Source organism: Psychrobacter proteolyticus, from assembly GCF_003350005.1.
Classification (GTDB): domain Bacteria; phylum Pseudomonadota; class Gammaproteobacteria; order Pseudomonadales; family Moraxellaceae; genus Psychrobacter; species Psychrobacter proteolyticus.
Genome location: NZ_QLKS01000001.1, coordinates 922,002 through 979,672, shown reverse-complemented (window position 1 = coordinate 979,672; position 57,671 = coordinate 922,002). Strand labels below are relative to the sequence as shown.

General features: G+C 43.2%; 51 protein-coding genes (2 of these 51 cut by a window edge). 30 read left to right on the top strand and 21 right to left on the bottom strand.

Annotation, left to right across the window (positions count from 1 at the left end):
• From ssb to DXK30_RS03985, 9 genes are all read left to right on the top strand, one after another.
• Window positions 1-23, top strand: partial view of a single-stranded DNA-binding protein gene (ssb, locus tag DXK30_RS04020; protein ID WP_101204383.1) — the 3' end only. The gene continues 601 nt to the left of window position 1, outside the view; the window shows 23 of its 624 coding nt (coding positions 602-624); the start codon falls outside the window, past its left edge; its stop codon occupies window positions 21-23.
• Between the two features lie 1,026 nt (window positions 24-1,049).
• Complete coding sequence (locus DXK30_RS04015; protein WP_114700556.1) at window positions 1,050-1,373, top strand: H-NS histone family protein; 324 nt, start codon at window positions 1,050-1,052, stop codon at window positions 1,371-1,373.
• Window positions 1,374-1,601: 228 nt separating this feature from the next.
• Complete coding sequence (gene gspN, locus DXK30_RS04010; RefSeq protein WP_114700555.1) at window positions 1,602-2,429, top strand: type II secretion system protein N; 828 nt, start codon at window positions 1,602-1,604, stop codon at window positions 2,427-2,429.
• Complete coding sequence (locus DXK30_RS04005; protein ID WP_114700554.1) at window positions 2,430-3,335, top strand: type II secretion system protein N; 906 nt, start codon at window positions 2,430-2,432, stop codon at window positions 3,333-3,335.
• Between the two features lie 77 nt (window positions 3,336-3,412).
• Window positions 3,413-5,659: a type II secretion system secretin GspD gene (gene gspD / locus DXK30_RS04000; protein WP_114700553.1), complete on the top strand. Its 2,247-nt coding sequence runs from the start codon at window positions 3,413-3,415 to the stop codon at window positions 5,657-5,659.
• A gap of 220 nt (window positions 5,660-5,879) precedes the next feature.
• Window positions 5,880-6,047 (top strand): hypothetical protein, encoded by a 168-nt coding sequence (locus DXK30_RS12705; RefSeq protein ID WP_162799509.1) that lies wholly within the window; start codon window positions 5,880-5,882, stop codon window positions 6,045-6,047.
• 104 nt (window positions 6,048-6,151) lie between these two features.
• Window positions 6,152-7,147 carry a TatD family hydrolase gene (locus DXK30_RS03995; RefSeq protein WP_114700552.1) on the top strand — a complete coding sequence of 332 codons (996 nt, stop codon included), beginning with the start codon at window positions 6,152-6,154 and terminating at the stop codon, window positions 7,145-7,147.
• Window positions 7,148-7,234: 87 nt separating this feature from the next.
• On the top strand, window positions 7,235-8,095 hold the full coding sequence (locus tag DXK30_RS03990; protein WP_114700551.1) for a tRNA threonylcarbamoyladenosine dehydratase: 861 nt from the start codon (window positions 7,235-7,237) through the stop codon (window positions 8,093-8,095).
• Between the two features lie 30 nt (window positions 8,096-8,125).
• Window positions 8,126-9,898 (top strand): GAF domain-containing hybrid sensor histidine kinase/response regulator, encoded by a 1,773-nt coding sequence (locus tag DXK30_RS03985; RefSeq protein WP_227670797.1) that lies wholly within the window; start codon window positions 8,126-8,128, stop codon window positions 9,896-9,898.
• A 160-nt stretch (window positions 9,899-10,058) separates the two neighbouring features.
• Here DXK30_RS03985 and efp read toward each other — a convergent pair whose 3' ends face one another.
• On the bottom strand, window positions 10,059-10,631 hold the full coding sequence (gene efp, locus DXK30_RS03980; RefSeq protein ID WP_114700549.1) for an elongation factor P: 573 nt from the start codon (window positions 10,629-10,631) through the stop codon (window positions 10,059-10,061).
• 168 nt (window positions 10,632-10,799) lie between these two features.
• On the opposite strand from efp, the gene epmB reads away from it, so the two are divergent.
• The 8 genes from epmB to DXK30_RS03940 all read left to right on the top strand — a co-directional run bounded on the left by epmB (window position 10,800) and on the right by DXK30_RS03940 (window position 21,794).
• A complete protein-coding gene (epmB, locus tag DXK30_RS03975) occupies window positions 10,800-11,807 on the top strand; it encodes an EF-P beta-lysylation protein EpmB (protein ID WP_114700548.1) in 1,008 nt (335 codons plus the stop codon).
• Window positions 11,808-12,156: 349 nt separating this feature from the next.
• On the top strand, window positions 12,157-13,881 hold the full coding sequence (locus DXK30_RS03970) for a hypothetical protein (RefSeq protein WP_114700547.1): 1,725 nt from the start codon (window positions 12,157-12,159) through the stop codon (window positions 13,879-13,881).
• Between the two features lie 320 nt (window positions 13,882-14,201).
• Window positions 14,202-16,289, top strand: coding sequence for an EAL domain-containing protein (locus DXK30_RS03965; protein WP_114700546.1), 2,088 nt, complete (start codon window positions 14,202-14,204; stop codon window positions 16,287-16,289).
• Between the two features lie 100 nt (window positions 16,290-16,389).
• Window positions 16,390-16,812 (top strand): c-type cytochrome, encoded by a 423-nt coding sequence (locus tag DXK30_RS03960; protein ID WP_227670796.1) that lies wholly within the window; start codon window positions 16,390-16,392, stop codon window positions 16,810-16,812.
• Between the two features lie 42 nt (window positions 16,813-16,854).
• On the top strand, window positions 16,855-17,880 hold the full coding sequence (locus DXK30_RS03955) for an AAA family ATPase (RefSeq protein ID WP_114700544.1): 1,026 nt from the start codon (window positions 16,855-16,857) through the stop codon (window positions 17,878-17,880).
• A 253-nt stretch (window positions 17,881-18,133) separates the two neighbouring features.
• On the top strand, window positions 18,134-19,150 hold the full coding sequence (locus DXK30_RS03950; RefSeq protein WP_114700543.1) for a DUF58 domain-containing protein: 1,017 nt from the start codon (window positions 18,134-18,136) through the stop codon (window positions 19,148-19,150).
• Window positions 19,147-21,411 carry a transglutaminase family protein gene (locus DXK30_RS03945; RefSeq protein ID WP_114700542.1) on the top strand — a complete coding sequence of 755 codons (2,265 nt, stop codon included), beginning with the start codon at window positions 19,147-19,149 and terminating at the stop codon, window positions 21,409-21,411. Before DXK30_RS03950 ends, DXK30_RS03945 begins: the two co-directional genes overlap by 4 nt.
• Before the next feature lie 95 nt (window positions 21,412-21,506).
• Window positions 21,507-21,794, top strand: a complete 288-nt coding sequence (locus DXK30_RS03940) for a DUF4031 domain-containing protein (RefSeq protein ID WP_114700541.1) — start codon at window positions 21,507-21,509, stop codon at window positions 21,792-21,794.
• A gap of 90 nt (window positions 21,795-21,884) precedes the next feature.
• On the opposite strand, the gene DXK30_RS03935 is transcribed toward DXK30_RS03940, so the two are convergent.
• On the bottom strand, window positions 21,885-22,403 hold the full coding sequence (locus DXK30_RS03935; RefSeq protein WP_114700540.1) for a DUF302 domain-containing protein: 519 nt from the start codon (window positions 22,401-22,403) through the stop codon (window positions 21,885-21,887).
• A gap of 111 nt (window positions 22,404-22,514) precedes the next feature.
• Window positions 22,515-23,435, bottom strand: coding sequence for a LysR family transcriptional regulator (locus DXK30_RS03930; protein ID WP_114700539.1), 921 nt, complete (start codon window positions 23,433-23,435; stop codon window positions 22,515-22,517).
• A gap of 292 nt (window positions 23,436-23,727) precedes the next feature.
• On the opposite strand from DXK30_RS03930, the gene DXK30_RS03925 reads away from it, so the two are divergent.
• On the top strand, window positions 23,728-24,858 hold the full coding sequence (locus DXK30_RS03925) for an S-(hydroxymethyl)glutathione dehydrogenase/class III alcohol dehydrogenase (protein ID WP_057761290.1): 1,131 nt from the start codon (window positions 23,728-23,730) through the stop codon (window positions 24,856-24,858).
• A 123-nt stretch (window positions 24,859-24,981) separates the two neighbouring features.
• Here DXK30_RS03925 and DXK30_RS03920 read toward each other — a convergent pair whose 3' ends face one another.
• Entirely contained in the window at window positions 24,982-25,677 is a 696-nt protein-coding gene (locus tag DXK30_RS03920; RefSeq protein WP_114700538.1) for a haloacid dehalogenase type II, read from the bottom strand.
• Window positions 25,678-25,721: 44 nt separating this feature from the next.
• A complete protein-coding gene (locus DXK30_RS03915; RefSeq protein WP_114700537.1) occupies window positions 25,722-26,375 on the bottom strand; it encodes a DsbA family oxidoreductase in 654 nt (217 codons plus the stop codon).
• A 902-nt stretch (window positions 26,376-27,277) separates the two neighbouring features.
• Here DXK30_RS03915 and DXK30_RS03910 point away from each other — a divergent pair.
• The 6 genes from DXK30_RS03910 to DXK30_RS03885 all read left to right on the top strand — a co-directional run bounded on the left by DXK30_RS03910 (window position 27,278) and on the right by DXK30_RS03885 (window position 34,118).
• Window positions 27,278-27,934, top strand: coding sequence for a 2Fe-2S iron-sulfur cluster-binding protein (locus DXK30_RS03910; protein ID WP_114700536.1), 657 nt, complete (start codon window positions 27,278-27,280; stop codon window positions 27,932-27,934).
• Complete coding sequence (locus tag DXK30_RS03905) at window positions 27,931-28,935, top strand: FAD binding domain-containing protein (RefSeq protein WP_114700535.1); 1,005 nt, start codon at window positions 27,931-27,933, stop codon at window positions 28,933-28,935. The genes DXK30_RS03910 and DXK30_RS03905 overlap by 4 nt, the downstream gene beginning before the upstream one ends.
• Window positions 28,926-31,370 carry a xanthine dehydrogenase family protein molybdopterin-binding subunit gene (locus DXK30_RS03900; RefSeq protein ID WP_114700534.1) on the top strand — a complete coding sequence of 815 codons (2,445 nt, stop codon included), beginning with the start codon at window positions 28,926-28,928 and terminating at the stop codon, window positions 31,368-31,370. Before DXK30_RS03905 ends, DXK30_RS03900 begins: the two co-directional genes overlap by 10 nt.
• A gap of 112 nt (window positions 31,371-31,482) precedes the next feature.
• Window positions 31,483-32,796 carry an XdhC family protein gene (locus tag DXK30_RS03895; protein WP_114700533.1) on the top strand — a complete coding sequence of 438 codons (1,314 nt, stop codon included), beginning with the start codon at window positions 31,483-31,485 and terminating at the stop codon, window positions 32,794-32,796.
• The gene (locus tag DXK30_RS03890) at window positions 32,793-33,515 is read left to right on the top strand and encodes a nucleotidyltransferase family protein (RefSeq protein ID WP_114700532.1); all 723 of its coding nucleotides are present in this window, start codon (window positions 32,793-32,795) and stop codon (window positions 33,513-33,515) included. The genes DXK30_RS03895 and DXK30_RS03890 overlap by 4 nt, the downstream gene beginning before the upstream one ends.
• A gap of 27 nt (window positions 33,516-33,542) precedes the next feature.
• Window positions 33,543-34,118 carry a GNAT family N-acetyltransferase gene (locus DXK30_RS03885; RefSeq protein WP_114700531.1) on the top strand — a complete coding sequence of 192 codons (576 nt, stop codon included), beginning with the start codon at window positions 33,543-33,545 and terminating at the stop codon, window positions 34,116-34,118.
• 19 nt (window positions 34,119-34,137) lie between these two features.
• On the opposite strand, the gene DXK30_RS03880 is transcribed toward DXK30_RS03885, so the two are convergent.
• The 11 genes from DXK30_RS03880 to hutU form a co-directional block, all read right to left on the bottom strand.
• Complete coding sequence (locus tag DXK30_RS03880; protein WP_114700530.1) at window positions 34,138-34,818, bottom strand: class I SAM-dependent methyltransferase; 681 nt, start codon at window positions 34,816-34,818, stop codon at window positions 34,138-34,140.
• Window positions 34,819-35,236: 418 nt separating this feature from the next.
• The gene (locus DXK30_RS03875; RefSeq protein ID WP_114700529.1) at window positions 35,237-35,851 is read right to left on the bottom strand and encodes a hypothetical protein; all 615 of its coding nucleotides are present in this window, start codon (window positions 35,849-35,851) and stop codon (window positions 35,237-35,239) included.
• Window positions 35,852-35,991: 140 nt separating this feature from the next.
• Window positions 35,992-36,615: a hypothetical protein gene (locus DXK30_RS03870; RefSeq protein WP_114700528.1), complete on the bottom strand. Its 624-nt coding sequence runs from the start codon at window positions 36,613-36,615 to the stop codon at window positions 35,992-35,994.
• Between the two features lie 124 nt (window positions 36,616-36,739).
• Complete coding sequence (locus DXK30_RS03865) at window positions 36,740-37,489, bottom strand: PhnD/SsuA/transferrin family substrate-binding protein (protein WP_114700527.1); 750 nt, start codon at window positions 37,487-37,489, stop codon at window positions 36,740-36,742.
• 3 nt (window positions 37,490-37,492) lie between these two features.
• The gene (locus DXK30_RS03860) at window positions 37,493-37,987 is read right to left on the bottom strand and encodes a PAS domain-containing protein (protein WP_114700526.1); all 495 of its coding nucleotides are present in this window, start codon (window positions 37,985-37,987) and stop codon (window positions 37,493-37,495) included.
• 111 nt (window positions 37,988-38,098) lie between these two features.
• Window positions 38,099-38,461, bottom strand: a complete 363-nt coding sequence (locus DXK30_RS03855) for a roadblock/LC7 domain-containing protein (RefSeq protein ID WP_010201036.1) — start codon at window positions 38,459-38,461, stop codon at window positions 38,099-38,101.
• A gap of 244 nt (window positions 38,462-38,705) precedes the next feature.
• A complete protein-coding gene (hutI, locus tag DXK30_RS03850; RefSeq protein WP_201508009.1) occupies window positions 38,706-39,989 on the bottom strand; it encodes an imidazolonepropionase in 1,284 nt (427 codons plus the stop codon).
• 79 nt (window positions 39,990-40,068) lie between these two features.
• Window positions 40,069-41,124 carry a formimidoylglutamase gene (gene hutG / locus DXK30_RS03845; RefSeq protein WP_114700524.1) on the bottom strand — a complete coding sequence of 352 codons (1,056 nt, stop codon included), beginning with the start codon at window positions 41,122-41,124 and terminating at the stop codon, window positions 40,069-40,071.
• Window positions 41,125-41,147: 23 nt separating this feature from the next.
• Window positions 41,148-42,710, bottom strand: a complete 1,563-nt coding sequence (gene hutH / locus DXK30_RS03840) for a histidine ammonia-lyase (RefSeq protein ID WP_114700523.1) — start codon at window positions 42,708-42,710, stop codon at window positions 41,148-41,150.
• 227 nt (window positions 42,711-42,937) lie between these two features.
• Window positions 42,938-44,302, bottom strand: coding sequence for a YjiH family protein (locus DXK30_RS03835; RefSeq protein WP_201507844.1), 1,365 nt, complete (start codon window positions 44,300-44,302; stop codon window positions 42,938-42,940).
• Between the two features lie 70 nt (window positions 44,303-44,372).
• Complete coding sequence (gene hutU / locus DXK30_RS03830) at window positions 44,373-46,091, bottom strand: urocanate hydratase (protein ID WP_114700522.1); 1,719 nt, start codon at window positions 46,089-46,091, stop codon at window positions 44,373-44,375.
• Between the two features lie 367 nt (window positions 46,092-46,458).
• Here hutU and DXK30_RS03825 point away from each other — a divergent pair, with 367 nt between their 5' ends.
• From DXK30_RS03825 to DXK30_RS03810, 4 genes are all read left to right on the top strand, one after another.
• On the top strand, window positions 46,459-47,214 hold the full coding sequence (locus DXK30_RS03825; protein WP_114700521.1) for a UTRA domain-containing protein: 756 nt from the start codon (window positions 46,459-46,461) through the stop codon (window positions 47,212-47,214).
• Window positions 47,215-47,642: 428 nt separating this feature from the next.
• Window positions 47,643-48,479 carry an amino acid ABC transporter substrate-binding protein gene (locus tag DXK30_RS03820; RefSeq protein ID WP_114700520.1) on the top strand — a complete coding sequence of 279 codons (837 nt, stop codon included), beginning with the start codon at window positions 47,643-47,645 and terminating at the stop codon, window positions 48,477-48,479.
• A gap of 14 nt (window positions 48,480-48,493) precedes the next feature.
• A complete protein-coding gene (locus DXK30_RS03815) occupies window positions 48,494-49,237 on the top strand; it encodes an amino acid ABC transporter permease (protein WP_114700690.1) in 744 nt (247 codons plus the stop codon).
• Between the two features lie 124 nt (window positions 49,238-49,361).
• On the top strand, window positions 49,362-50,105 hold the full coding sequence (locus DXK30_RS03810; RefSeq protein WP_114700519.1) for an amino acid ABC transporter ATP-binding protein: 744 nt from the start codon (window positions 49,362-49,364) through the stop codon (window positions 50,103-50,105).
• A gap of 110 nt (window positions 50,106-50,215) precedes the next feature.
• Here the strand turns inward: DXK30_RS03810 and DXK30_RS03805 are convergent, their stop codons facing one another.
• The 5 genes from DXK30_RS03805 to DXK30_RS03785 form a co-directional block, all read right to left on the bottom strand.
• On the bottom strand, window positions 50,216-51,169 hold the full coding sequence (locus DXK30_RS03805) for a DMT family transporter (RefSeq protein ID WP_114700518.1): 954 nt from the start codon (window positions 51,167-51,169) through the stop codon (window positions 50,216-50,218).
• A gap of 332 nt (window positions 51,170-51,501) precedes the next feature.
• Complete coding sequence (locus DXK30_RS03800) at window positions 51,502-52,248, bottom strand: lysozyme inhibitor LprI family protein (RefSeq protein WP_114700517.1); 747 nt, start codon at window positions 52,246-52,248, stop codon at window positions 51,502-51,504.
• Window positions 52,249-52,254: 6 nt separating this feature from the next.
• The gene (locus DXK30_RS03795; RefSeq protein WP_114700516.1) at window positions 52,255-52,902 is read right to left on the bottom strand and encodes an anthranilate synthase component II; all 648 of its coding nucleotides are present in this window, start codon (window positions 52,900-52,902) and stop codon (window positions 52,255-52,257) included.
• Window positions 52,903-52,974: 72 nt separating this feature from the next.
• Window positions 52,975-54,393 (bottom strand): anthranilate synthase component I family protein, encoded by a 1,419-nt coding sequence (locus tag DXK30_RS03790; RefSeq protein WP_114700515.1) that lies wholly within the window; start codon window positions 54,391-54,393, stop codon window positions 52,975-52,977.
• A gap of 100 nt (window positions 54,394-54,493) precedes the next feature.
• Entirely contained in the window at window positions 54,494-54,769 is a 276-nt protein-coding gene (locus tag DXK30_RS03785) for a Trp family transcriptional regulator (RefSeq protein WP_114700514.1), read from the bottom strand.
• A 503-nt stretch (window positions 54,770-55,272) separates the two neighbouring features.
• Here DXK30_RS03785 and DXK30_RS03780 point away from each other — a divergent pair.
• On the top strand, window positions 55,273-57,360 hold the full coding sequence (locus DXK30_RS03780; RefSeq protein WP_114700513.1) for a TonB-dependent receptor domain-containing protein: 2,088 nt from the start codon (window positions 55,273-55,275) through the stop codon (window positions 57,358-57,360).
• A 162-nt stretch (window positions 57,361-57,522) separates the two neighbouring features.
• Window positions 57,523-57,671 carry the beginning of a PepSY-associated TM helix domain-containing protein gene (locus DXK30_RS03775; protein ID WP_114700512.1) on the top strand. The gene runs 1,168 nt beyond the window's last position, so only the first 149 of its 1,317 coding nucleotides appear in the window; its start codon is at window positions 57,523-57,525; its stop codon lies beyond the right edge, outside the window.

Genomic DNA, 57,671 nt, shown 5'->3' with positions numbered 1-57,671 from the left:
TAGATGATGACATTCCGTTCTGATGATGATAAGACATAGAATGTAAAAATGCTAAAAAAGCCCTGCAACTGCAGGGCTTTTTTAATGCTTGCTATAGTTGATTCAATTTAAAAGAGATACAAGGCAACTGAGTGCAGATGTATATGTCATACTTCAAGCGAGGTTAACGCTGTAGCTCTTTTATAGAGGATTAACTATATCCAGAAATATAATTCAGTTGATGCTTTTTAACATAGGTAAACTAAAATTTTATTAAAAATGTTTTTAATTTATTTAATATACTCTTAATATTTAAACGATTAAACTTAAGTTTATTTAGTATTGGTTTAATACTATTGATTTTTACATTATTTAATATGCTTACTACCTTCTATACTCTATATTGACCGTTTGTACCAAAAAATAATTATGATTAGTGACGTTTGGTTTTAAAAATTGCTATACTAAATTTATATGGCATATAGTTAATATATTGATCGTCTATAAATAAAATAAATTTCGATGATAACAACCAAAGTTTTACTTGATATTGGTTAATAAATCGAAAGCTATTTGGATAATAGATATTTATATGAAATGGTTAACTTCTTCAGAAAGCACTATAGGAACGACATAGTGAGTTACTGAGCTAATGCAAGACTACCCTCAAGATTAGCAGTATTTGAGAGTATAGTGTATTGACTTACTACTCTATTATTTTAACAGTAGATTTTTGTGAAGTTCTAGCAGTAGTCAAAATAATAGAATTTTATTTTATTATTAGAAAATATTTTCAAAGCTATAATAGCAATATATAAAGAATGATGACTTGTGTGTTTAGATTTATCTAAAACTAATTTTATTTAAAATAGATACAATGAGCGCCTGTTGTCATATATTTTTATCTGTGATGGACTGTTCCAGATACCATTAGAGATCAAATACTATTTAGAATTAATTATATTTTATACCCAGATTTAATGGCTAATGAACGATTTGTTCCCCGCATGTTTTCACGAAAAATAATACCTCAATAGAGGTCAAACTCTTATTTTATAGTTGGATTTATTATGAGCAAAAATAACGCAATTGATTTAGAAAATATGAACGTAGATGAGTTACGTGCTATCACTGAAAATGCTCAACAACTTATCGCTAAAAAACAACATCAACGTTTGTATGATGCCTATATGAAGTTCGAGCAGATTGCAGAAGATAGCAATGCAACGATCGAAGAGATATTAAAAGCTGGTGAAAAGTTAGAGAAAAAACGCAGTATTAAATATCGCAATACTGATGACCATAGTGAAACTTGGACTGGCCGTGGCCGTAAGCCAACGTGGTTAGTCGAAGCGCTAGCAGCAGGTCGTGATATCGAAGATTTTGCTATTTAATTAGCTGTTTTCTTATAAAGTTACTTTCTGTGAACTAGTTTGAAGTTGCTATTTATAATGGTGTATTTGCAACCATTTAGCGACAGACATAGCTGCTTTCGAGAAAATAAAAGCCAGTATCTCTTTGCCATTATTTTGGCAAAAAGATACTGGCTTTTTTTCTGTCATCTATATGCCATTGTTTGTTATGATAATGACGTTTTTGTCTTATATAAGAGTTGTACGACTGTGGCCCAAGTATCTGAGTTTTCTCATAAACGTCCCCGTAAGCTCTGGTGGCTAGTTGGGTTTGTGTTGTTTGCGCTATTTGCTGTTTTGCAAATGCCAGCAGCATGGTTACTTGAGAAATACGCGCCAGATACGCCTTATGTCCAGCATGTATCTGGCAATATATGGCAAGGGGCAGCCATTTGGCAATTGCCTATGTCATCGTCTTCGCTCACAGGTATGGCGGAATGGTCATGGCAGCCTTGGCAGTTACTCATAGGTAAGCTAGGTGCGGACGTCAACATTCACTCAGCACAGACACGTCTGAATGGGCAAGTTAAACTTGGGTTAAACTCATGGCAAGTTGACAGCATGAGTGGGAAAATTGCACCTGAGACGCTAGCGAGTATGGTCAACTGGCAGCTGCCAAATACCCCTATTCAAGTAAACAATGTATCGCTAACGCGCCAGTCTGATAAAAGTGACGCATCTAGTAGTGAGCCTGCTAAAGACGTTGGCGGATTTAGTGCAGCGGATGGACAATTGACTTGGGTTGGCGGCGAGGTAGGCTATCCTAGTGGGGGCAAAGTTTTTTATATTACGATGCCTGCTCTAAGAGCTGAGCTTAGTACAGAGCAAAAAAACAATAGAGATTTGCTCCATATCAATTTATTGAATAATCAAGATAAGCGTTTGGGAGATCTGTATCTCGATAGCGACAATATGCTCGATGTCAGTCTGACGCAGCGTTTGCTAGAGAACATGCCTGAGTATACAGGACAAGCTCCTCAAGATACGCCAGTTGTCAGTGTGCGCCAGCCATTGCTAGCTGGTTTGGGGGCGAACTAAATGTTTAATATCGCCGCAAGCCTAAAACCTGTTATCAATACTCTCAATCGCTTTTCAGGTTGGCTGCTATTGTTAGCTATTGCTTGGCTATGCTGGACAGCCGCTCGTCTTTTATGGCTACTGCTAGCAGCGCCTTTAGCACCTGCATTGCCTTTAGCAACTCTACAGAATAGTGCCAAATCGACCAACGATTATAGTGGCTTATTTGCAATCTTTGCTGATCCCGATCCTATTACCGCAGCCGTGCAACCACTTCCTAACATTGAGCTAAAAGGCGTACTGCTAGCCATACCTGAGAGCATGTCTTCCGCCTTATTGAATGTTAATGGCGAAGTCAAAAATTACCGCATCGGTGATGAGCTAAAAGACAGCGATTATACGCTCGTGGCTGTTGACTGGAATTCAGTTATCATCGCTGATGCCAACGATAAAGAAACCGTTATTAAAATGCCAGAGGCGATGCCATTAGACCAAAGTGACATGCTAGCAAGCGGAATAAGTAATCAGCGTTTGCCAAACAATAGCATGTTGCCTACAGGGCCCCAGCTAGTACAAAACGCTGTTCCTGAGGCAGAAGGGGCAACTGGCGCAGACACTTCAAGTAATCCACAGTCAGCTATCGAAGAAGCGGTTACGGCCTTGCAAGAAAACCCTGCCAGTTATCTAAGTAGGATGGGGGTGATGGCATCAGGTGAGAGCTACCAAGTCACAGCGGCGATGCCTGCTGGCTTACGTAATCGTTTAGGGTTAGAGCCAGGCGATAAGGTACTGACGGTCAACGGACAAAGCGTAGGTAATAACCCTGCGCAAGATGCTGGTGTACTTCAGCAAGTACAGCAAGCAGGTGAAGCGCAGATAGAGGTTCAACGTGGTGAGCAAGTTATTACGATTCGCCAGCAGTTCTAGGAAGGTAGGTTTTTAGAAAAATTGCTCCTTAAAAACTCAGCACATAGTAAGCAATATCACTGTAGGTAATCATCAATATGGTAAGTTTTCAGAATTTTTCAGCCACGCCTTTGTACCGTAGCCTGCAGCGTTTGATGCGCCTGTGTCGTCCACTTTGTCTAGCAGTGCCATTATGGGCTGCTGGTGTTGGTCTTGCCAATGCTGAGAGCTGGAAAGTCAATCTGCAAAACGCTGATATCAAAGCCTTTATTAATGAGGTCGCGACCATCACGGATCAAAACTTTGTGCTTGATCCACGTATCAATGGCAATGTCACAGTCATTTCCAACAAAGCCCTGTCCCGTGATGAGATTTATCAGCTCTTTCTGAGCGTGATGCAAGTGAACGGTATCGCCGCGATTGAATCGGGAACGACGACAAAACTGGTGCCAGATAATATTGCTAAGCAATCTGGTGTGGCGGTTGATTTACGCGGTGATAGTGTGGGTGAATCGCTTGCCACTCGAGTTATTTATTTGACCAATACCCAAGCTGCAGAGGTGTTAGGTGTTATTCGCCCATTGATGCCGCAGTCGGCTCACGCGGCCGCTGTACCTGGTGTCAATGCGCTAGTGTTGTCCGATCGAGCAGACAGCCTTAACCAACTGACAGCTCTTATCCGTGATTTAGACAGTAATGTAAATGACAGTTTGCAAGTGATACCACTGCGCCACGTCGATGCCGAACGTATGATGGAGTTGATTAGTGCTTTAGTCTCAAGTGTGGGTAGTGGACAAGCACAAGGTGGCAACAATCAGCTAAAGGTAATTGCCGATACGTCGAGCGATAGGCTGCTGGTCAAAGGCAGTCCTGAAATGATTGCTAAAGTCCAAGAAATGGTCAATCAGTTAGATACCACTCCGACCAGACGCTTAAGTGGTCTACGTGTCTTTCGTTTAAAGTACGCTAGTGCTGGTCATATCGCCGATATGTTACGCGGCTTACTCGCTAATCAATCTATTAATAGCGCTGGTGCGACCTCGACACTAGAATCAGCATCACTAAATGATGTAAGTAGCACAGGTGCAGCAATTAATAATGCAGCCAGCGATAGCCTTGGTAGTAGCAGTGCGGCCGCTGTGTCGACTAGCAGCACAAGTGGAACAAGCACAGGAGTGGGCGGTCGTCCGTTTAGTATTATCGCTGACGAAACTCAAAATGCCGTTATCGTCAATGCCGCACCTGAGCTAATGTTCGAGATTGAAGATGCGGTCAACCAATTAGACAGTCGCCGCGCACAAGTATTGATTCAAGCCGCTATTGTTGAAGTGTCAGGCGATGATGCTACCCAGCTCGGTGTTCAGTGGGCGCTAGGTAACGCCAACAGTGGCTATGGAGTGGTCAATTTCAATAATGTGGGAGCCAGTGCGACGACGCTTGCAGCTGCCGCTTTAGCAGGGACGAGTACGGCAGGTATTAGCGCTGCTGCCAGCTCTATCGCAGGTGCATTGATAGGTATTGGAGACAGTCGCAAAGACAGTCAGGGCAATACAGAGTTTTATGGCGCTATTTTACAGGCGCTTGACTCTTCTACCAGCGCCAACTTGCTGTCCATGCCATCGATTTTGACACTCGATAACGAAAAAGCCAGTATCTTGGTTGGTCAAAACGTACCCTTTGTTACGGGGTCTTTTACCACCAGTGGCAATAATTCAAATAACCCATTTCAGACAATTGATCGTCAAGACATTGGTATTAATTTGAATGTCATTCCTCATATTGGTGACAATGGCACAGTACGATTAGAGGTATCGCAAGAAGTCTCGTCAGTGGTACCAGGTAGTACGGGTAATGCTAGTGGATTGATTACCAATAAAAGCCTTATCAACACAACCATCCTTGCAGATGATCAGCAGACGATTGCCTTGGGCGGACTAATGCGTGATAACACCACTACACGTCAACAAAAGGTTCCTGGACTGGGCAACGTTCCTCTTATCGGTAGACTCTTTCGTTCTGACAATGACAGCACCCAAAAGAGCAATTTGATTATCTTTTTACAGCCGACTATCTTACGTGATGGTGGGGCGGTAGCCAGTGTGACTGAACGCAAATTTAATCAAATGAGAGTGTTGCAGCTAGTCATTGATAAAAACGGTACAATCAAGCAATTACCATTGAGCGGCACACAGGACTGGGACGGTGACGTCAGTGCGGACTATGAGCTAATGCCGCTTAATCCTCTTATCCCTAAACGTGATCAAGCGCCAAAATCTACTTCGCAAGGCTTTACGAGAGTAGATAACCCTAACAGCGGTATCACGACCTATCCTCTCAATCGTTAAAATATTAACCTATATATAGCGGTCAATATAATTCAACTAACATAAATCAATGTACGATGTGATAGATAATATTTGCATCGTACATTAACTTGCGTATTCATAACACAGATAAACAAAGCTTCTACTATATTTAAGTATACTAAACAGTAGTAGACTACTCTAATGTATCTACTTATTATATCTATAAGTGTTAGACTCAATTAATAGGTATGAATGAATAATGACAAGTCATAAAAACTTAAGAAAGTGGTTCGTTTTGAGTACTGTCGCTGCCACTTTATTACTCATTCCTCGGCGCAGTAGTCAAAAGAATAAGCTAGATGTGGCCAGTAAGCGAAAAATAAAAGTGACTGATGCTAACGGCAATGATGACAAAACTATCTACTAGCATGTGAAGGGTTCACTGTAAGTGCTGTATTGATCAAATGAACGATAATAGAATTTCTTTGTGTAATACGATAACTAAAAAGGTTATTGTGGGGGGGTGCATTAATGAGCTGTGTTAAGCCTTTGCCTGTTACTAAGCCAATACTTACTCATAAGTTTCCTCTCATCGATACACATACGCATTTTGATGCACCACTGTTTGATAAAGATAGACCACAGCAGGTACAGCTTGCTTATGGGCAAGGTGTACGCCATCTAGTATTAGTAGGTTACCTACAACGCTATTTTGAGCGAATGTATGAGGTGGAGTGTTTGGTTAATAGTATGACGTTATCTTCTGCTTCAACTATAGAAGCTAATAAACATGATAAGTCCTGCGTTAAAGCGCATATTGCGCTGGGTTTACATCCTTTTTATATTGAGCAGCATACTGAACATCACTTGATGCAGCTTAAGCGAAGAGTAGCTGAGCGTCGTCCACTAGCTATTGGTGAGATCGGACTAGACACTTTTACTGATACCATGAAGCAGCCTAAAATCTTTGATAAGCAAAAGAAGTTTTTTGAAGCGCAGTTAGATATAGCAGTAGCTTATGGTTTACCAGTGATGCTGCATATTCGTAAGGCGCATGCCGAAGCGCTCGCGATATTAAAAGCACATAAATATGATGCGCAAAAACTGGGCGGCATTGCCCATAGTTTTAGTGGTGGGGAACAGGAAGCAAAAGCCTTTGTAAAACTGGGGTTTAAACTTGGTGTTACAGGTCAAATAACCAATCCCAATGCTAAGAAGCTACAGCGTGCTATTCAGGCAGCGGTCGACATTTATGGGATAGAGTGTTTGGTCATAGAGACGGACTGTCCAGATATGATGCCTATTATGTGCCAAACATCAAATAACCACTCTAAGGAATACAAGCAAGCCCCTAATAATAAACTCGATAATACTAATTTTCATGATAGAAATGTACCAGCTAATTTATTATGGGTGTTATCAAGTTTAAGCGAATTATTAATGATACCGCATGCTCAATTGGCTAAACAGTTATGGAAAAACAGCTGTGATGCTCTAAAGGTTAATTGGTGTTATCCAGTACAGTGAGATATTAATTATAGATACAAACAAGGCTGAGAAGTAGCAACCGAAAAGAGAATAGCTAAGATGTTTAAACAGAGAATTTGATCTATTATGAGTGAAACACAGCAATTTGAACAGTTACAATCCATCGAAGACGCTTTTATACAAGATGGGATCAACCAAAAAAATGAGCAGTATGATCGCCGTTTTCAAGGTACACAGACGCTTTACGGTACATCAGCTGTGGATGCTTTTTCGTCAGCACACGTGTACGTTATTGGTGTAGGAGGGGTTGGTTCTTGGGCAGCTGAAGCACTGGCTCGGACAGCAGTAGGAACGATTACCTTAGTTGACTTGGACGTGCTGGTTGCCTCGAATGTCAATCGGCAATTGCCTGCACTAGACAGCACTTTTGGTCAAAGTAAAATCGCGGCAATGGCAGCACGTATCAAGGAGATCAACCCTACAGTGACGTTAAATTTGGTAGATGATTTTTTGACGGTAGATAACGTCGCTGACCTATTACCAAGTCGTGAGCAAATGAAGTATGCTATTTCCCAAGGCAAGCCGATTGCAGTTTTGGATTGTGTAGACGATATGGATGCTAAACTAGCAATAGCACTACATTGCCGTTTTAATAAACTAAAGTTGGTATGTGCAGGTGGTGCAGGTGGTAAAATAGACCCAAGCCAGATTAGAGTAAGTGATCTACGTGATTGTTACCAAGATCCGCTACTTGCTAAATTGCGTAGCAAGTTACGCCATGAAAAAGGTATTAATAAGACTTTAAAAGAAAAATTTGGGATCAAATGCGTTTACTCGACTGAACCTCCAATTGTAGATAAAAGCTGTCAAACAGGTGGTTTACAGTGCGGTGGTTACGGATCAGCGGTGGTTATTACATCGGTGGTGGCGATGATGATGGTGAGTGAAACATTACAATTATTGATAAAACAGAAGCGTATTAGTTAACACGTTTGATGTTATTTAATGGAGTTTACTTTGTCTATATCTAACTCACCCCAGTATAGCTATCCAATAGCAGTCGATGAATTAGAGCGTATTAATAAGCTAAGGAAGTATCAGGTCCTTAATGATAATGATGAGCCTGCGTTCAAACGTTTGATTGATCTTGCTAGGCTTTTTTTTGAGGTGTCAAGAGTTAGAATTACTTTCATGGATGAGGAGGTAATGTATGTAAAGGCGGGCGATGAGTGTACCAGTGTATCAGACGATGTGCGTAAAACCCCGCGAGATATAGCTTTTTGTAATTATACGATACTGTCTGATGACGTGTTTGTAGTGGCAGATACGTTAGAGGACAGTCGCTTCAGGGAGAACCCAATGGTCGTAGGGCCTCCTTATTTACGATTCTATGCTGGCGCGCCTATTATTTTGTATGAAGAAAATAATAGCTACCGTTTAGGTGCTCTGTGCTTGCTAGATACAAAGCCCAATCATGATTTTGATAAACAGCAAGCTAAGATTTTAGCTGAGTTTGCAAAGATGGCTGCTGATGCCTTACAGTTGCAAGATAAACAGCGTGATGCTAAACATGCCAATGAAATGAAATCTAGTTTTTTGGCAAATATGAGCCATGAGATACGTACGCCCATGAATGGTATTATCGGTATGGTAGAAATGTTAGGGGATACCGAACTTAGTAGCGAACAGCGGGAATATGTAGATAATATTAAAGTTTCTAATGAGCACCTGATGGTGATTATTGATGGCATTTTAGACTTATCTAAAGTAGAGTCTGGGAAAATGACCATTGATTCTGTCCCTTTGAACTTAGCTACTCTATGTAATGAAGTTGTTAGTTTGTTTGCGACTAAAGCTCGCCAAAGAGGATTAAGTTTAGAGTACTATTATACTGAAAAATTATCGCCTTATATAAAAGGGGATCCGGTGCGTTTGAAACAAGTGATAGCAAACCTTGTTAATAATGCCATCAAGTTCACTCGTGAGGGTGGGCGTGTTAGTATCGATGTGAAACACATGAATAACTGTTTCTGTCCAGAAGTCGCTGATAACGATGTTACTGCTGCGTATAATAGAGAGAACAGTCAAAATATGACTCTATGCATAGAAGTAAAAGATACTGGCGTGGGTATTAAACCAGAATCTTTAAGTGCTATTTTTGATGCCTATGATCAAGCAGATACATTTACTCACCGTATCTATGGTGGTACTGGACTCGGACTTTCTGTTTGTAAGTCACTGGTCGATCTGATGGGTGGGCATATTCACGTAAATAGTGAGGTGGGTGTTGGTACTACTTTTAGTGTATTGTTACCGTTGCCTACGATTGACGAAGACAAATATAAGACATGGCAAAACTCCCATGATACGATAATGATCGAATCAACTAACGAACGAGCTGGTCATATATTACTGGTTGAAGACGATGCTGTTAACGCAATTATTGCCAAACGAGCATTGACCAATAGCGGTCATACTGTCACTCATGTCACTGATGGTCAGCAAGCAGTTGAAGCTTTTGCTTTATTTCCTGAACGTTATGATGTGATCTTGATGGATCATCATATGCCAATATTGGATGGTGTACAGGCGACTATTAAACTGCATGAGTTATATGATCCTGAAGTATTACCGCCTATTATTGCTCTGACTGCCAATGCAATGGATGGTGAACGTGAGAAATATCTGAAAGTTGGTATGCAGGATTATTGTACCAAACCTTTTAAGCAAGAACAGTTAAATGCTTTAGTACAGTACTGGCTAATACAGAAGCAATCATTAGAAGAGTAACAGTTTATTAGATTAGACTTTGGTGCTGATAACTAAGATTTTACTATAAATACAATTTGGATAGACACAAAAAGCTCAACCGTTTTTATAGCGGTTGAGCTTTTTTATTGATGATAGGGACATTAGTAAATATCAACTATCAGTCATGTTTGGAACGATATTAGTTCACGCGAGTTTGGTAGTCGCCAGTACGCGTATCAACACGTACTACTTCACCTTGCTGTACAAATAGTGGCACACGTACAACGGCACCTGTCTCTAGCTTTGCAGGTTTACCACCGCCTCCTGACGTGTCACCGCGTACACCCGGATCTGTTTCTGTGATTTGCAATTCAACAAAATTAGGCGGCGTGACTGATAAAGGTGAGCCGTTAAATAAAGTAATGGTACACAGTGCATTACTGTTCTCTTTCAGCCATTTAGGCGCATCACCTATGGCGTTTTTGTCAGCTTGAATCTGCTCAAAGCTTTCAGGGTGCATAAAATGCCAAAACTCACCATCGTTATACAGATAGTTCATTTCAGTATCCATCACATCAGCCGCTTCTAAGCTGTCGCCTGATTTGAATGTTTGCTCCAATACTTTACCACTACGAAGATTGCGCAACTTAACACGGTTAAAGGCTTGACCTTTACCAGGTTTGACAAATTCGTTTTCAAGAATGGCACAAGGGTTGCCATCAAGCATAACTTTTAGACCAGCTTTAAATTCATTAGTAGAAAAACTTGCCACAAGAGACTCCTAGGGGTTGTAAGGACAATAATAGATAGTGTGAAATATAGGGCTGACTGTACCAAAAGCTACTGTTAAGCCAAGTTTTACGTATTAGCGGGTATATTTTGATAGGGTAGACACTAAAGGCGTATAATATCGGATTTTGGGTACAGGTAGTAGGCTGTCATGATAAACCATTTAATCACACAAAAAAACTGGCAAACGCAATTATCGGAAGCTATTACGTCTGTTGATGAGCTATTGAGCATCCTACAGCTTGAATCCATGCGTGCAGGAGTTTACGTCCCTAAGCATTTTGTTTTACGTGTGCCGCGTGGCTTTGTGGCAAAAATGGCTATTGGCGACTGTAGTGACCCCTTGCTTAAACAAGTGTTGCCAGACCAGCAGGAGCAAATCAACGTAACGGGTTATGTGGCAGATCCTTTGAGCGAAAACACTCAAAATCCTGTGAAGGGCATGCTTCATAAATATCAGTCGAGAGTGTTGTTGACGATTACAGGGGCGTGCGCTATTCACTGCCGTTACTGCTTTCGCCAGCATTTTGACTATAGTGCCAACATGCCTACTGCGGATGCCAAAGAACATATCATCAATTATATTAAGGCAAATCCTGAGGTCAATGAGGTGATTTTGAGCGGTGGTGACCCATTAAATGTGACTAATAGACGTTTGTTTGCATGGTTAGATACTTTGGAGTCCCTTCCGCAGATTACTACGGTTCGATTGCATACGCGTTTGCCATTGGTGATACCTGCACGATTAGACACGGCACTATTAGACAGGTTATCTCAAAGTCGCTGCCGTATTGTTATGGTGATTCACTGTAATCACGCTAATGAAATTGATGAACTGACAGCAGAGTATTTGCAACGTGTCCGAGTAGCCGGAGTTACGCTACTCAATCAAGCGGTCTTATTAAAAGGTATCAATGATACTATTGACGCACAAGTGCAACTTAGTCAGCGTTTGTTTGCTTCTGGCGTGTTACCATATTATTTACATGTATTGGATAAAGTGGCTGGCGCAGCGCATTTCGATAGTAATGAGGGAGCCGCGATTGATCTGTATTGGGCGTTACTAGCATCATTGCCAGGTTATCTTGTACCTAAGTTGGTCAGAGAGTTACCGAATAAGCCCTTTAAAGTGCCGATGGACATTTACAATCATAGCTAATGTATGACGGTAAGGTGTTTTAAGAAACGCATAAAAAAATAGAGAGCTTAGTGGGCAAAAACACACCTTTTGATCGATATATAAATATCATGCTTAAAAGCAAAAAAACTCAGGTTATTACTTTTTTATAGATATAAATAAAGATATTATGGAAAAAGAAGGCATGTTTCTAGCATAAAAGTTAAGTAAAGGTATGCAAGATACCGCTAAGCTAAAGCATAGAATAAATAGATGATTTTACGCCTTTATAGTTGAATTCAATAAACGCTTCTTATTCCTCAAATAGATTTGCATGGTTGCATACTGCTGGTTAATGTCAATAAGCGACTAATAGCGAGTAAGGATACGAATGATAACTTTATCAATGTTTAAAGAGCGTTTGGACGCTACAGAATCATTACTGCTATCATCCAGTCGCTCCCTGACGGATGAAGAGCGGTATTTGTTAACCCTGTTGACAACACTATCTTCAAAAACCCTAGAACAGCAAACAGAGTATTTAGAACGTGTATTAACTGTGTTCCACGAGACAGGTATAGCAGAACAACAAAGTTTCAAATTAATGATAGCAGTCATCGATGCTGCAGATCGATTAATTGCCACTATCAGACAGCACTATATTTATGAAACAGGCACATTTGGTCCAGCTCAAATGCCTTATGTTGCTCAGGTCCAATCACTACATTATCTCATTATTATGGTTTACGATGGATTCATACTCCATGCGTCTAAGCTATCACATAATCAGTTAAGAATACCCTATAAACAGGGTTGGCAGCGCTATCTTGGCGCTAAAGTCAAACCTTCTAATATGCTTGCTGTCGCCATACATCAATCGCTACTAAGATATCAGAAATTGTTGGAAGAAGAGGCAGTTTGTTATCGAAAGCCGTCAAATTACCTTTGGTCCAAAATTCATCAGTTGTACTACTTAGCGTATCAGCGACAGGTAGCCGAGAGCGACTTGAGTACATATATAGCCACACATCAAACTAGTAGTATTCACCAAGTATATTGTCAAATCTGCTTGCTGCACTTGCTAAATGTACGGGCTATGCGACGGCCTAATATCTTACTCATACAACGTTTATTGCCTGAATGGGCTAAGCACATGATTGTAACCATGGATCCTGTTACCGAAACCAAGGTTTTTGTTGACCTACATAGTAGCAGCCCACCAAGTTATTTGACTGCCAGCTCCCATATCAATCCATATGAAGAGCATCATGATTGTGTATTTATAGAGCTGAAGCCGATGTGTCTATATTTCAATGCGCGTAATCAAGCTTTCATAGAGGAAGGTAGTATAGGGATAGAGTATAGCTTGCTGAATATGATTTCGATGGCTATCAGCTACCGTTACTTGCAGCCGCCACTTACCTTGCCAACTAAGTATAGTATCAAGCATCGTGCAAAATTAATGACCAATTTCAACGGCATACATCACTATGTTAGTCACTCACATAGTTTTGCTGACTTAATCGCTATAAAAGAATTATCAAAGGAGGAGAGGCCTCTATATGATAGATTTGATAAGGCACGAGACAGCAATAGCGTAGACGTTGAAACACTTGATGATCATGACAGTTTGGCCAGATATCGCACCCTGCATTTGATGCCCAAAAACGATGAGCAAAATAAAGATGGGAATACAAAGGGTTCTGCGTGTGGTTTTTATACGGCAGCCCCCCATAACTTGTATATCATGAGTTTGATTTTAGTCTATCGACCTGATAGTAGTATACAGCCTGATTGGTCTATAGGTCTGGTGCGATGGCTCAATCTTGATACTAACGTTCCTAAGGTAGAGTGGCAAGTACTGGGGCACAAACTCGTGGCATGTGGGTTGCGGCTAGAGGGCAGTGCAACGCGAAATCGACATTTTGTACCAGCATTTATCCTTGGTCAAGACGAACAGTTACAGACTACCAGCACATTGATAGTGCCCCCTTCTTATTTTGAAATCAACGATAGAGTAGTTGTGCGTATCGGTAATAAGCAAACCCTGTTAAGGTTAGGAGCTAGGTTGATAAAGACCGAAGAGTTTAATCAGTATGAAGTGGTAAGACTATAGAGGTTGTTTTAGTGGCTTTTTGAAACGCAGGTAGATAGGATGACAGAGGAAGTGTTATATAAGTCTTTTACTCTTGTATATCAGATAATAAAAAATACAAGTTAATCTGCAGTTGAGTAGATTATTGTCTATAATGGCGGATGTTGTCACTCTAATTCTTATAATGCCTCTAATATTAAAATAATGATTTTAGCTAGAAACTCAGTTAGCATCCTCAGGTCTTTTGAGTTTTATCCTAGTATTTTTTCGTGTTACGCTCATTTAAAAGACTGGCATTAAATATCAAAATAAAAGATGAAAATACGATTAAAAGGCTCCCTATGCGCACTCAATCTTTCTTGAATTTATTGGTGATCAATGATGATCAGCTTTATGCTGAACGTCTTGTACAGTTACTGAGTGCATACTATGACAATGTGAATCTGGGGTTTTTAGACGATAAAGAAGAGCTATTAAAGCACCTAAGGCAACCTTGGGATGTCCTAGTGTTTGGTAAGGCTTACGATATGCACTTTACCGATGTGGTCAGTTTAGTGCAAGAGCAAGATATTGATCTGCCAATGATTTGCCTAACGAACGAAGAAGTAGCAACGACTGCTTGCAATGAAGAAGGGTTACCGGCTGTCATTAGTGGCACAATGGTAAAAGCACTTACTATTGAGCAAGAGATGGCTGTCGTTATGGCTATTTGCCTGCAGCATAGTAGTTTGCGCAGTCGCCGTGAGCTAAAAACGTTACGTCAAGTGTTGTCTGAAGCAGAGCAGCGCGCTAATGTGTTGATTAAAAACTCTAAAAGTGCGGTTGCCTATATAGATGAAGGTATTCATATATTTGCCAATGACCCATATCTGCATTTATTCGGCTTTAAGTCGATGAATGAAGTGATAGGCGTGCCTATTATCGACCTGATTTCAGGTGGTGATAACGTCAAAGAGTTCAAACAGTTTTTACGCCAATTCGATAAAGGCAGCCGTCAGGAAGTTGAGTTTAATTTTGAAAGTGTGCGGACAGATGGCAGCACTTTTGAAGCAAAGCTACAATTGGCATCGGCAACATTAGAAGGTGAGCCAGTCACTCAAATTATTATTCAACATAATAGTCATAATAGTGCAGAGGTTGCTAAGCGTTTGGCTGAAGCTGAGCGTAAAGACAACCTAACAGGTCTTGATAATCGTCGTGGTTTTGAAGAGCAGATGGCGATCATACATCAGCAGGCAGTACAAGGGTTGTTGAGCGCAGGCTTGCTCTATGTACAGCTTGATAATGTAGGTAAGATAAGAAGTAGCTTAGGTCTACAAGGCATAGATACGACTGTCAAACAAGTTGCCTACACGTTAGATGAGCTAGTGCCTGATGCACAAGTAAGCCGTTTTAGTGATACCGCGTTTATGATACTTGTTCAAAATAAAAAGACGAGCGAGCTTGAAGAGCTGGCTGAGCATATTGGTTCACGTATCAAAAACATGCTTATCGAGGTAGATAAGCGTACAACGAGTACGACAGTCAGTACCGCTATTGTCAAGATTGAAAAAAATACAGCAGAGCCTGCCGTTATATTAGAACGCGCTATAGATACTATGAGTCAAATCATGGTAGAGACTTCTAATAGTGGCGGGTCTTACCATATATATGATCCAAGCGAACATGCAAGTAGTAATGATCACGCACTCGCTGAATCATTAGTGGATGCTATTACTAATAATCGCTTTGAGTTATTATTTCAACCAATATACGACATCAACAATGACCGTAGTGATTTTTTTGAAGTATATCTACGATTACCATTGTCGGATGCTGACAATACAGTGTTGACACCTGATCAGTTTATGGCAGTGGCTAAAAAGCATCAACTACTAGAAAAGATAGATCGATGGGTGCTTATCAATGCCTGTAAAAAAATCAATGACGTACGCAAAGCACAACCTGAAGCCAGATTATTGGTGCAGTTGACCAGCGCTTCATTGGTTGATAAAAAATTGCCAATAGTTGCCAGTCAATTGATAAAAGCAGTGGGCGGAGCGGCTGGTGTATTAACACTACAGTTCAATGAAACAGATATCTCTGATCACTTAACAGTAGCAAAATCTCAGTTTTCCGCTCTCAACGACGTCAATTGTCAAATCGGTGTTAATAACTTTGGCTCGTCTGCCAAATCTATCGAAATTGCCCATTTTGTCCAGCCAGACATGGTACGCTTGGCACGCAGTTATGTTCAAGATATTAGTTCAGCAGAGAATTTAGAGACGGTCAAATCTCTTATCATACGTACTAATGATATCAAAGTTGATGTACTCATGCCTTATATTGAAGATGCCGCAACGATGTCGGTTGCTTGGAGTGTGGGCGCACGCTATTTGCAAGGGTATTATTTAGAAGAGCCTAGTAGCGCAATAAAGGTAGCGAGTTAAAGGGCCAATATGTCATATCGTTTATGTCGTGGCGATAATATTCCTCAACCAAAGATTGCTAAAAATGTTCCTTATCAGTAGATATCAAATGATCAGCCTTTTGGCTGCTGTTCTGTTGCTCGTAGCTTGCGAGAAAACACCTCCTGACCACCGTGCTCCTGTGACTCTGCCCTTATATACCGACGGAGATGCGGACAACGGTTCGATAATTTATAAAGATGCCTGTGGTCAATGTCATCAGCGTAATGCAGGTCTGAACAAAAAAGGCCCACAATTAATGAATATATATGGTGCACCGGCTGCCGAGTTAAAAGACTATACCTACAGCAAAGGGCTGGAAACCTCAGGTTGGATATGGGATGCAGAGACACTCGATCCATATATTGCAGATGCTCAGAAAGCCATGCCAGATTCCAAAATGCTGTCTGACCCGATGCCAGATGCGAAAGAGCGTGCCGATATCATTGCTTATTTATCTACGCTCCGTGCCGCTGCACCAACCGTTACAGATGATGTGAACTGACTTATCATCGTTATGACCTAAAAAATGAGCCAATAACCTACTATGACCCATGAAGCTAACGATATATCATTATCTACCTCTCATATAACAGCGAATCCGCTCAGCCAGTCCATACCTAGTACGGCTGATTTTCAACGCAGTCAGCAGAAAATTGCACAGCTGTTAGCGCAATTAAATCAGATTGTATTGGACAAGCCGAAAGCAGTTAGGCTAGCACTCAGTTGTATCTTAGCAGGCGGTCATTTGTTGTTACAGGACTTGCCTGGTATGGGTAAGACGACTTTGGCACAGGGCTTGGCACAGTTGTTAGGTTTGAGCTTTAGTCGAGTGCAGTTCACCAATGATATGTTGCCTGCTGATATTTTAGGTATGAGCATCTACGACCAAAGTAAACAGCAATTTGAGTTTCGTCCAGGACCTATCTTTACACAGTTATTACTTGCTGATGAAATCAACCGTTCCAGTCCCAAAACACAGAGTGCGCTACTTGAAGCGATGGAGGAGAGACAAGTCACGCAAGATGGTCAGACTTATCCTTTGCCGCAGCCGTTCTTTGTGATTGCCACTCAAAACCCATTGCAACAGGCAGGTGTCTATCCGCTACCAGAGTCGCAGTTAGACAGATTCTTGTTATGTTTATCATTGGGTTATCCATCGCCTTCCGCAGAGCGTGAGCTGCTAAAAGGTAAAGATCGTCGCGAGCTACTCAAAGATTTGGATACGGTACTTGATACTGAGGCTGTACTATTGGCTCAGCATGCTGTCAGGCAGGTTTATGTGGCAGATACAGTATTGGATTATTTGCAAAGACTGGTTGCAAAAACTCGTGCAAGCCAAGAGTATCATGGCTTATCGCCTCGCGGGGTGTTGTCACTACAACGTGCTGCCCAAGCGCATGCCTATGTATCGGGATATATGGAAGTGACCCCTGAAGATATTCAAGCGGTGTTTGCTGCGGTCACTGATCATCGCCTCGGTCAGCGCTTTGTACCTGCGCATGTGACTGGTGGGCAAGCGACAAAAACCATCGCCCAACGCATCCTAGCAGAAGTGTCAGTCGTCGCTTAGCAGCTGATATGCTGTTTGACCGTATTGATTAACTGCATCGGTGAGCCATAGTTCTACACATAGTCAACGCTATATAACTTAGAAAAAATATCAAAGTCACTCAGTTCGCTATTCACGGTATTTTCACTCGTTCTTCTTGTATTCGAATTGTCCTGAATCAACTATATCGTTCTATTCGTGAGTTCGTCAGTCAGTCAGATATAAATACAAATACCGACAGCATTGTTATTTAGATGGTAATAATAGGGTAGTCATGAGCTTGTTACCAAAGGCCTTAACCGCACCAATAAAATCAGCTCTGAGCCGCTGGTTGGCCTCGCGCGCACCTAAGAGTGATAGTACTACGCTTAATTTGCGTAATGTCTATATTTTCTTTAGTCGTGAAGGAATGCTATTCGCCGTATTGTTAGTAATTACCTTTATCGCGGGTATCAACTATGGCAATAATTTGGTGCTTGGTTTGTGCTTTTATCTGGTCAGTATTTGGCTAATTAGTTTTCATGTTACTTTTGCTCATATATCTGGTCTGCAAGTACGTCTGCTAGAAGTCACTATGACAGAGGCAGGCTCGCCTGTTTGGGTTACACTACAACTAAATAGTGATAGTCGCCAACCACGGCGTCAGTTGCTATTGGAATTTGAGCAGTTAGCCAATAAGAAAACCAAAAATGGCACCAACGCACCACACTCAGTACTCATCACACGGCTACAAGGTGAGCAAGTCATTCGACTGCCTGTCCAGACTTACAACCGTGGTCAACTTGAACTACCGCGGTTAAAAATAAAAACAGTTTATCCCTTAGGTATCATGCGTGCATGGTCTTATGTCTACTTTGCGCGTACAGCGTGGGTATATCCAAAACCTGAAGTTTTTGATTGGCAAGCAAAATATGCAATCGCAAGCTTAGAGGATTTACCAACAGGTGGGCAGTATAGACAGGGTCAAGATGACTTTGAGCGATTAGATAGCTATGTCGAGGGTGAGTCATTGGCCCGAGTCTCTTGGGGGCACGTAGCGCGGGGACAAGGTATGCTGACCAAGCACTTCGCTGATCCGGTCGGTCATGAGCAAACGCTTGATTATGCAGATATGCCAGCTGCACATCACGAGCAAAAACTTGCCCAATTGGCTTATGGGGCATTGACGCTGGGTCAGCTAGGTGTACCGTTTCAAATGCGTTTACCTAGTGATACTCCTGCTACTGCGGAGATGGGTAACGGAGAATCCTTTGCGCAAGCGTGCTTGCTAAGGCTTGCGAAAGCACCATGACCAATTCTAAACGCTTATCTTCTGCTGATGTTGATGCACTGTCCACAGAGTATTCTGCGGCCGATGCTACAAAAACGGCCAGCTTTGAGCAGTTGGCTTTAGGTCAAAAAGTCTCAATTCAACCTGAGCGAAATGGCGCTAAATGGTATCGTAAGTTATTTGCACTGCCAGCTTATTATTGGGTATTAATTGCTCAAGTCGTCGTCGTGTTGCCGCATGCCGCACATTTACCATTATGGCTGATAGGATTTGCCGCCGTCAGTATCGCCGCTCAAGTGCCTCATATCAAAGCTAAATTCAGAAAACTATCGCACCTAAAGCGCATTTATCAAAGTATGCAAATGCTAGGATTTTTGCTGGGACTGTTAGGTCTATGGCTGACCTACAATACAGCATTTGGGCTCGATATGGGTGTGGCATTTTTGGTGTTATGCCTAATTAGTAAGCTATGGGAGCTATATAAACGCCGCGATGCCTATGTGGTATTGAATTTATCATTGTTTGTGCTTGCGGCATTATTTTTGATGGATCAAGGTTTACTGACTACTTTAGAAGTGATCGTTGGCGCAGTCATTGTATTGCTAGCATTTATTGCGCTTAATGATGATAGCAATGTTAGCGGTGATGGACGCTTGCGGACATTGGGCGTGTTAGGGGTTGGCGCATTGCCACTATTGGTGGTGCTATTTTTGTTTTTTCCGAGACTGCCACCGCTGTGGTCAGTACAGCTCTCAGGTCAGCAAGCTACTACAGGTGTCTCTGATAGTATGTCTCCTGGTGATTTTGCCAATTTAGGGCAGTCAACTGAGCTGGCCTTTCGCGTAGAGTTTGCTGATGAGCGCCCGCCACAACAGCAGCTGTATTGGCGCGGTTTGGTATTTAGTGATTTTGATGGTGTCACATGGCGTCCAGCCCCTCAAAAGGATCAATGGTCGTCGAGATTGCAAGCACCTGCATGGATTCAGAATGCCTTTGCTACTGTACCTGATGAAGAAAGGGCGGCACCTGTCAATTACAAGGTTATCTTAGAGCCCACTCAACAAAACTGGCTATTTGGTCTTGATTATCCGTTCTCTCAGCAGCCAGATATCAATACTACCTCTGAATTCACCTTATCAAAGGATCAACCTGTTACGCAGCAGCTTCGCTATGATGTGTTGCAGTTTGCACAGATGCGTATTGATCCGGTTCTGACAGAGGCATCAAGACGTGAGAACCTTGCCTTGCCTAATGAAGGTAATCCTCAATCGCGTGCGCTTGCTAAGCAGTTATTTGAGCAGTCAGGTTCAGACCCTGTGCGCTACATAGCTGCTATTGAGCAATGGATCAATCGAACCGAGTTTCGCTATACGTTGTCGCCGCCACGGCTCAATACCAATCGTATTGACGAGTTTTTATTTGAAACCAAAGCAGGGTTTTGTGAGCATTATTCGTCAAGCTTTACCTTTATGCTACGCGCCGCTGGTATTCCTGCACGAGTAGTAGCCGGCTATCAAGGCGGTGAGCCGAGTCGCAATGGTAACGTATGGGAAGTGCGGCAAATGGATGCGCATGCATGGACTGAGGTTTGGCTTGAGGGTCAAGGCTGGGTACGTGTGGATCCTACAGCCTTTGTGGCGCCTGAGCGAGTAGAGCAAGGCATGAATACGATGACCCAGCAGCAAGGGGCAGCTATGTTTGGTAATGGTGCCAGTGCACAAATCAGCTATCAGCAGTATCAAATGCTACAAACGCTACGCCGACTATCAGACCAAGCGAGCTACTACTGGCAAAAAGACGTAGTTGGCTATGACCAAGACAAACAGGCCGACTCGCTACTTAGGTGGTTCAATATCAGCTCAATCATGCAGCAAATTATCTGGTTAGCCACCAGTGCGGTTTCTGTTATGGCTATCTTAGTATTTGTCATTTGGTATCGTCGCCGCAAACGCTGGCACCCAGCAGACCTACCTCTTGCTCAGCTCTCAAAACGTGTTGCCAAGCATGATAAATTATTAGCCCGCAATGATAACGAAGGGCAGCTAGCGTGGTTGGAGCGTTTGGCATCAGCTATTGATAGCCGTCAGGGTGACAATGCTCATTCTGCTACGAGTCAGCTAACAGATAGTAGCGATCCAATCGTTATTCAGGCAAAGCTTATTGAAATTAGACAAAACTATCGTCAGTTACGCTACGGACGACTGAGTACATTTGATAGCAGTCATAACGAGTATCAAGAACGACTCAAACAACTTAAAAAAGATGTGCGCGCATTGTTATAAAGGTTTTTGATCATAGTGCTATTAAGTTGCTAAGGTATTTTTAGCTGACGACAAGTCAGATAAGCGAATCAGTGAATAAGTAGAGAGGCGGTTATATGGCGATATATGTAGATTTTGTACAAATAAAATTCAAAGGCCATAAGTGGTGTCATATGTTGGCGGATAGCTTGCAAGAGCTGCATGATTTTGCGGCTTTCATTGATGTGGACGCACGCCTATTTCATCGTAACGCTAGCTATCCTCATTATGATATCACGGTTCAAATGCGTGAAATCGCTATTGTGCAAGGTGCTATTCATGCCGATAGAAAAAAGATTATCGAGTGTGCAAAGAAATTAAAAGTAGAGCTGAATGACCAGATAGAGCAATCTAGTAATTCTTGACATGAGGGATTTTCAAGTAAATAAGTAATGTTTCAATTGCCTGTTCACTTATTTACTTGAATGTATATTTATTCAACTATACCGAGCGCATTATTTTGCGGTGGCTGCAGTACTGATAGCGTTAAGGGCTTTTGAGATATTAGCAATCTCGGTATCGCAACCTTTGATATTGTGGCGTGTCTTGAGGTAGTCAGGGTTGTTGTATGACAGCCATACTTTCTTATCGGCATCTTCGCTAATTAAGATTTTTTGCGGTAAATCAATGGCAACAGTTTGCTCACAGTTCATTAATGGCGTACCTGCTTTAGGGTTACCAAACATAACGACCTGCGTTGGTCTCAATGATAAGTCGGCACTCTGTGCATTTTTCTGATGATCGACTCGTGCAAATACTTTCATACCCTTGCTTTCGATAACTGAGACCAGTTTGTCTGCGGTATCTTGGACGGAGTGATTGCTCTGTAAAGTTACTAAGCCTTTTTCCGCATTGATAGAGGTTGTGGTATCTGTCATAGCACCAGTGCTCTTGGTCTTATCCAACAGCGTACTGATACTGGCACAAGCGGAGACGGCCACTGCTAGGGCAGCGATGGAGACGATTTTAATCATAATTACACCTTTAAGTTATCTGTAGTATGGTCAGTCCTAACTATAATGAGCAACACCGAATATTCATTGTGCGTAATCAGGTTTGTGATTGCAATGCGTCTTAACAGAACGTTAAACCAAATGTTCTGCCAGATAATCTACGAGCAGCCGAATCTTTGGTGATAAATGGCGGTTATGTGGATAAATGGCCCAAATGCTTTCTTCGGGCTCTCTATAGTCATCAAGTAAACTAACTAACTCGCCGGACGCTAAGTACTTTTGCACATAATAATCAGGCAGCTGTACGATACCCAGCCCTTTTAGTGCAGCATCGACCAGACTATAGCCGCTGTTATATTGCACAGTACCAGAGACACGCAGGTTCCTTTCTACGCTCGTTTGTTGGTTATCCGTCTTACCATGAGTATGACTGTTCTCTTTTACTTTAGCGGTATCTATAAAATGCCAGTAGTCACGAGTACCTAGTAGGCAGTTATGTTGACTTAGATCACTCAGTTGGTGTGGTATACCGTGTTTTTTTAGATAAGAGGGCGCAGCGCAGACAAAGTTAGTACGCAGGCTAAGTTTCTTTGCCATCATCGTCGAATCATGCAATTTGCCAATACGAATGGCCAAATCATAACCCCCTTCAATCAAGTCGATTTTCTGATTGCTCAAAAAGGCAGTCACTTCGATATCGTGATACTGCATCATAAAATCATTGACGAGTGGTAATAACTGCTGCTCACCATAAGTAACGGGCGCTGTTAGTTTTATCCTGCCTTGAGGCTTTGATTGTAAGTTACTTACGGCTTGCTCAGCGGCATCCAAGCCATCGAGCACACTGCGGCAGTGTTGATAGAATACACGTCCTTCTTCGGTTAATGAGACCTTGCGCGTGGTTCGATATAGCAGCTTTATATTTAAGCGTTTCTCTAATGCGCTGATCTGGCGGCTGACTTGTGCGGTCGAGATACCAAGCTTTTTTGCACCACGCGTAAAGCTCTCGTATTCTGCGACATAGACAAACTCACTAATCCCTTCCCAGCGCATGATTATTACCAATATGTAAAAGATATTTGCAAATATAGCATATTGTTATCCGCTCAGAAATAAATATAATGGTTAGTATCAATGTAAACAGATGGTATTTTACTGTCATCGATGCTTGCCTATAGAGGGCAGGCAAGATAAGCTCAGTCTATCTTTATTGGTTTTAACTGTAGATATAGTGACCGCTAGAATCCATAAGATGCGCTAGAAAAATTTCAAAACTGCTTGTACTTATAACAAAACTGTTATGTTATTACCCATAAAAAACAATTAATCAAAAAGAGAGATTCTTATGTCTGATAAATTCATTAAATCAAAAGCCGCCATCGCATGGGGTCCAAAACAGCCACTATCTATCGAAGAAGTGGACGTCATGCTACCGCGTAAAGGGGAAGTGTTGGTAAAAATCGTCGCCAGTGGTGTTTGTCACACAGATGCTTTTACCTTATCTGGTGAAGACCCAGAAGGCGTGTTTCCTGCGATCTTGGGTCATGAAGGTGGCGGTATCGTTGAACAAGTTGGCGAAGGCGTGACCAGCGTTCAGGTCGGCGATCATGTCATTCCGTTATACACGGCAGAATGCGGCGTTTGTAAAATGTGCCGCTCAGGAAAAACCAATCTTTGCTCGGCAGTACGCGAGACTCAAGGTAAGGGTTTGATGCCAGATGGCACTACACGTTTTTATAAAGACGGCGAGCCTATTTACCATTATATGGGTTGCTCGACTTTTTCTGAGTACACGGTTTTACCAGAGATTTCTTTGGCTAAAGTCAATAAAGAAGCGCCATTAGAAGAAGTTTGCTTGCTTGGTTGCGGTGTGACTACTGGTATGGGCGCGGTCATGAATACTGCAAAAGTCGAAGAGGGCGCTACAGTGGCTATCTTTGGACTGGGCGGTATCGGACTGTCAGCAGTGATTGGTGCTGCCATGGCAAAAGCCAGCCGTATCATCGCGATTGATATCAATGAAAGCAAGTTTGAATTGGCCAAGAAACTAGGTGCAACTGACTGTATTAACCCGAAAGATTACGACAAACCAATTCAAGAAGTGATCGTTGAGCTAACCGATGGCGGTGTTGATTATTCTTTTGAATGTATCGGTAATGTCGATGTTATGCGTTCAGCGCTAGAGTGCTGCCACAAAGGTTGGGGCGAGTCAGTCATCATCGGTGTCGCTGGTGCTGGACAAGAAATCTCAACCCGTCCATTCCAGTTAGTGACTGGTCGAGTCTGGAAAGGCTCCGCATTTGGTGGGGTAAAAGGTCGCACAGAGCTACCAGGTTATGTCGAGCGTTATCTAGCGGGTGAGATTCCTTTACAAGACTTCATCACTCATACGATGCCGATAGAAGACGTCAACGAAGCGTTTGACTTGATGCACAAAGGCGAAAGTATCCGTACGGTTGTACATTTCTCAGAGTAATCAATGACAGCAGCAACGACGTTATTGTCTTAGAAATGCTTTATTAAAAATAAAAAGGCTGCTTCAATATCGAGGCAGCCTTTTTTAATGTTATTTGCAGACATAGCTTAAAGGTTAAATGTATCAAGCACTTTTTTTGCTAATGATTAGATCCGCTAGTGTCGATAAATCTGATGCGGTCAAATCTGGAACTGGTACATTGGGCGCGTTTAGCATTGCATTATAGGGACGGGTCAAAAATGCACCGCGGCAACCTGCTGCCTGCGCACCTATGGTATCCCAGAGATGACAGGCGACAAGGCATAAATCTGACGTATCAACGGCTAGCGTATCAGCCACCAATTGGTAGGTACCAGGTGCTGGCTTGAATTTGCCAACAGTCTCAATACTGAAATGCTGCTCAAAGAATTGACTGAGACCTGCTTTTTCTAATGGCGTTGGAGACGCACTGCTTGCTGAGTTAGTCAGCGTGACGAGTCGAAACCCTGCGTCACGCAAACGAGTCAGTGCTGGTGCAGCATCAGAATGGGCCGGCAACGCACTCATTCTTTCTTTGAACTCATTGATATCGTCGTCTGTCAAAGTCACTTGTCTGATATCAGCAACCATTTGCAATGCACCAACCCCGAGCTCGCCAAAAGGCGTATAGAGGCCGGACAATGTCATAGTTTGCGAGTACAGTACCAGCTGAGCGAACCATTCTCGCAGCACTCTTTGTTTGCCAAAGACGCGGGTGAATAAAGGAGTTAGCGTATCGATATCGAGCAACGTTTCGTTGACGTCGAACACAATAATCGAGGGAAAGCGTTCAGAAGACATAAAGTATCCTTTTATAGAATGACATTTTTATAACGTCAAGTGGTTTACTCAGTCATGTTGGCCAATTGCTCTAAGATACTGATGTAGTTCTCGACCCCTTGAGCGCCGCTGACCAGATGACGCTCATTAAAGATAATCGCTGGTACACTTTGGATGCCTTGCTGTTGCCAATGCTGCTCTTCTGCTCGTACTTCTTTCGCAAAGAATTGACCTTCTAACACTGCTAGCGACTCACTACGATCAAGCCCAGTCTCTGCTGCAATATCGGCAAGCACATTGATATCTGAGATATCTCTGTTATTGGTGAAATGCGCAGCAAACAAGGCTTGCTTTAGCTCATGCATGCGGCCTTGTTGATCAGCGAAATGTAGCAGCTGATGCAAATTAAAGGTGTTATGCATACGTGTATCATCATTGAAATTAAATTCAAAGCCAACTTCCTGTCCAGCTTCAGTCATTCTGACTCGACTAGCATCTGATTCTTGTTTCGTAGAGCCGTACTTTTCAATAATGTGCTCACGTAGGTTTTGACCTTCTCTTGGCATGTTTGGGTTTAGCTCAAACGGATGCCAGTGGATAGTGTGAGCGGTGTTAGTTTGCTCAAGTGCTGCTGCTAATTGGCGATAACCGATGACGCACCAAGGGCAGACGACATCTGAGACAATATCTATTCGGAGTGGTTTTTCTGATGTGCTCATATTTCCTCACGGGTATTATTATGTATGTTTTATTTGAGATGTATAGGATAGTGGCATATTAGTTGGAATCAAGCAGATGTACCTAGTTGCTGGATAGTAAGTCAGTTCATACTAAGAGAATGACTAAGTGATTACAATGTAGTCTGCGCAGTCTGCGTTACTAATTCGGTAGCGTAATTGTAATCATTATTAAGAAGACGATAGGCATTTTTGCGATACATTGACTCAGTCATAACAGAACCTACGAATACTTAACCAAGCAGGCATGGTCATAAAGTAGATTTTTATGGAGTATGGCTTCGCTGAAACCATACTCCAAGAGATAACAGTCAAAAAGACGAAAATTTAAGAAGTAAGAATCGAAGAAAACATCAATAATCAATGTTAGGTATTGACGGATTGTTGATGGAAGGGGTGGGTCTAAGGGTACTGAATGAATAATTCGATTTACGTAACAAGGGCTATACAGCCGGTGCAATTATCCCACTTGGCTATCGTCATGAAGATGGCTTTAACGCAGGGCCGCCCGATTCTCGCTTTAACAAAGAGGTGATCATCGTTGAGACATTGTCACACTATAAGAAAAAGAGAGAAATATACAATAAGCATAAACTATCTTCAACATACTTGAGGGCATGTACAACTCCTCCATAGAGGATTGTTTATAGCGTAGTTTTATATGAAAAAAATAAAAGTACATTGGAACGAAAATAGTTTTCAATAAAGTAGCAGTCGTTAGCAGGACTAATACCCTAATGCGATTTTAGATTAAAAACTACACTGGAATACCTACAAAGTTAAAACAAAATATCGTTTTTGATAAGACATAATAAATCTATAGACGTTTAATTTCTAAAGCGTTTTGTCACTCTACTATATTCATTTGCCAGCGAGAAGCCAGCATGTCTACACTGACGTTAACAATCAATAAGCAGAATTACCAGCTCGAGAATCTTGACGCTCGGACGACATTGCTCGATGTCTGTCGCCAACATCTTCAGATCACTGGCCCCAAAAAAGGCTGTGACCATGGCCAATGTGGGGCTTGTACGATTCTCATCAATGGACAACGAGTGAATTCTTGTCTAACACTCGCCATCATGCATGATGGTGATGAGATCACAACGATCGAAGGTATCGGAATGCCAGACTCACTATCAGCATTGCAGCAAGCGTTTAAAGACAATGACGCATTTCAGTGTGGATATTGCACGCCAGGTCAGATTTGCTCAGCGACTGCATTGATAGAGGAGGTAAAGCAAAATTGGCCAAGTCATGTGAGCACAGATTTACAACATCCAAATGGTCGCCTTGTACAAGAAATTGCTGAGCGTATGAGCGGTAATATCTGTCGTTGTTCAGCTTATCCAAATATCATTAAAGCTATTTCACAAGTGCTTGAGAGTCAATTATCAGAGTCTACTATTCAATCAACTGACAATGCTGAGCAACACTCAAGTGTTACAGGGATTTGGTCACCGCCGCCTAGTGAAGCGCAACTTGGCAAAGCCTCAGTAAATAATAAGACATCAAATGCTACGACAGGAGGCCGCTTATGAAACGCTTTGAATATAGTCGTGCTGATGTACCAGAGCAAGCCGCAATATCCGCCAATGTCAAAGATGCTTCTTTTATCGCAGGCGGTACCAACTTATTAGACTTAATGAAGCTAGAGATTGAGACGCCAATTAAATTGGTTGATATTACCCGTTTAGCGTTAGAACAGGTCGAAACCACTGCCGACGGTGGTTTGCGTATCGGTACGCTTGTGACCAATAGTGATTTGGCGGCACATCCTAAGGTTATTGCAAATTATCCAGTGTTATCCCGAGCAATTTTGGCAGGAGCGACTGGCCAGCTACGTAATAAAGCAACGACTGGCGGTAATTTCTTACAGCGCACTCGTTGCTATTATTTTTATCAGACAGATAGTGCCTGCAACAAGCGTGAACCAGGCACAGGTTGTCCTGCCATCAATGGTGAAAACCGTACACTGGCAATTTTAGGCACGAGCGATGCCTGCATTGCTCAGCATCCATCTGATATGGCAGTAGCAATGCGCTTACTGGATGCCACGATAGAGACAGTCAAAGCTGACGGTTCAACTCGCGCTATCAATGTTAAAGACTTTTATTGCTTACCAAAAGATACGCCGCATATTGAAAATGTTTTGGAAGCAGGCGAGCTTATCACTCATGTTGTACTGCCTGCACCAGTTAAGGGTATTCATACTTATGACAAGGTACGCGATCGTGCCTCTTATGCATTTGCACTTGTATCTTGTGCGGCAGTCATAGACGTTGATGATAGTGGTAACTTGAATACAGTACGCTTGGCATTTGGCGGTATTGGCACTGAACCATGGCGCAATGAAGCAGTCGAAACACTATTGACGGATACTGATGGTAATAGTGAGGTCATCTCACAAGCTGCCGATCTGTTATTGAATGATGCCAAAGGTAATGGACAAAATGACTTTAAAATACCGTTGACGCGTCGTTTACTAAAACAAGTTATTCAGCGCGCAATAGCGGGCGAGGGAGCACAATCATGTCATTAATTGAATCAATTACGAAGGCAGAACCAACCAAAAAAATGACCATGGATGAACCTGTCGAGACGCTTTTCGATACTACAGCGAGCAAGCTAGTAGGTAAGCCGATTAACCGTGTTGAAGGTTCGCTGAAGGTTAGTGGTCAAGCGCATTATAGTGCTGAAATACATTTGGAGAACCAAGTATATGGTGTCTTAGTCGGTGCAACCATCGCTAAGGGTCAAGTCGAGAGTATTGATACGGACTCTCTCCAAGGCATCCCTGATATTATTAAAGTGGTTACAGATCCTGAGCATTTTTTGCGTAACTCTCAACAAGGTGGTTTGAAGAAAGCACCGAAGCAGGGAGCAACAGAGGTTTTTTATCATGGTCAACCTCTAGCTGTAGTGATCGCTGAGAAATTCGAGGCCGCAACTGAAGGAGCAAATGCTCTTAGAATTACTTATAAAGATGAGACTGACCAAGCGGCATTGAATTTCACTAAAGAGCTGTCTAACGCACATGAAGTCGATGAGCAAAAAGGTTCGGATAAGAACTACGTTCAAGGAGATCCAGAGCAAGGTCTATCCGATGCTGAGGTGACACTAGATCGTTTTTATCATACGCCAAGTCAAAACAGTGCGGCGATGGAACCACATGCGACGTTGGCGCATTGGGAAGAAGATAAGCTGATACTTTATACTTCTAATCAAATGCTAGCTTCTTGTAAGCAGCAAGTGATGGATGCGCTAGATCTAAACAAAGATCAAGTTCAGCTAATCGCATATTATGTTGGTGGCGGTTTTGGTAGCAAGCTTGGTATTGCACCTGAATCTATTGCCGCTGCGATCGCCTCAAAAGAGCTTAAGCGTCCAGTACTGATTACCATGACGCGTCCTCAAGTGATGGAAGCAACAGTCAGGCGCTCGAATACTCGTCAGCGAATTGCGATTGGCTGTGATAAAAATGGTGTTATCGATACTTTGATTCATGACACTGTTTCTAGCAATTTACCAGATGAAGCATTTTTTGAGCCAACGGCTTTGTCTACGCATTATTTATACAGTGGTAAAAACCGCCGTGTAAATTATCAAATGGTAGATATGAACCAAGTATTATCAGGCTCAATGCGTGCACCGGGCGAGGCTGTTGGTATGATTGCGGTCGAATGTGCGATAGATGAGCTGGCTTCACAATTGGATATTGATCCTATTGAGCTGCGTCGCCGTAATGAACCTGAGAAAGATCCTAGTAAAGACATTCCATTTTCGACGCGGCAGCTGATTGCGTGTATGGAGCAGGGCGCTGAGCAGTTCGGCTGGAGTCAGCGAAATCCTAAACCTGCTAGTCAGTTAGAAGGGGATTGGTGGATAGGAACTGGCATGGCTGCTTCAGCTCGCGGGAATCAGTTGCAACCGTCTGAGGCGCGAGCGACTTTACAAGTAGACAAATCAAAAACACAGGGTGTCAAAGCTATTATTGAGACTGATATGACAGATATCGGTACTGGCTCTTATACAGTGTTCTCTCAGGTAGCTGCAGATTTATTAGGGTTGCCCATTGACCATATCGAGATGAAATTAGGCGATAGTGCCTTACCGCCTGCATCCGGCTCAGGTGGTAGTTGGGGCGCTGCGAGTGCAGGTAGTAGTGTCTACCTTGCTTGTGAGCAGCTGCGTGAGATGCTAGCAGAAAAGGTGGGTCTGTATCCTGATACGATTCAGCTAGACAATGGTCAAATTAAGCAAGTAGGCAAGCATGACCTAACAGCGGTAGAGGCAGCCAAAGAGAACGGTCAAGCGTTCGCAGATAGCACTATCGATAAGATATCAGAAACCACAGGAGTCTCATTTTCAGAGAATGTATTAGAAGAAAAGACGCTGTCAGAATCAGAAAAATACAATTTTGAGGATACAGAGTCGTATGCGCTCGCTGACGTAGTCGCAGGCTATGATGAGCAAAAAGTCAGTGCCAAAGGACAAATAAAGCCAGGTAAAAATGGTAAAAAGTATCGTCAGTCCTCTTTCGGTGCGAACTTCGCTGAAGTAGCTGTTCACAAAGTCACTGGTGAGATTCGAGTGAAGCGTATGACAGGTGCTTTTGCCGCTGGTCGTATTCTCAATCATAAAACAGCGACCTCACAATGCTATGGTGGCATGGTGTTTGGTATTGGTTCAGCGTTAATGGAAGAAATCATTCACGATAAGCGTGACGGACGCATGTGTAACCATGATCTTGCTGAGTATCATGTTCCAGTCAATGCTGATGTACCGCAGTTGGATGTAATATTGGTAGAAGAGGATGATCCGTATACCAACCCAATGCACATCAAAGGTATTGGGGAGACGGCTATTTCTGGAGCAGCTGCTGCAATTGCTAATGCTGTTTATAATGCTGTGGGTGTCCGTGTCTACGATTTCCCTATTACGCTTGATAAGCTGCTTTACGAGATGCCAGAGTAATTTTTGCAAGCTGTGTATATGACAAGAACCCGCTTAATGAGCGGGTTTTTATAACTCAGTCAGCAGTATATTTCGTCACTATCAAGAAAATAATTACCAAATAAGAGGTGTTATGAATCAGGTCTCTGACATTCTTAAGCTGGCAATCAAAGCTAAGCAACAAGGTATTGATGCTGTATTGGCAACGGTCGTACGTACTGAAGGCTCAGCATATCGCCGTGCTGGCGCGATGATGCTTATCTGTGAGGATGGTCGCTCAGTTGGAATGATTAGTGGTGGTTGCTTGGAGCCGCATATTATCAAACGTGCCTTTTGGCTCACACGTAACGGTGCCAATGTGCAAATCTATCAGACGGGTGATGACATTAAATATGCTGACAAAGGTCAAGCGCAAGCAGGTATTAAGGCAACTAACTCTGATATATATGATGAGCCAGATAGCGATTTAGATGACGGGGACTTTGATGAGCTAAATTTTGGATTGGGCTGTAATGGGCGAGTGCATGTACTATTTGAGCGATTAGCAACGGCTGAGCCGCTGTTAGATATCATTAGTAATGTTCGCCGTACTCAGCAGCCGATTAGTGTAGCGACTTTAATTCGTGCTAATGACTATCAGCATCAAGATCCTATATCGCAAAACAGTGATGATTTACAAATCGGTATGCGGATTAATCTAGAGGAGCGCCGCAGTTTAGGAGGTATTTCAGAACAAGAGGACATAAATCCTTCAAGTGCACTCTACGATACCGTAGAAGAATTAGCACAATACAAACTGTCTGATAAAAATGCTGAATATATGACGGTGAAGAAAAGTAAGGCAATAACAGAATGGCTAGTGCAACGCCTGCAGCCACAATTGCATCTATTAATTTGCGGGGCGGGCAACGATGTGATGCCGCTTGTGACAATGGCCAAGCTACAAGATTGGCATGTGACAGTTATAGATAGCCGCGCGCAATATGCGACGCGTATGCGTTTTCCTCAAGCGGACGCTGTGATGTCGCTACCCTTAGATGACAGTGAGACTTTGCTTAAGCTTAGTAACAACGCAGCAGTCGCTCTGATGTCACACAGCTTGAGTCAAGATCGCGCTCGTCTAGCGACATTACTAGAGCATTCAGACAATTATAAATACTTAGGACAGTTAGGGCCACGCTATCGTACCGAACGCTTGATTAATGAGATTAGCATAAATATTAGCAATCCTACTATGTTAGAAGCGGGCATTCATAAATTACATTATCCGATTGGTTATAAGCTGGGTGGAGATGGCCCTGAGGCACTTGCACTTGGCGTCATGGCAGAGATTAATGCGGTCATGCACAATCAAACCGCCTCAATAAGTGGTTCACAAAATAACTTTTCAAGTATCTCAGCGGTGAGTAGTGATACGGATGCCAATACTGTCCAGAGTGGTGTATGAGTAAGCGTGCATTTATAGAGGGTGCTGAACATACAGAAATTACTGAACAGCAGAGCCAAAACCATGCAGTCATTATCTTAGCAAGTGGCCTCAGTCAGCGTCTCGGTCAACCCAAGCAGCTACTCGTTAAACATGGTGAGCGGTTGATTACTTATATGACTCGACTGGCATTAACCACCACTCCGCAAGCCATTGTCGTTGTCATTCCTGATGATCATCATTTGATTGCTAGTATGATGACAGAGTTGGCCAATCAATATCCAACGGTTCAAATAGTGGTGAACTCACAAGCTGATACTGGTATGGCGCATAGTTTACGTATGGGTATCGAGACAATTGTTACTCTTGAATCGACTTCAATCGGTCGAGTGCTTATCATGGGAGTAGATCAAGTATTGTTAGATGAGCTACATTTAACCGCTTTGCTAGCGGGCGAGCAGACGGTAGTGGCCAGTCGCTATCACAGTTGGCAACGTGTAGAAAAACATCAAAATCTGGATGAAACGGTATCTGATATTCTCGGTCTACCTTTAGCAATTAACTATAAATTGCTGAGACAGTGGCAGTCAGAACTGACAGGTGATAAAGGGCTTCGTCACCTAATTAAAGGGTTGCCTGCTGATCAAATAGGTGAGGTCGATAATGACCAGCTTAGCTACGATATTGACACACCGGAGCAGCTAGCCTATGCCAAACAAAAAGGCTGGCTTGATAGTTAGCCTGATTAATTCATTTTGAACAACGAAATGCGAGAGAATAAAATTATAAATACGATAGAAACCGAACGTCTGTATCTTAGACAGTGGCAAGCGAGCGACTTTATGCCATTCGCTGAGATGAACGCTAACCCTGAAGTAATGGAATACTTTCCTAAGTTATTAACTACTTCCATGAGTAATATTATCGCCAAAAAATGCCAGTCACTGATTGAGGATAATGGTTGGGGTTTTTGGGCGGTGAGTCTAAAAGAGACAGATGCTTTTATCGGTATGGTTGGGTTAAATCATGCGCATGCCGATATGCCGTTTTCTCCTGCTGTCGAGATTGCTTGGCGATTACATAATGACTATTGGGGATTAGGGTATGCGACAGAGGCGGCAAGGGCTTCATTAAATTTTGCATTCGATACATTAGGACTAGATGAAGTCGTTGCCTTTACTGCCGTTATCAATAAGCGCTCACAATTGGTTATGGAGCGCCTTGGTATTACCAATACACAAGAAAACTTCTATCACCCTATGCTTGACCCCAATCATCGGCTTGCTGAGCATGTGCTATACAAAATCACTCGGCAGCAGTGGCAGGATACTGTGTTCACTTAGCTGCATTGACGGTTGTCTTTTACTCTGTTTGGCTACTATTATCTCGCGAAAACGTCAAAATATGCCCTTTAAATGGCAAGTCTAGATAAGTAGTGTTTTCAGGTTTTACATGCTTACTACTAAAGCCAAACTCAGTCATCTTGTTGGTTAGCTTGTTTTTGCGACCGCGACCAGGATCGACCACGATGACCTCGCAAGTCGGCATAGCATGACGGTCAATGAACTCGGCTAATATGTCAATGTGTTGGTCTTCATAGAGCAAGTCACTGCCGATAATCATATCAAACTTGCCAAGATGGCTATTGTCTTCTGCCCAATCTAAACGCTCAAAATTAATCTCTTTGTTATTATTCAGCGTGGTATTCCTATCAAGGAAATACTCAACCGTTGGATGATAGTCAGTCGCTGTGATGTCCGCATGTCTATGACTCAGTAGCAGACTAGAGAGCGCCATACCGCAGCCAACTTCCAAAATACGTTTGCCTGCAATATCGTAATCAAGCATATGATTGGCCAGCACCAAGCTTGACGGCCATATCACCCCAAACATCGGCCAAGAAGCAGAGCAAATGCCCAGATTTAACGCTTCATCGTCAGGGTCGCTAAATTGTTGATTGTCACGCAAAGTGCAAATATGAATGTCGGTATTGCCAATTTCAATCGTTTGATAACGCACGCGCACAGTGGTCAGCGAAGTCATAAACTGTCCTAAAAAATAAGCAAGAATGCAAGGTTTGGCAAGGGTTGCCGATTTCTGTAGGGTACAACGTTGGGAAAGATAATTAAAATATTGGAAGCTGTATAGACGTATGAACGGTTATAGATTTGTGGCAACTTAAGTTGTGGCAAGAAAATACCTAAGTGTATGAGGAGAGTATGACCTAAATTCTGACAAGTTATTGTTAATTCTGAGAGTATTGTTATTGCTGCGTACAGTTGGCTGATATCAAAGAGTGATATAGATAAGAATGGTACGAAAAGTTTCATATAAGCATAAGTAGTGTGCTTAGCTAGAATAAAGCGCACTGCTTATGCTTGCGTAAAAGATTGAGCTTGAGCATCAAATCAAACGATGCAACGAAATGAATTAAGCGAGTTAAATCAGTTAAGGAACCTCCTTAGTTAAGAAATCTCAATCCAGAGGTTTTGAGTGCCCATACCAGCTCTACAAAGGCACGACTATTGGTCAGAGGTTCGCCATCGATGATGAGGACATAGCCTGCATTATCTATCCATAAAAATACAAAGCTGGTCTCAGGAATGAGTAGGTCGACCTGTTGAAAAAACGAGATTGCCTGACTCTCTACTGCCCACCCACGTTGCTTTTGGCGGAGCATAAAGCCTGAAAAATCAGCGGCGGCGACACTGAGCATGTCCGCTTCTTCTTGACTATAACCCACTCGCGCTAAACAAAACCCTTCATCAGATCCAATAGCGGCACGGCGTTTACCAGATAAGCTCGCCACAACATAAGGCAAAAACTGGTCTAATGGCAAGTTAGGTGCTGGTAAAAGCAGTGACAGCTTTTCAATCCAACCTTGTTCTATAAAACTCTGTAGCCAGTCATCAGAATAACGCTGAAGCCAGTCAGCAGCGAGCAGTGTCTGCTCATAAGACAGCAAATCCTGTAATGCCAACTGCTCATCAGTCGGTTCGTTCTGTGAAAACGCCTCAAAAATACCAGCTGGCGTCAGAGTTAGATAGGTTTTATCAGCATTTAAGTAAGAAGACATAGTAACTACCATTATGATAAAAGTGATTAATAAGTGACAAATTAAGCCTTCATATCGTTGAGTTCAAATAATTTCGATACAAGCAAATCGAGCGTAAGTTATACATTAGTATGCTTAGCGAGGATGACGATGTAGCGGATTTATATGGATTTGATTATAGTTTGATCGAGATGTTGTTGGCAGTTGTCCCAGCGCGCATCGAACTGCCAATCACTTCTACCCAAGCGGAACCATACCAGCGAAAATGCGAGACGATCATTGCGCGCAGTACAATGGGCAAAAAACTCATTTTCGATTTGCTCAATCGTGCCCCAGTCTTCGTGCTCATGTGCTTGCATCAGCTCAGTGGTGATGTCTTTAGCGATTTCTCGGGCATCATCGCTGCTGATACGCAGCCGTTGTTTTTGCTCATTGAGAGAAGGAGATATCAGCACACTCCAACGAGTGGCCAACATACTATTGCGCTGGATGTATCTTTTTTTATCAATGCAATCGCGAAAGCCTTTCTGGACATGAGGATACAAACGATCTTTGATACGAGTAAATAGGTTGTTTACATCGTATGGGATATCAAACCAGCAACCATAAAAAAAGTCAGCCACTGCACCCTGTAGCGGTTCTTTCTCCGTCAATAACAAAGCTGCATTGATACGCTGCTCATGAAAATGACGGTTATTGGGTGCCAGAAATACTTTACGAGAGTAAAACCGAAATACTCGGTGCGCGACTCTTTCATTTTCTTTGATCAGGTCTGAATCAGACATAATAATACCCTCCTGTCATCGCTATTATTACGACGGTGCTTGCTTCAGTGATAATGATGTCGTAAATCAAACGATGACTTCATCTCGCAAAATAGCGCTTGATATCAATACAATGGTTGAGCGACTAATCCAATAACGTTTGCATCAAATCAATCATAAATTCGGCATCTTCTTCGCTCATCGGCTCAAATCCTTGAGGCATACCAAGTTCAGCCAATGCTTCTTTACCATCGTCATCGTTGTGCAAATTAAGGATGGCTTCTAGAAAGATTTGTGCATCGGGAAAGTCTTCTTTGACAAGGAGTACATGACTGATATCAGCCAAGTCACTTTCGATAAGTACTGATAGCTGAGTCTTGGTCAAACGTGAAAAGCTATGAAATATCTCTGCCAAGAAAAATGCGACTTGGGCTTCACCTTTGATGACTTTACGAGCAGCCGCTTGATAGGTCTCAGTCACCTCCCAGTTGAGATCAGACGCTTCTATATCGACGGCTTCTAGCAAGCGCAAGCCAATCAGTTTAACATCTCGGTTGTCGGCCATCGCGACAGTAGCACCTGCTTGAATGTCTTCCAAACGGCTGATAGTGCTATTGGCAGCTGCCGCAATAACCATCTCATCAGATTTGCCGATAGGTCGGGCAATGGCTCGATAGCCTTGCTCTCGGATGAGAGTGGCTGCATCAAAAGGGTTGGCATAAATGATTTGAATGTCACCAGCATCAATGACTTGCTCTTGCTCAGCGTGAGAGGTAGGAATATTGAGATGCATGTTTAAGTTGGCACGTTTTTGAATCAAGGTGTTGAACATGTGCCAGCCAGCAAAGCGATCAGGCGAAAAATCAGGGGCGATTAACATATTGTGTGTCGTCATGACTTAGCCTTCCTCATCTTGTTTCATTTGGGCATATTGAGTCATCGCCGCTTCAATTTTGCTGCGTGATGGTTTGCGTCGTACCGAGGTGTAGCCGACGGTTTCGCCGCGACGCACGTTAGGCACCACAGTGGCATAGACCCAATAATGACTGCCGTCTTTGCATAAGTTTTTGACATAGCCATGCCATTTTTGTCCAGACTCAGCAGTATTCCATAAGTCTTTATAGGCGGCTTTTGGCATATCAGGATGGCGCAAAATGTAGTGCTGTTGACCAATTAACTCATCAATCGTGTAGCCGCTAATCTCAACAAAAGCATCATTGGCATGTGTCAGTATGCCGTCTAAATCAGTGCGCGAGACAATCAGTTTGCCATCTGGGTAGGGACGTTCTATACCAGTATCATAGACAGTTCGTGAGGTGCCATCATGATAGGTCATCGTGATTTGCTCAGCAGGCATATCGGGCTTGTGTGCATCAGGGATTGGAGAACCCATGGTCATCTCCTTCGTTGGTCGTTATATTTATAATGATTAATATTCATAATGATTAACAAGCGAATAGATATAGTACTTATTGAAAGCCTAAATTCACTTGTTAACCGCTAATCAAATGAGCTTTGCCAACGCTTCTGAGGCACGCTTAATATCTAGGAATATCAAGCCAAGCTTGGCGTTGGGTTTTGCCATGATGGTGAGTACTGCTTCATCGCCTGATGAGGTCATGATGACGTAGCCTTTCTCGCCTTGAATCATAATACGATCGATACTACCACGCGCCAACTCACGACCTGCACGATCACCCAACGATAATAATGCGGCTGACATAGCACCCACACGGTCTTCATCCACACCGGTTGGTAGAGCTGAAGCAATCATAAGACCATCGTTAGAGATTAGCGCAGATGCTTCAACATCTGCTGATGAACTGTTTAAGTCTTCCAATATCTGCTGAAATGAATCTGTACGCATATCGCTTTCTCTATACTGTTTGTTAATTTTTATTTATGAACTATAGTTAGCCAAAAATAACCCTGTTTAAAAAAGGGTATTATAAATCCTTACTAATAATATTGATATAGTAAATCCCTATTTAAAGTGAGGTTATGAAGTTTTTTTTCTTCAATTTCATAAAATTTGCAACATTGTTATTAAAAAAGCCTCAGTCATTAAATGATTGAGGCTTTTTTGATTGCAATGAATGAAAGTATATTGACTATATTGTCTCGCGCCATTGTCCTTGAACCATAATCCCTTGAATAGGATTTAGTCCCATCTGATAGGCCAAGTCAGCAGGACGAGCGATATCCCATAGCGCTAAATCAGCATCGCAGCCCACTTCTATTCTGCCTTTGTTAGGTAGTCCTAACGCTTGTGCTGCATAAATAGTCGAGCCTGCCAGTACTTCTTCAGGCGTGAGGTAAAACAGTGTGCAGCCCATATTCATCGTCAATAAAAGCGACGTCAACGGTGAGGTGCCGGGGTTACAGTCAGTTGAAATGGCCATAGGAACTTTGTGTTTGCGCAAAGCCTCAATCGGTGGCAACTTAGTGTCACGCAGCGTATAAAAAGCCCCTGGCAATATCACGGCAACCGTGTTGCTAGCGGCCATTTTTTTGATGTTTTCTTCTGACAAATGCTCTAGATGATCGCTCGATAGGCCTTTATATTCAGCAACCAACGCACTACCACCTATATCAGACAGCTGCTCAGAATGTAGTTTCACTGGTAGATCCAATAAGCGAGCCACTTCAAACACTCGTCTGATTTGCTCTGTCCTAAAGGCGATGTTTTCACAAAACCCATCGACTGCATTGACTAAACCTTCTGCATACAGAATTGGCAGCCACTCGCAAACTTGCTCAATATAGTCATCTGCACGATTTTTATACTCAGGTGGCAAGGCATGAGCCGCCAAATACGTGGTACTTACATGGATGTCGTATTTTTCACCAAGCTGGCGAGCGACCGTGAGCATTTTGCGTTCAGTGTCTAAGTCCAAGCCATAACCAGATTTAATTTCGATACTGGTAACGCCTTCTTTCATCAGCGCGACTAAACGTTTCTCACTCTGTGTGAATAGCGATTCAATACTGGCCGCGCGAGTCGCGCTCACGGTCGCGACAATACCGCCGCCTTGTGCAGCGATGTCTTGGTAACTGGCCCCTTGCAAACGCGCTTCGAATTCATTGCTGCGGTTGCCACCATAGACAATGTGCGTATGACAATCGATAAGCCCTGGGGTTATCCATTTACCATCCACATCTGTGATTTGGCTATCTTGATATTTAGGCAAATGAGCAGTGACTTGATCCTTTGTGCCAATCCAAGCGATTTTGCCGTTTTTAATACCGATAGCCGCATTATGCAACTGACCATATGGGTTACTATCAGCTTGATTATCGACATAAATATCAAACCCGTATTGCGTTGAAAAGGTGGCGATATTGGCATTGATAATGACATGGTCAAATGATGTCATAGTAGATTCGTCTAGCATCTGTTCTATAGGGTTTTTCAATACGGAGTTCTTTGATTTATTCATAATATGCTCCTAAATTATTGGGAGGCTAATGTGTTTAAGTGATAATTAAATGCTGCTCTACAATAGTCGCTAGTAAGCGAGCAGCGACTTTGCAGCTACGACTGTCAATATCAAAAGTAGGATTAATCTCAGCAATATCTGCCATTTTTACTTTGCCTGATGCCATGATGGTTTTTACCATGCGCTCAACGAAACCCAGCTCAATACCAAAGGCGGCAGGTGCGCTTACACCCGGCACAACACTAGATGGTAAGCAGTCCATATCGATGGTCAGATACACGATATCGACCTGATCTATAAAGCTTTTGACCCGCTCAGCAAGTGTATCCCAAGGCTGATAATGACAGTCTTCATCACTAATGACCTGTACGCCCAATTGCTCGGCACGATCGAAAAGCGCCGCCGTATTAGAGAATCGACTGACGCCGATACAGCAATAGTGAAAAGGCTGATCGTGTGCATCAAGGTGCTCAGCAATTTGGCGAAATGGTGTCCCAGAAGTCGCTACATCCGACTGACGAATATCAAGATGAGCATCAAAATTAATAATCCCAATAGTAGGCGCTGTGTTTATGCTGATAGTTGTTTCGCTAGTATTTTCTAAGGCCTGCCATAATCCCAAAAAACTACCATAAGCGATGGCATGACCACCGCCAAGCCCGACGGGTAATCCACCTTGCTTGACGATTGTACTCACTGCATCAGCATATTTGATCTGAGCTTGCTCAAGAGTGCTCTCGGCAAAGCTATCATTATCATTACAATGAATGTCGCCAGCATCACCCAATAAAGTTGATAATTGACCATCAAAACGTCGTTGTAAATCAGCGATGACTGGCAGCGTAGCAAAAGCTCGACGAATCAATGGTGGGGCAGCTCTAGCACCCACGCGGCCTTGATTGCGTCTGACGCCTTGATCACAGGCAAAGCCAATTAGCCCAATATTTTGATTCTCATAAGGCTGAGCAAGCTGATACCAATAGCGGGCGCGTGCAGTCTCAAACGGCTCTGCACGTCCTGTCCACTGGGTCATATCAGCAGGTGTATGGCTAATGCGTGTGGTAGTCATTGGTGTTCTCGCTATGGTCATCGCTGCTCTCCGCTTATTGATCTTTATTTAGACTCGTACCAATCGCTGCGTAGTTCTTGCCAATGTTCAGCAAGCGTACCATCTAATACCAACTGCTTGGCCGCTTCAATATCAGGGGCTAGGTAGCGATCTTTATCATAGAAAGTGACTTGCTCGCGTAGCTTTTGATGCGCTACTGACAGAGGCTCTGATGTCTCGAGTCCTAGATGGAAGTCGATACCTTGACCAGCAGCTAATAGCTCAATACCGATGATAGTGGCGGTGTTTTGTGCCATCTCGTATAGGCGGCGTGCGCAATAGGTCGCCATTGAGACATGATCTTCTTGGTTGGCAGAAGTCGGGATACTATCGACGCTACCAGGATGGGCGATAGATTTGTTCTCTGAGGCCAGTGCGGCGGCGGTCACATGAGCAATCATAAATCCTGAGTTGACTCCAGCATTATCAACCAAGAATGGCGGCAGACCACCTGATAGCGTCGCATCGATCAGCAAGGCGACACGGCGCTCAGACATAGAGCCAATCTCAGCGATTGCCAAGGCTAAAATATCCGCGGCAAAAGCGACTGGCTCAGCATGGAAGTTACCACCTGATATGGCGACGGGCCCATCTTCGTTATTAAAGATAAGTGGATTGTCAGTTACGGCATTGGATTCGATTAATAAGGTTTTACCTGCTTGGTTGATGATATCAAGGCAGGCACCCATGACCTGCGGCTGACAACGCAGGCAGTAAGGATCTTGCACTCTATCGTCTTGCTCGCCGTCATGTGAGGCACGAATAGCACTGCCTTTGATTAGCTGACGGTGTGCTTTGGCGATTTCGATTTGACCATGATGGCCACGTACTTCGTGAATACGCGCATCAAATGGCGAATCCGAGCCTTTTGCCGCATCAATCGACATCGAGCCGACAATGGTCGCAGTCTCAAGTAAATCACGCGCTAAGAAATAACCCCGTAAAGCTAGCGCGGTTGATACCTGCGTACCGTTGATAAGTGCAAGGCCTTCTTTGGCTGCAAGAGTAATAGGCTCAAGTCCATGCTGTGCTAGGGCATCAGCAGCAGGTACTTTTTCGCCAGCGACAAACACATCACCTTCACCCATCATCGCCAGCGTCATATGTGATAATGGCGCTAAGTCACCAGATGCGCCAACTGAACCTTTGGCTGGGATATTTGGCGTGATTTGATTGTTAATTAAGGCCAGTAAACTATCTACCACCTCGCGACGTACACCAGAGACACCTTGTGCTAGGCTGGCCACTTTCATGACCATAATCAGTCGTACCACGCTGTCTGGCAACGCTTCACCAGTGCCCACTGAGTGAGAAACGATCAGGTTGCGTTGAAGTAGCTCAAGTTGGTCGTCACTGATACGCGTCTTTGCTAACAGGCCAAAACCCGTATTAATACCATAAGCGCTTTTGTCTCGCGCAATGATGGTGCGCACATCTTCGTGTGAGGCATCTATTGCGGCATAAGCACTCTCAGGCAATGTCAATATGACAGGTTGCTCATAGATATCACGTAGCATTTTAAAGCTAAGCTGGCGAGGGTGTAGGGTTAGTTGTTTGATGTCGTTCATAGGGGTAATCCTAGGGTTGTAAGTCATATAGTCATTCCACTATAAAAGTATTACAGCGTTAACCTCGCTTGAAGTATCACATATACATCTACACTCGGTTGCCTTGTACTATTTTTAAATTGAATCGACTATATGGGTTATATTATTTTTGTTTCGTATCTTTATTAAAATTAAATTGTTGAAGTGTTTTTTAATCAACGCAATAGCTATTATCGGGTTTGAATTTTTTAGCCAATCCAGTTGAAGTACATGGCCAGTTGTCCGAATGCTGCAGCCAATAAAATACTGATTACCACGCGCTCGAACCAAATGATGACCATTTTGCCAACAGAGATAGGAATTTCAGTGGCAAGCACGCATGGAATCATGGCTGAGAAGAACAGCACACTGCTAATGGAAATGACCCCTGCGACATAGCGTGTCAGAATATCTGCCTCACTTAGTAGTAATGCTGGCAAGAACATCTCAGCCAATCCCGCTGACATGCCTTTGGCAGCGACAAGCGGTTCTGGTAGGCCGCCAAGCCATGTAAAGGGATAAAGAAGCAAGCCCAAGGCATCGAAAACTGGCGTATATTTTGCTAATAGCAATCCTGTTAAGCCGACCGCGATGATAGATGGCACGATAGCAGCGGCCATCGTTAGACCGTCGCGAAAATTAGACCATAAGATTTGTTTGAGGTCAGTGGCACGGCGCGAAGTAGACAAGCCTAAATCAAATGCTGCTGCTAACCGTGTACCACGTTTATGATCTAAAGCGGGACGTTCGACATGATCATCAAAGAGACTGATAGGTGGAATACGAGCTGTAATCGCAGTGACAATAAAGGTAATCACTAGCGTAGACCAAAAGAACACATTCCAAAACTCCATCAATCCAAGCGTTTTGGCAACAATGACCATAAATGCCGCTGATACGGTCGAAAACCCAGTCGCAATGATAATGGCTTCACGCGCTGAATATTGCTTTTGTAAATACACGCGATTGGTGATGAGCAAACCAATAGAGTAACTACCGACAAAGGAAGCAACGGCATCAATCGCTGATGAGCCTGGGGTTTTCCAAATAGGTTTCATAATCGGCTGCATGAGCACACCAACCATTTCTAGTAAGCCAAAACCAACCAAGAATGCCAATATCAATGCCCCAATCGGTACAATCATACCGACTGGTAAGGCCAGTTTTTCAAACAGAAACGGCAGCATGTCCTTTTCCATCATAAAGGCAGGCGCTATGTCAGCCACATACATCACTGCCAATATCAGGCCGATGATCTTGAAAGTCGTCATAATCATGTGAGTGATATTTTTACGCCATGAGCCATCGATAAACGGCTTACTCACACCATAGATTATGAGTAGAAATAGTAATGTCACGGACAAGGTATGCTGCTGAGTCACCAGATAGGTCGCGCCATGATCGAACAAAATCGTGCTTTTCTCGCCAATGGTAAATGGCACAAAAAACATCACCAAACCGATCGCACTGAATACGATAAGCTGTATTAATGCAATAGGGGTTGATAGTAGTTTCTTCGATGATGTCGTTGTATTTTCATCGTTCAGACTAGATGTCGTATTTTGCTCAATCATATTATCCTCCTTGATAAAACGCCGATTATGTCCTTATACCCATCTACAGCGTATAAGAACAAGGGACAAACTATTTGATCATTGGCAGATTTAGACCATAGTCTTTCGCTGTTTTAATCGCCAACTCATAACCTGCATCTGCATGACGCATGACGCCTGAGCCGCAATCATTGACAAGTACTCGCGATAAGCGTTTGGCCGCGGTGTCAGTGCCATCCGCTACGATGACCATACCTGAGTGCTGCGAATAGCCCATGCCGACACCGCCGCCATGATGTAGTGATACCCACGTCGCGCCGCCAGCCACGTTCAGCATACCGTTCAATAGTGCCCAATCAGAGACCGCATCTGAGCCATCTTTCATGCTCTCTGTTTCGCGGTTTGGACTGGCGACAGAGCCTGTGTCTAAGTGATCACGACCTATGACGATCGGGCCTTTTAATTCACCGTTTTTGACCATTTCATTAAATGCCAAACCTGCTTTGTCACGCTCACCAAGACCTAGCCAGCATATACGAGCAGGCAAGCCTTGGAATTGAATACGTTCCTTTGCCATATCTAACCAGCGATGAATATGTTTGTTTTCAGGGAATAGCTCTTTAATTTTTTGATCAGTCTTATAGATATCTTCTGGATCACCTGATAACGCTACCCAGCGGAATGGGCCTTTACCTTGGCAAAATAGCGGACGAATATAAGCAGGGACAAAACCTGGGAAGTTAAAAGCATCTTTGACCCCTTCATCAAAAGCCACCTGACGGATGTTATTACCGTAATCAGTCGCTGGGATATCCATCGCTTGTAGATCTAAAATTGCTTGGACGTGTACGGCACAAGACTGAGCAGCGGCTTTGGTCAGTGCTGCGTGTTGCTCTGGATCTTCTTGGGCGGCTCTCCATTCCTCTACCGTCCAGCCGCTTGGCAAATAGCCATTGATTAAGTCATGTGCTGAGGTCTGATCGGTGACCAAATCAGGCTTCATGCCACCCGCATTAGCACGCTTGACCATCTCAGGCAAGATGTCTGCGGCATTGCCAAGTAGGGCGATAGAGACAGCTTCGCCAGCATCGGTATGTTGTTTGATTAACTCATAAGCATGGTCAAGATCATCTGCTTGCTTATCGACATAACCCGTGCGCAAACGGAAATCGATACTAGACTGCTGACACTCGATATTCAATGACGTTGCACCCGCAAAAGTTGCGGCTAGTGGCTGCGCGCCGCCCATACCGCCCAGACCCGCGGTCAAAATCCAACGACCCGCCCAGCTACCGTCATAATGCTGACGACCCGCTTCCACAAAAGTCTCATACGTACCTTGGACGATGCCTTGCGTACCGATATAAATCCAGCTACCTGCAGTCATCTGACCGTACATAAACAGGTCTTTGCGATCCAATTCGTTGAAGTGCTCCCATGTGGCCCAGCGCGGTACTAGGTTGGAATTGGCAATCAATACGCGCGGTGCATTTTCATGTGTTTGAAACACGCCTACTGGTTTACCAGACTGTACTAGCAACGTCTCATCATCTTCTAACTCTTTTAATGACTCTAAGATTTGATCATAGCTTTCCCAATTACGGGCTGCGCGCCCAATACCACCGTAGACGACCAGGCTTTTTGGGTTTTCGGCCACATCAGGATGCAGATTGTTTTGCAGCATGCGATAAGGGGCTTCAGTCAGCCAGCTTTTGCAATGTAGCGTAGAGCCAGTAGGCGCAGCGATATTACGGCTCTCATCACGGCGAGTCAGCTTAGTCTCTTTGTTGGTTCCGTTGTCAGTAGTCATGATCATATCCTTGTGATAGCGAATAGGGCGATAAAGTCATTAAAGTAAGTGTCTTACAGTCAGTCTAGGTATTTATCTACTAAGCATTCATCTAAATTCATAAAAATATCGAATCGATAAAACAAATTTTCTAGCACCGCTGTAAAGTTGTATATACAAATTATCAAAGATACTTTTTTCATGCAAGGTTTTTTTTCGTGAGCTGATTATTTTTGTTATTCACTTAGCCGATTTAGATAACATCGAGTGAGTTGAAAAGCGCCCTAGTCAATACTGAACGCTCAGACATTTTGACTAAGGCTTGCACAGTGGTCTCGTGATATTATGTGGTCATTCCTATTAGCAAAACTGACGGTCAAAGGCGGATATGACAAAGACAATTCCGGCGTATCAACGCATAAAAAACGCCATACTAGACAATATTCATTCTGGTAAGTGGCAAGCAGGCAACGCGATTTCGACAGAAATGGCATTGGCTGAAGAGTTCGGTGTGTCACGAATGACGGTCAACCGTGCGCTAAAAGAGCTGAGCGAGGAGCGGGTACTAGAGCGTCGGCAAGGATCGGGCACGTTTGTCGCGCAGCAGCAGTTCAATCATACCTTTGTAGAAGTGCGCAATATCGCACAGGATTTAAAGTCTGCCAATCGTGATTATGAGGCACAGGTCGTGAGCAAACGCGCCGTTACTGCTGCTATGCTCGATGATGAATTGCGTCGTAAGTTTGGTATTGATGAAAAGTCTGTGCCTGCTAATACAAGCGCTCAGAAAGATGCTAGTGATGAAGCTGTCCTGTATGAAGTAAAAATCATTCACTTTGCTGATGGTCAGCCCATACAGTTTGAAGAACGCTGGGTCGATGCTAAAAAAGTGCCGAAGTTTATCGACCAGGATTTTAGTGTGGTCAATACCAGTGATTACTTGATTGCCAAAAGCCCTCTAGAGAGTGGCAGCTATACCATTCGAGCATTGGCAGCTCCTGATGAAATTGCTGAGTTTTTGCAAATTGCGCCGCAGTCACCAACGCTTGTGCTGCGTCGGCAGACCTATTCGGCTGGTCAGGTCGTGACCTTTGTAAAGATGTGGCATGCGGGTGATCGCTACCAGTTTTCTGGCGAGTTATAGCAGATATAGTCAAGCCTATATAAATCCGCTACATCGTCATCCTCGCTAAGCATACTAATGCATAACTTGCACTCGGTTTCCTTGTATCGAAATTATATTGAACTGACTATAGCTTACGTATACTCACTGATTGTGTACGTTTTTCTGTCTAAAGTGAGATACTATATCCATAAGCTGCTATTTAATAAGATAGCGATTCGTGCTAATTAAACTCGTCAGAATATTTGAACAATCGTTAAAAATTAAAATATAATATAGAAACAGTATTGAAAAATAGCCAAATAGCCTCAAATCGGGCAACCAAAGCCGAATATCATAGAGGAGCTTATATTGTTCTTCTATGTCGGCTTGCCCTATTTATTAGCACCGTATATTTCATTAGCATTATTCGTTTTTACTTTATTCATTTACTCATATAAGGACGTCTTATGAAACGTCGTACTCTCTTAGCCCTTGCCGCCAGTACTATGTTCCTTGCCGCTTGTGGTCAATCTACTACCAACGAAGCCGATACCAGTGCAACTGACAGCGCTGCAACAGGCGGTTCTGATTTGCTACAACGTATCAACAACGGCGGCACCATCAACGTCGGTACAGAGGGTACTTATCCTCCGTTCACGTACCATGATGAGAGTGGCAAACTAACGGGTTATGATGTTGAAGTAACGCGTGCAGTAGCGGATAAACTGGGCGTAGACATTGAGTTTAAAGAAACTCAATGGGATGCGATGTTGGCTGGTTTGGATTCAAAACGTTTTGATATGGTGGCTAACCAAGTTAGTTTGACCACGCCTGAGCGTCAAGCAAAGTATGACAAAGCAATGGCTTATAGCTGGTCAGGTGCGGTTGTATTGGCACCTACTGATGACAACCGTTATAGCTCGTGGGAAGGTCTAAAAGGCCTACGTACTGCGCAATCACTTAGCAGTAACTATGGTGAGCTTGCAGAGCGTTATGGCGCAGAGATCGTTCCTGTCGATGGTATGGCGCAAGCGATTCAGTTAGTGAAGCAGGATCGTGCTGATTTTACGATGAATGACAATCTAGCGGTATTGGATTATCTCAAGAAATTCCCAGATTCTGATCTTGAGATTAAACTGACAGCCCCTGCAAGTGAACAAACTGGTTCAGGCCTAGTGCTTATCAAAGGTGATGATGAAGTCGTAGCTAAATTAGATGAAGCGATGGCTGAATTGGCGGCTGAAGGCACACTCACCAAGCTTAGCGAACAGTTCTTTGGTGCTGATATAAGTCAACAAAAATAATGTCAGTTTCTATCATGTCAGCTTCTGTAATGTCTACATCATGGTTCGCGGACTTATTGGCTGTATTGCCATTTATGAGTCCTGATCGAGCGAAGATTGTCATATCGTCGTTTTGGCCAATGCTCAAAGGCGGTATCTATTATTCGATACCGCTGGCATTGATCTCATTTGCGATTGGTATGGCCATTGCACTGACAGTGGCATTGATTCGTATCATTCCGCGTGCCACTTGGTTCCATGAAATCATCTATCGGCTCGCTCGCGTCTATGTGTCCGCCATTCGCGGTACACCGATGCTGGTTCAGCTGTTTATTATTTTCTATGGTCTGCCAAGTGTTGGGGTGAAGCTTGACCCCTTTCCCTCAGCGATTATTGCATTCTCATTGAACATCGGTGCGTATGCATCGGAGACAGTGCGTGCTTCGATTTTATCGATACCAAAAGGGCAGTGGGAAGCAGGCTCGACGGTTGGTTTGACGTATCTACAGACGTTTCGTCATGTGATTTTACCGCAGGCGCTTCGAGTGTCGGTGCCGCCGTTGTCCAATACCTTTATCAGTCTGGTAAAAGATACCTCACTTGCTTCATTGGTACTGGTCACTGAGCTATTCAAACAAGCGCAGATTATCACAGCTCGTAACTATGAGTTTATGTTGGTCTATACCGAAGCCGCGATTATCTACTGGGGTATTTGTCTGTTCTTGACCTTTATCCAAGGCAAGCTTGAAACTAGACTAGATCGCTATGTGGCAAAATAATTGATGGTTGGATAATTATTAGCCAGATTTTATTAGCTCCGTAGCCATTAGTCATACAAGCGCTTAAGAACAAGCACGCAAGAATAAACAGTCGCAAATAAAGACCAGTACAACAGGAATTTTTATGATCAAAGTCACTAATATTCATAAAGCCTTTGGTGGCAATCAGGTGCTAAAAGGCATCGACTTGACTATCAATAAAGGCAAAGTGGTCGTAATATTAGGACCTTCAGGATCGGGTAAAACCACCTTTTTGCGTTGTTTAAATGCGCTAGAGATTCCTGATCAAGGTGTGATTGCTTTTGATGACGATAGCTTGAGCGTCGACTTTGCGACTAAGCCAAGCAAAAAAACGCTACTAGCCTTACAGCGTAAATCAGGTATGGTATTTCAGTCTTATAATTTGTTCCCACATAAGACAGCCATTGAAAACTTGATGCTTGGGCCTACGGTAGTACAGGGGCAAAGCAAAGCGCAAGCCCGTGAGCAGGCATTGGTACTACTTGAAAAAATTGGACTGTCGGACAAAGCGGATCTCTATCCGTTCCAGTTATCTGGTGGTCAGCAGCAGCGTATTGGTATTGCCCGTGCGCTTGCTATTGAGCCGTCATTATTACTGTTTGATGAGCCAACCTCTGCACTTGATCCAGAGTTGGTACAGGATGTGCTAGAGACAATGAAGCAGCTCGCCTCTGAAGGTTGGACGATGGTCGTAGTGACTCACGAAATCAACTTTGCCCGCGACGTTGCCGATCATGTTGTACTGATTGAGGATGGTCATGTGGTTGAAGAAGGCAGTGCCAAGCAGCTGTTTGAAGATTCAAAGCATCCTCGTACGCAGGCATTTCTGCAACGTATTGAGCAGTAAAAACGTTTGTTTTTGCGTAAGCGATAAAAAAAGCCCCAATCATGATGTAATGGTTGGGGCTTTTTTTATCGCAATAAATAGGACGTATTTCAAATGAATAGATAGTAAGACTAAGTCTTTTGTCGTTGCTTTAACCAGCGAGGTACGCGAGTAGCAGTACCATTTAATACAGCATTTAATAAAGCCGCCAGTAAGATAAGCGCCACGCCCAAATACTGAATCCAAGACAAAGATTGATGTAGTAATAACATTGCAAGGGCGATAGCAGTCAATGGCTCAAAAATCGTAAATACCGATGCACGAGTGGCAGGCAGTTTCTCTAATGCCTTCATATATAGCCCAAATGGCACGACGGTCCCCAATAATGACAATCCCAAAACATAGCCCCAAGTCATTAAAGGGAGATCTAATAGCTGCTCATAAGTGTTATAGGTCTCAGGCAAGAGCAGTAGTACGCCAGCACTAATGATAATGGAAGTGAAAAACACCAAAGGGGCAGGGTGAGCGTAATGCATCGCGCGCTTGCCCAATACGCCATATAACGAATAACACATCCCTGCTGATAGACCGAGTAAAATTCCCCAGTTAACTTTTGCTTGCTCACCTAGCATCGTTAAGCCAACGCCAAACACCGCCATTAGTGCTAGCAACACTGATTTACGAGTGATGGACTCGCTCAGTAAGAATTTTGAGAACAATAAGCTAAATACGGGCGCGGTATAGAGTAAGGCCACGGTAGGGCCAGCACCAACGTAGCTGACCGCAAAAAAATAGCAGACCGACATGCCAAGGACACCTATCAACGACTGCATCGCCAGTCCGAGCCATTGTTTTGGCTGTAATTTGATAAGGTGTGGCCACAGTTTTGGTAGCATGGCTAAAATGATAAAGGCCGCCGTGACGATACGTAATATCGTTACTTGCCATCCACTAAATCCAATTTGGTTTAGGTAAGTCGAGAATATACCCAACGTGCCCCAGCAAATAGCAGCCGTAATGATTTGAATGGTGCCTAGCCATGATTGATGCGAGTGGGTCGCCATTCCGTTGTCGATGTTTGCCATACTGTTTTCTTCTTACGAGCTAAGTGACACAAAGTGTTGTAAGATTGCTATTGATACAATCTCTCCAAGCAATACTGAAATAAGAAAAGACAACCTGATTAAAGGCTGTCTTTTGTTTATTCTTTTGAGTCTATCACTAAAAGATAATAAGTGGCTACTAGGTCGTGTGCTAAATTCAATCAATAGCTATTCCAATAGCTATTCCAATGGCTAAAAAATGGCTAAAAAATGGCTAAAAAATGGCTAGCGTTTGCTAAATAACTTAAACAATATCGAATCATTAACTCATATCATATTTGTGTTCGCACCATTTTTTACTTCTATAGTCTTTGTTAATCAATCCATAAAAAGAATGTTTGCTCTCGGAGAGCATTTCGCTGAACAAAGCACACTTTTTCCACTTGGGTTCTTGGTAGATGATCCGTATCAGCTCCACAATTTTTTGAGCGCTGTTTTATCCACTGAGTCTGCTCTTTTTTAAGATCAGCCGCCATATCCTCACCGTACAAGCGTCTGAATTCATTTCGCGTTACTCTGTAGCTTTCATTCAATGCTTTATCAGACGTGTTATATATCTGATCAATCAGAGCAGCTTGTGATGCTAATGGCAGATAAGTCGCATTTTCTTTGTAGGTGGCACTATAGGTATCGACTGTCCATTTACTTGTTATAGATATCTCATGGTTCGAGGTATCTATAAACCCATCAAAATCTTCGCCTTCAAAGGTATAACCCTGAAATCGACACGGGGTCGCGCCATCTTTACATAAACTATGCTTGGTTTGCGCAGAGTAGTATTTGACAGCATAGGGCGACTTACTGGGTTCTGGTGTTGTCTGTAATAGTCGTCCTAAATCGGGAGCGACTAGCAGCATATTGTTGCAAGTAACGCTTCCTTCTGCACAGCTCTCATAAAGGTTAAGACGTTGACCTTGGATGTCCATGCCCATTGTAAAGTTTGCCTGTACAGGAGCTACAGCCGAACTGACAGATGTCATTAGCGTTAAGCTCAAGAGCAACGCAGTACGTCCGAGTAAGCTGGATGTATTTAGGCTTGAGCTAGACATGGAGACGGACATATAGGTTTACACCTGCAATAAAAAGTTACTCAGCAAACGCTTAGCACCTTCAGTGGCAAACGACTCAGGATGAAACTGTACGCCTTGGATTGGGTACTCTTTGTGCGCCAGTCCCATAATCTCATCACCAGTCAATGCTGACTCAGCAAAGCTCAATTCAGCACGGTTGTCATTAGCGACTACCGAGGTAATTGTCAGACAGCTTGGGATGGTGTCGGCTTTTACCACCAGTGAGTGATAGCGCATGATCTCAAGCTCTTGTGGTAAGCCTTGATAGATACCTGAATTATCATGGCGAATTGATGAGACCTTGCCATGCATCGGCACACTGGCGCGTACCACGTCACCACCAAACACATGAGCAATGCCTTGCATACCCAAGCAGACACCTAATAGCGGCACAGTTTTGCCCAGTGTCTCAATGACCTCGCTACAGATACCAAAGTACGCTGGATCATCAGGGGAGCCAGGACCAGGTGAAATGATAATTCTATCAAGATTCATTGCTTGCACATCTGCTAAGGTTATTTCGTTATTGCGTTTAACGATGACGCTGGCTTCTTCATCACTGTCTAAGGTTTGCAAAATCTCGCCCACATACTGGTAAAGATTAAAGGTAAACGAGTCGTAGTTATCGATAATTAAAACATTCATGGGTCATAAACTCTTTTATAAAAATAGTGCTAGGTAAAATATGGTCAATGTATGCAGTACTCCTGGTAGCAATTATGATTGCATAAAGCTATCTAACACGACTTTCATCGCCGACAGTTTACGCTGAATCTCTAAGTATTCATCTGCTGGGTTTGAGTCATAGACATTGCCGCCGCACGTTTGCGCGTAGGCTGACTCGCCGCTGATAAACAGGCTACGAATAGGAATGGCAAAGATACAATCACCATTAAAATTGAACGAGCCTAATGCACCGCCATAAGCACCGCGACCATCTGGCTCTAGCTCATTGATCACCTTAATGGCTTCTACTTTAGGTGCGCCTGATAGCGTACCAGCAGGGAAGTTGCTGGCAAGCGCACTAAACATGTCTTCGTTAGGATGCAGGATACCAACGATTTCAGAAGAGATATGCTGTACGTGAGAGAAGCGTTTAATATCCATCAAACTACGTACTTTTACCGTACCAAATCGTGCCACACGGCCAATATCATTGCGATGCAAATCGACCAACATATTATGCTCGGCAATCTCTTTGTCATCGTTGAGCAAGGCGCGGGCAAGCTTACGATCTTCGATTACATCTGCACCGCGCTTGGCAGTCCCTGCTAGCGGATAGGTTTCCATTTCACCTTGACGCAAGCGGAATAACAGCTCAGGAGAAGCACCAATGATGCACTGCTGCGCAAATTTCATAAAATACATATGCGGTGATGGGTTAACGGCACGCAGCTTTTCATAAATCGGCATTTTGTCACCGGCAATACTGTATTTAGATTTAAACCCAACCTCACACTGAAAAATACGCCCAGCGATGATGTCTTCTTTGACTTGCATGACGACATTGGCATGCTCCTCTTGGCTCATACCGTCACCTAAAAATTCAACTTTAGGCGCTTCATAGCTAGGCGTTGGCTCATCGAGTAGGGCTTTGATTTGCTCGATACGGTTTTCTTGCTGAGCAGTTGGGTAATAAAAGTAGAAGATTTCCCCAGTCATCTTATCTAGCGTCAATCCATCTAGATACACGCCAAACTTAAAGGGTTCAAAGTCTTCGCTGGCTTTTGCATTGAGGCTAGGTTCAAAGAAATTCACGCAGTCATAGCCCAAATACCCGACCAGACCACCGCTTTGATCGCGAGCAATAACATGCTGCGGCGTTATGTCGCGCAGCAACTGATAAGGGTTATCGGTTTGATAACGGCTTGTCTCAGCAGTTTTATTGGCGGTAATCGCAAGCGTGTTGCGGTCTAATGCGGCGATAGTCGTCACAGGGTCAAAGCCAATCGCATGATGGCGCGAGATATGGCTGTCTTCGCCCAATGATTCGAGTAAATAACAGGTATCAAAAGCGCTTTCGATACGTTTGAATAATGCAAAAAAATCGATATCTTGCGTCAGTTTGATACGTTGTGGTTTGCTCGGAATATCGATAGGAGCAGGTTTGGTCTGTGTGCGAGTACTAGAGGTCATAACAAAGTCCGAAATGGTTCAAATGTGTGTTGATTAATAAGTGTCGATTAATAAGTATAAGTTTCGTCAGTAAAAAGCTAGATAGTATCGTCGTTAGAGGCTAAGAGCAGTCTCTATGAGTGGCCAGTAACGCGCTGACATCATGGCTTTGCTTGGCCTTGGCACCGCGAGAGACAGTGGCGATACCAACACCTAGCTGCTCAGAGATATCACGCTGGGTGATACCACGATCTAGCAAGTCAAAAATGCGAATACGATTGGCAATGTCATGCTGTTCTTTATCGGTCAGCAGGGCACTGAGCAGCTTTTCGATATCTGCGCTATCAGTACAGTTGGTCAAATGTTTCACTAAGCTCTGATAAGGATCGGTAGTCATAATAGGTAATCTTAGCCAAAGAAAATAGATAGGTCGCTTGTTGAGCGATTTTTCGCTGAGAAGCATCTTGTTTCAGTATTCTAGTACAGTAGTACAAGAAAAACAAGTGATGAGCTAAGTTAATAGCAGACTACTATGGACGTGATGAATCTCTATGCCTGACCACATATAGCCTTAATACATAGCCAGAATTATATTGAATGTTATATTTACCGCTAGTACAGAAGCATTCTTATGCTCTCTCAGCATATTAAGAGATAAAATTGAGAATTTATTATATTAATTATTGCCAAAGTGTTAATACTTCGTTATTATGCCTCTCATTATTTAAACGCAAATAATTATCATTAACATTAATCATGTTATTCGCATGATGAGTTATGTGTTTTTAAGGTATTTAATCTTCTGGTAGGCACTATTTTAAGGGTTTTTTCGATGATAGCCCTTAAAAATAATTCTAAAAATTCTAATTTCTGACAGTAAACAAAGTGAGTAAATGTGTTATGCGCGAAGTAAAGTTATCTAGTCAATTGACAGTATTGTCTATCGGTGTCGCCGCTGTATTGTGGACGCAAGCTGCCAGCGCTGCAACGGCAGCAGATATGCCAAACACGACATTACAGACTATCACTGTAACAGCAAATAGCTCAGTACGTGACGCTGTACAAGAAGACTCTGTCTACATAGATGACTACACCCCAGCTGCACAAGCCAGCCATTTGAGCGATTTTCTGGACGTTGTGCCAGGGGTAAGCGTGGGTGGTACCTCATCAGTCAACCAACGTATTCGTGTACGTGGTCTTGACGATACCAATCTAAAAGTCACGATTGATGGCGCACGTCAAGAAGGCGCGTTGTTCTACCATATGGGTGACGTCACTATTGATCCAGATCTGCTAAAACAAGCAGAGGTATCAGTCGGTAATAACTCAGTGACGCTAGGCAATGATGCTATCGGTGGTGCGGTTGCTTTTGAGACAGTCGACGCGGCAGATTTACTTAAGCCAGGTCAAAAGGTAGGTGCTAAGCTGCATACAGGTTATGCTAGTAACAATGATGAACTGCTAACTTCTGCCACTGTGTATGGTGCGCCAACAGAAAATGTTGATTTGCTGGCTTATTATGGCAAACGCAATGCGGACGCTGGTGAAGACGGTAAAGGCCGTAAAATCCAAACGGAAGACAGCGAAGGCGAAAACATCCTATTGAAAGCTGGTGCTTATGTCGGTAGTGATCATCATGTAGGCGCTAGCTTTAGCCGTACCGAAAACAAAGGCAAGTTCCCATTACGTCCAGATTTTCCTGCTGGTGGCTGGAACCCAATTATTCCGCAGGAAGTCAAACGCGATACCTATGCGCTTGACTACGCATACAGTCCTGCCAACCAATTGGTTAATGTAGACGCCAATGTATATCAGACCAGCACGCAGATTTTGCGTAACTCTGATGGCGAACCTGGGTTTGAGTTTGATGCAGAAGTTAAAACCACAGGCGCAAAAGTACAAAACACCAGTATCGTTGATAGCAGTATCATCAACGGTGTGCCAGGGGTTCATAAGTTAATCGCTGGAGTTGAGTATTACAAAAAAGAATCTGAGATGACACGTGACTTTGGCAATGCGAGCACCGATGAAGCAACCAATACTTCTGTGTATCTAGAAGACCAATGGCAAATGGGTAAGCTTAGCTTAACGCCAGGCGTCCGTTATGACCGTTATGAGTCTCCAGAGTATGTATCGGCTGGCAAGACTTATGACAATGTCGTTGGCGCATTGGCTGCTAGCTATGAGATTGCACCGCGCACCCAGCTATTTGCAAGCTATACTCAGTTATTTAATGGTCCAGATCTTAGCCAAACGATTTTTAACACCGATGGCGCTGATACGTATGTGAACAATGACCTAAAAGCAGAAGAAGGTGACAATGCAGAAGTCGGTATTGCTACAACGCTGCGTGGTCTGACTATGGCTGATGACTCTTTAAAATTAAGTGCTAAATACTTTGAAACCAATATCGAAAACTATATTGAGTTTGTACGTGCAGGTGGTAGTAGAACTGGCATGAATTGCACAACTGGACAACTAGGTACAAGTGCTGCTCCTGAAGCCTGCCAAGGTGTCATTAATAATGACGAAGATTTCAAAATCAAAGGTGTAGAGCTATCAGCCGACTATCGCGCAGATAACTTCAACATGGGTCTAAGCTATGCTCGTGCGCGTAGCAAAGGCGAAGATACAGGTTACAATATCTCTTCTGTCAGTGGCAGTGGCTCTGAGTCTGGCGATAAGTACATGGTCAACTTGGGTTACGCTCCAACTAATACGACCGAGCTTGGCTGGCGCAGTACTTATGTCGCCGATGTGACACCGAATACCGCTGGTGATGACAACGAAAAACCAGGCTATGACGTGCACGATATCTTTATGACTTACACGCCAACTCAAATCGAAGGTCTAAAGGCCACGCTAGGTGTATACAATATCTTTGATGAGACTTATGCAAGCCATGCGTCACGTAACTCTATCGATGATGCCTATACTGATTTTGAGATGGGACGTAATATCAAAACGTCTTTAACTTATCAGTTCTAATCTAGCTTATCGAATTTAAGTCTAATCGTACTTATAAAGTCAGCTGTCTTATACGGGAGCTGGCTTTTTATTGCCTACTAGCTTTTACATTGGCTATAACAGCAATGACGTGCCAACTGATAAGCATCTACTAAAACAACATATGATAAAGAACTAAGACTAATGATTTCATTCAATCCTCGTCAAGCCTGCCTATGGATTCACCGTTATACTGGGCTTGCCATGGCAGCTTTTTTAATTATTACTGGTATTACTGGCACTTTATTGGCATTTCATGAAGAGCTAGACGATATTTTCAACCATAAACTGGC

Bases quoted from the DNA above. Each gene is read 5' to 3' on its own strand.
- DXK30_RS03815 (WP_114700690.1), top strand. From the start codon at position 48,494: ATGTCAGCTTCTGTAATGTCTACATCATGGTTCGCGGACTTATTGGCT.
- DXK30_RS04015 (WP_114700556.1), top strand. From the start codon at position 1,050: ATGAGCAAAAATAACGCAATTGATTTAGAAAATATGAACGTAGATGAG.
- DXK30_RS03795 (WP_114700516.1), bottom strand. From the start codon at position 52,902: ATGAATGTTTTAATTATCGATAACTACGACTCGTTTACCTTTAATCTT.
- DXK30_RS03965 (WP_114700546.1), top strand. From the start codon at position 14,202: ATGCGCACTCAATCTTTCTTGAATTTATTGGTGATCAATGATGATCAG.
- DXK30_RS03820 (WP_114700520.1), top strand. From the start codon at position 47,643: ATGAAACGTCGTACTCTCTTAGCCCTTGCCGCCAGTACTATGTTCCTT.
- DXK30_RS03885 (WP_114700531.1), top strand. From the start codon at position 33,543: ATGCGAGAGAATAAAATTATAAATACGATAGAAACCGAACGTCTGTAT.
- DXK30_RS03940 (WP_114700541.1), top strand. From the start codon at position 21,507: ATGGCGATATATGTAGATTTTGTACAAATAAAATTCAAAGGCCATAAG.
- DXK30_RS03900 (WP_114700534.1), top strand. From the start codon at position 28,926: ATGTCATTAATTGAATCAATTACGAAGGCAGAACCAACCAAAAAAATG.
- DXK30_RS03780 (WP_114700513.1), top strand. From the start codon at position 55,273: ATGCGCGAAGTAAAGTTATCTAGTCAATTGACAGTATTGTCTATCGGT.
- DXK30_RS03890 (WP_114700532.1), top strand. From the start codon at position 32,793: ATGAGTAAGCGTGCATTTATAGAGGGTGCTGAACATACAGAAATTACT.
- DXK30_RS03825 (WP_114700521.1), top strand. From the start codon at position 46,459: ATGACAAAGACAATTCCGGCGTATCAACGCATAAAAAACGCCATACTA.
- DXK30_RS03805 (WP_114700518.1), bottom strand. From the start codon at position 51,169: ATGGCAAACATCGACAACGGAATGGCGACCCACTCGCATCAATCATGG.
- DXK30_RS03865 (WP_114700527.1), bottom strand. From the start codon at position 37,489: ATGACGACACACAATATGTTAATCGCCCCTGATTTTTCGCCTGATCGC.
- DXK30_RS03860 (WP_114700526.1), bottom strand. From the start codon at position 37,987: ATGGGTTCTCCAATCCCTGATGCACACAAGCCCGATATGCCTGCTGAG.
- DXK30_RS03875 (WP_114700529.1), bottom strand. From the start codon at position 35,851: ATGTCTTCTTACTTAAATGCTGATAAAACCTATCTAACTCTGACGCCA.
- DXK30_RS03970 (WP_114700547.1), top strand. From the start codon at position 12,157: ATGATAACTTTATCAATGTTTAAAGAGCGTTTGGACGCTACAGAATCA.
- DXK30_RS03920 (WP_114700538.1), bottom strand. From the start codon at position 25,677: ATGTCTTCTGAACGCTTTCCCTCGATTATTGTGTTCGACGTCAACGAA.
- DXK30_RS03810 (WP_114700519.1), top strand. From the start codon at position 49,362: ATGATCAAAGTCACTAATATTCATAAAGCCTTTGGTGGCAATCAGGTG.
- DXK30_RS03870 (WP_114700528.1), bottom strand. From the start codon at position 36,615: ATGTCTGATTCAGACCTGATCAAAGAAAATGAAAGAGTCGCGCACCGA.
- DXK30_RS03785 (WP_114700514.1), bottom strand. From the start codon at position 54,769: ATGACTACCGATCCTTATCAGAGCTTAGTGAAACATTTGACCAACTGT.
- hutG (WP_114700524.1), bottom strand. From the start codon at position 41,124: ATGACCATAGCGAGAACACCAATGACTACCACACGCATTAGCCATACA.
- DXK30_RS03990 (WP_114700551.1), top strand. From the start codon at position 7,235: ATGAGTGAAACACAGCAATTTGAACAGTTACAATCCATCGAAGACGCT.
- DXK30_RS03910 (WP_114700536.1), top strand. From the start codon at position 27,278: ATGTCTACACTGACGTTAACAATCAATAAGCAGAATTACCAGCTCGAG.
- DXK30_RS03935 (WP_114700540.1), bottom strand. From the start codon at position 22,403: ATGATTAAAATCGTCTCCATCGCTGCCCTAGCAGTGGCCGTCTCCGCT.
- DXK30_RS03925 (WP_057761290.1), top strand. From the start codon at position 23,728: ATGTCTGATAAATTCATTAAATCAAAAGCCGCCATCGCATGGGGTCCA.
- DXK30_RS03955 (WP_114700544.1), top strand. From the start codon at position 16,855: ATGACCCATGAAGCTAACGATATATCATTATCTACCTCTCATATAACA.
- DXK30_RS04005 (WP_114700554.1), top strand. From the start codon at position 2,430: ATGTTTAATATCGCCGCAAGCCTAAAACCTGTTATCAATACTCTCAAT.
- DXK30_RS03915 (WP_114700537.1), bottom strand. From the start codon at position 26,375: ATGAGCACATCAGAAAAACCACTCCGAATAGATATTGTCTCAGATGTC.
- hutI (WP_201508009.1), bottom strand. From the start codon at position 39,989: ATGCTAGACGAATCTACTATGACATCATTTGACCATGTCATTATCAAT.
- DXK30_RS03950 (WP_114700543.1), top strand. From the start codon at position 18,134: ATGAGCTTGTTACCAAAGGCCTTAACCGCACCAATAAAATCAGCTCTG.
- DXK30_RS03800 (WP_114700517.1), bottom strand. From the start codon at position 52,248: ATGTCCGTCTCCATGTCTAGCTCAAGCCTAAATACATCCAGCTTACTC.
- hutU (WP_114700522.1), bottom strand. From the start codon at position 46,091: ATGACTACTGACAACGGAACCAACAAAGAGACTAAGCTGACTCGCCGT.
- DXK30_RS03905 (WP_114700535.1), top strand. From the start codon at position 27,931: ATGAAACGCTTTGAATATAGTCGTGCTGATGTACCAGAGCAAGCCGCA.
- gspD (WP_114700553.1), top strand. From the start codon at position 3,413: ATGGTAAGTTTTCAGAATTTTTCAGCCACGCCTTTGTACCGTAGCCTG.
- DXK30_RS03835 (WP_201507844.1), bottom strand. From the start codon at position 44,302: ATGATTGAGCAAAATACGACATCTAGTCTGAACGATGAAAATACAACG.
- DXK30_RS03855 (WP_010201036.1), bottom strand. From the start codon at position 38,461: ATGCGTACAGATTCATTTCAGCAGATATTGGAAGACTTAAACAGTTCA.
- DXK30_RS03790 (WP_114700515.1), bottom strand. From the start codon at position 54,393: ATGACCTCTAGTACTCGCACACAGACCAAACCTGCTCCTATCGATATT.
- DXK30_RS03880 (WP_114700530.1), bottom strand. From the start codon at position 34,818: ATGACTTCGCTGACCACTGTGCGCGTGCGTTATCAAACGATTGAAATT.
- DXK30_RS12705 (WP_162799509.1), top strand. From the start codon at position 5,880: ATGACAAGTCATAAAAACTTAAGAAAGTGGTTCGTTTTGAGTACTGTC.
- epmB (WP_114700548.1), top strand. From the start codon at position 10,800: ATGATAAACCATTTAATCACACAAAAAAACTGGCAAACGCAATTATCG.
- DXK30_RS03930 (WP_114700539.1), bottom strand. From the start codon at position 23,435: ATGCGCTGGGAAGGGATTAGTGAGTTTGTCTATGTCGCAGAATACGAG.
- hutH (WP_114700523.1), bottom strand. From the start codon at position 42,710: ATGAACGACATCAAACAACTAACCCTACACCCTCGCCAGCTTAGCTTT.
- DXK30_RS03945 (WP_114700542.1), top strand. From the start codon at position 19,147: ATGACCAATTCTAAACGCTTATCTTCTGCTGATGTTGATGCACTGTCC.
- DXK30_RS03995 (WP_114700552.1), top strand. From the start codon at position 6,152: ATGAGCTGTGTTAAGCCTTTGCCTGTTACTAAGCCAATACTTACTCAT.
- DXK30_RS03895 (WP_114700533.1), top strand. From the start codon at position 31,483: ATGAATCAGGTCTCTGACATTCTTAAGCTGGCAATCAAAGCTAAGCAA.